The sequence below is a fragment of the Candidatus Allofournierella merdipullorum genome, from assembly GCF_048426865.1.
Classification (GTDB): domain Bacteria; phylum Bacillota; class Clostridia; order Oscillospirales; family Ruminococcaceae; genus Allofournierella_A; species Allofournierella_A merdipullorum.
In genome coordinates this window covers 1-51,220 of record NZ_DBFNWJ010000009.1, presented here as the reverse complement: position 1 = coordinate 51,220, position 51,220 = coordinate 1, and the positions used below count along the sequence as shown (strand labels likewise).

Genomic DNA, 51,220 nt, shown 5'->3' with positions numbered 1-51,220 from the left:
CGCCCCGGGCCCCCCCCCGCCCTATTGCTGTGTGTACATAAAGCCCCCCGCGGCGGGAGAAACTGCACACACAATGTTTTCGCGCAGCGGGAGGAGGACTCTGCTTTGAAGATAACGGTGGAACAATACGGCCGGCTGGTGGCGGGGGCCAGCCCCCACTCCAAATTGCTCAAGGACTGCCTGTGGGCCTTTTTCGTGGGCGGCGGCATCTGCCTTGCGGGCGAGGCGCTGCGCCGCGCCTATATGGCGGCGGGCTTTGTGCGCAGCGACGCGGGCTGCATGACCAGCATCACCCTCATCGTGATCTCCGCCGTCACCACCGCCCTGGGCTGGTATCACAAGCTGGCCACAAAGGCCGGGGCGGGCACGCTGGTGCCCATCACCGGCTTTGCCAACGCGGTGGTCAGCCAGGCCATCGAGGCCCGGTGCGAGGGCTACGTCACCGGCGTGGGGGCCAAGATGTTCCAGATCGCCGGCCCGGTCATCGTCTACGGCGTGCTGGCCAGCACCGCCTGGGGGGCGCTGTACTACTTCCTGCGCCCCTTCATCTAAAGGAGGCGGGCTGATGCGCAAAGGCGACACCATCCTCTTCGACGCGCCGCCGGTCATTCTGGCCCAGGGGGCCGTGGGCGGCAAAAAGGAAGGGGAGGGCCCGATGGCGGCCCAGTTCGACCTGCTCTTCCCCGAGAACAGCCTGGGCGAGCCCACCTGGGAGCAGGCGGAAAGCCGCCTGCAGCAGCACTGCCTGGAGCTGACACTGCAAAAGGCCCGGTTGCCCTTGGGGCGGCTGAGCCTGGTGCTGGGGGGCGATCTGCAGAACCAGTGCACCGCCACCGCCTACCACATGAGCCGCACCGACGTGCCCTTTGCCGGGCTGTACGGGGCGTGCAGCACCATGGCCGAGGCGCTGGGGCTGGCGGCCTGCCTTGCGGCGGGGGGCTGCGTGGAGGTGGCGGCGGCACTGGCCAGCAGCCACTTCTGCGCGGCGGAGCGGCAGTTCCGCACCCCTCTGAGCTACGGCGGCAAGCGCACCCCCACCGCCCAGTGGACGGCCACCGCCGCGGGCTGCTGCCTTGTGGCGGCGCGAGGGGCGGGGCCCCGGGTGGCCTCGGTCACCTTCGGCCGGGTGCGGGACTATGCCGTCACAGACCTGACCAACATGGGCGGCGCCATGGCCCCCGCCGCCGCCGAGACCATCCTGCGCCACTGCGCGGACACCGGCCGCACCCCCGCCGACTTCGACGCGGTCTACACCGGCGACCTGGGTCTGGTGGGCAGCCGTCTGCTGGCCCAGCTGCTGGAGGCGGAGGGGCTGGAAATGAAAAATCACACCGACTGCGGCCTCGAAATTTACGACATCCACAAACAGGAGGTGCAGGCCGGGGGCAGCGGGGCGGGCTGTTCGGCGGCGGTGCTCTGCGCCCGGGTGCTGCCCGCTCTGCGCAAGGGCAAAATGCGCCGGGTGCTGTTCCTCTCCACAGGGGCGCTGATGAGCCAGATCACCAGCCAGCAGGGGATGAGCATCCCCGGCGTGGCCCATCTGGTGGAACTTGTGAGCGAGGAGGCAGAAGCATGACCTATCTTTGGGCGTTTGTGGTGGGCGGCCTCATCTGCGTGGCGGGGCAGCTGCTCATCGACCTGACCAGCATCACCCCCGCCCGGGTGCTGGTGACCTATGTGGTGGCGGGCGTCGTGCTCAGCGCGTTGGGCCTCTACGACCCGCTGGCGGAATTCGCCGGCGCGGGGGCCAGCGTGCCGCTGCTGGGCTTTGGGCACCTGCTGGCTCAGGGCGTGGTGGACGCGGTGGAGAAAAGCGGCCTTTTGGGCGCGCTGTGCGGCGGCTTTTCCGCCGCTGCCGCAGGGGTCACCGCCAGCCTCGTCTGCGGCGTGCTGGCCGCGGCCTTCAGCCATTCCAAAGACCAGAACTGAAAACAAAAAGCGGCTCCCCGCCAAGGGAGCCGCTTTTGTTATGCCTTTTTTCAGAACAGGCCGGTGATGCGGCCGTTCTCGTCCACGTCGATGTTCTCGGCGGCGGGCTTTTTGGGCAGGCCGGGCATGGTCATGATGCTGCCCATGATGACCACCACGAACCCCGCGCCGGCGCTAAGGCGCACGTCCCGCACGGTCATGGTGAAGCCCTCCGGCGCGGCCAGCAGGGTGGCGTCGTCGCTGAAGGAGTACTGGGTCTTGGCAATGCACACCGGCAGCTTGCCGTAGCCCATGGCCTCAATTTCCGCCAGCGCCTTCTTGGCGGGGGCGCTCCAGCTCACCGCCGCGGCGCGGTAGATTTTCTTCGCCACCGCGTCCACCTTCTCCGCCAGCGGGGCCTCGTCGGGGTAGGTGAAGTTGAGAGTGGTCTCGGGCTGCAGGATGCTCAGCACCGCTTTGCCCAGTTCAAGGCCGCCCTTGCCGCCGTCGGCAAAGACGGTGGCCAGCTCGCAGGGCACGCCCAGGTCGGCGCAGATGTCCCGCAGACACTCGTGCTCCTCGGCGCTGTCGGTGGGGAAGGCGTTGATGGCCACGCACACCGGCACGCCGAAGCCCCGCATGTTCTCCACATGGCGGGCCAGGTTCGCCGCGCCCGCTTTCAAATAGTCCACGTTGGGCACGCCCAGCTGGTCCTTGGGGCAGCCGCCGTGATGCTTCAGCGCCCGCACGGTGGCCACAAGCACCACCGCGTTGGGGGCAAGGCCGGTCATGCGGCACTTGATGTCCAGGAATTTCTCCGCGCCCAGGTCCGCGCCGAAGCCCGCTTCGGTGACCACATAGTCCGCCAGCGACAGGCTCAGCCGGGTGGCCATCACGCTGTTGCAGCCGTGGGCGATGTTGGCGAAGGGGCCGCCGTGGATGATGGCGGGGTTGTTTTCCAGCGTCTGGACCAGGTTCGGGTCGAAAGCGTCCTTCAACAGGGCGGTCATGGCGCCCGCCGCGCCGATCTGGCCGGCGGTCACAGGCTGGCCCTCGTAGGTGTAGCCCACCACGATGCGGGACAGCCGCTCCTTCAAATCTTTCAGGTCGGTGGCCAGGCAGAAGATGGCCATCACTTCGCTGGCCACCGTGATGTCAAAGCCGTCCTCCCGGGGAGTGCCGTTCACCTTGCCGCCCAACCCGTCGGTCACATAGCGCAGCTGCCGGTCGTTCATGTCCACGCAGCGCTTCCAGGTCACCCGGCGGGGGTCGATGTGGTGGGGGTTGCCCTGGTAGATGCTGTTGTCCACCATGGCCGCCAGCAGGTTGTTGGCCGCGCCGATGGCGTGCAGGTCGCCGGTGAAGTGGAGGTTGATGTCCTCCATGGGCACCACCTGGGCGTAACCGCCGCCGGCCGCGCCGCCCTTGATGCCGAACACGGGCCCGAGGCTGGGCTCACGCAGGCAGAGCATGGTCTTTTTGCCCAGAGCGTTCAGCGCGTCCGCCAGGCCGCAGCTGACGGTGGTCTTGCCCTCGCCCGCCGGGGTGGGGCTGATGGCCGTGACCAAAATCAGCTTGCCCTGTTTCTCGGCCTTTTTGGCCAGCCGGTGGTCGATCTTCGCCTTGTATTTGCCGTAAAGGCTGATGTCATCCTCGCCAAGGCCCAGCCCCGCCGCGATCTCGGTGATGGGCTTCAAGGTCGCCTCCTGGGCGATCTGGATATCCGTTTTCATGCGCGCCACCCTTTCTGTCACATCGCGGGAGCCGGCGGCCCCCGCACCTTTTCTATTCTCCATGGTAGCAGAACCGGCCGCCGGTTACAAGGCCCGCCGCAAAAGTAACACTTTCCAGCCCCGCCGCGGCCTTGTGCCCCCGGGCGCGGTTGTGCTATAATATATTCTGTATTTTTATGACCCGCCGCCGGGTGAATGTCCAAACGCAACGGATAAAAACGGCGGACTATACTGATTGTAAAGGTCGGGAAGCTGCGATGATCGACAACGAAGCCCTGCATTATCTGGACAACGCCGCCACCACCCGGGTGGCCCCCGAGGTGGCCGACGCCATTTACAAAACCATGACGAACCACTGGGGCAACCCCTCCAGCCTCTACACCCCCGGCGTGGAGTCCAAGGAGCTGCTGGACAAGGCCCGGAACATCGTGGGCCGCACCCTGGGGGCCGAGCCGGGGCAGGTGTTCTTCACCGGCTGCGGCAGCGAGAGCAACAACATCGCCCTGCTGGGCGCGGCGCTGGCCCGGCGCAGCTGGGGCAAGAAAATCGTGGCCAGCGGATTTGAGCACCCCAGTGCGGCGCTGCCTCTGGCCCGCCTTGCCGAAGAGGGCTTTGAGGTGGACTTCGTCGCCCCCGGCGCGGACGGCCGTCTGGACGTGGACGCCCTGGCCGACCGGGTGGACAAGGGCACCATTCTCGTCACCTGCATGCAGGTGAACAACGAGACCGGCGCAAGGCAGGACGTGACGAAGCTGGCCGCCCGGGTGAAAGAAGCCAACAGCCGCACCGCTGTGCATGTGGACGGCGTGCAGGCTTGGATGCGGGTGCCGGTGAGCCTGGAAAACATCGACAGCTACACCGTCAGCGGCCACAAAATTCACGCCCCCAAGGGCGTGGGCGCGCTCTATCTGCGCCGGGGCTATAACATCCAGCCGCCCTATCTCGGCGGCGGGCAGGAGAAGGGCCACGGCGGCGGCCAGGAGCAGGGCGTGCGCCCCGGCACCGAGAACCTGCCCTACGCGGTGGGCCTCGCCACCGCCGCAAGGCGGATGGAAAAGACCTTCGCCGCCCGGGCGGCCCATGTGGCGGCGCTGAACGCCCGGCTGCGGGCGGGGCTTGCCACTCTGGACGTGGTGCTCAACAGCCCGGAGGACGCGGTGAGCGAGGTGCTGAACTTCAGCACCATGCGGGTGAAGAGCGAGACGATGCTCCATTATCTCGAGCAGACGAAGGTGTATGTGTCCAGCGGGTCGGCCTGTTCCCGGGGCGCTGCCAGCCACACGCTTGCGGCCATGGGGCTGGACGCCCGGCGCATCGACACCGCCCTGCGGGTGAGCTTCTGCGCCGAGAACACCGAGGCGGACGTGGACGCCCTTCTCAACGGCCTGGAACAGGGCCTCAAAACGCTGGCGCAGCTGCGCTGAACAAGGAGAAACGACGATGAAAGAAGTCATTTTGTGCTACCAGGGCGAGATGGCCCTGAAAGGCCTGAACAAGGCCACCTTTGAGGCAGCCCTGGCCAAGGCCATGCGCTTTAGAGTGCGGGAGCTGGGCCAGTACCAGGTCTATAAGGCCCAGAGCACCATGTATGTGGAGCCCCGGGACGAGGAGGCCGTGGCCAATTTCGACGAGGCCTTCAAGCGGGTGAGCCAGGTGTTCGGCCTGGCGGCCCTCAGCCGCGCGGCGGTGTGCGAAAAGGATTTTGAGGCCATCAAGAACACCGCCGAAGCCTACCTGGGCGAGACCCTGCGCGGGGTGCGCACCTTCAAGGTGGAGGCCAAGCGCTCGGACAAGTCCTTTGCCATGAAGAGCCCGGAGATCAGCCGGGAGCTGGGGGGCTTTCTGCTCTCCAAGCACCCCCACCTGAAGGTGGACGTGCATCACCCGGACATCGTGGTCATGGTGGAGGTGCGGGACTACGGCGCCTACATCCACGGCCCCAAGGTGCCCGGCCCCGGCGGCCTGCCGGTGGGCACCAGCGGCCGTGCGGTGAACATGCTCTCCGGCGGCATCGACAGCCCGGTGGCCGCCTGGTACATGGCCCGCCGCGGCCTTGCGCTGCACCACATCCACTTCGCTAGCCCGCCCTACACCAGCGAGGCGGCCAAGCGCAAGGTGCAGACCCTGGCCCAGACCATCAGCGGCTACACCGGCAGCTGTGTTTTGTATGTGGTGCCTTACACCACCCCCCAGGAGTACATCCGGGACCACGCGCCCGACGTTTTGTTCACTGTGCTCATGCGCCGCAGCATGATGCGCATCGCCAACCGCATCGCGAAAGAGATCGACGCCAAGGCCCTGGTCACCGGCGAAAGCCTGGCCCAGGTGGCCAGCCAGACCCTGATGGCCCTGGCCTGCACCGACGCGGCCCAGGACCTGCCCATCCTGCGGCCCCTCATCGGTATGGACAAGACCGAGATCGTGGAGGTGGCCCGGCGCATCGGCACCTTTGAGACCAGCATCCTGCCTTATGAGGACTGCTGCACCATCTTCACCCCGCCCCACCCCAAGACCAAGCCCACTCTGGCCGAGGTGGAGGCCGCCGAGGCGGAGATGCCCGGCCTGGCCGCGCTGGAAGAGCAGGCGGCCAAAGATGTGGAGCGCATCCGCATCGACATGCGCAAAGCGGAGGAAGACGAGGACGACCTGCTGCTGTGAGGCCGCCGAAAGGGGGAGAAGCACATGACCGCTGAGATCATCTGTGTGGGCACCGAGCTGCTGCTGGGTGACATTCTGAACACCAACGCCCGGTTTTTGTCCCGGGAGCTGGCGGCGCTGGGCATCGACGTGCTGCGCCAGCAGGTGGTGGGCGACAACGCCGCCCGCCTGGAGGGCGAGGTGCGCGCCGCCATGGCACGCAGCGACCTGCTGGTGTTCTCCGGGGGGCTTGGCCCCACGGCGGACGATTTGACCAAGGAGACGGTGGCCCGGTGCTTTGGCGACGAGATGCGCTTTGAGCCGAAAGTGCTGGAGGAGATCCGCGCCTTCTTCACCTCCACCGGCCGCACCACCCCCGCCAACAACGAAAAACAGGCCATGGTGCCCACCAAGGGCGGCTGGTTCGAAAACCCCAACGGCACGGCCCCGGCGGTGTGGTTCGAGGCGGACGGAAAACGGGCGGTGTTGCTGCCCGGCCCGCCCTCGGAGCTGGAGCCTTTGTGGAAAAACGCCGTGCGCCCCTTTTTGCAAAAGGGCCAGCACCGGGTGCTGGAAAGCCTTGTGCTGCGCCTCACCGGCATCGGCGAGAGCCACGCCGAGGAGCTGCTGGGCCATCTCTTCCAGAACGAGAACCCCACCGCCGCCGTCTACGCCAAGACCTCGGAGCTGCTCATCCGCATCACCGCCGCCGCCCCCGATGAGAAAACGGCCCGGGCCATGTGCCGGGACTACGCCGAAAACTTCTACCGGCTGGCGGGGGAGTACATCTACGCCGAGGGCGAGGAGGGGCTGGAATACGCCTTGGTGAACGCCCTGCGCCAAAAGGGTCTCACCCTCGCCACCGCCGAAAGCTGCACCGGCGGCCTTGTGAGCCAGCTGGTCACGAACGTGCCCGGTTCCAGTGAGGTGTTCGGCTTCGGCTTTGTGACCTATGCCAATGAAGCAAAACAGAAACTGCTGGGGGTCAGCGAACAGGCCCTGGCAAACCACGGCGCGGTGAGCCCCCAGGTGGCCGCCGCCATGGCGGCGGGCGCGGCAAAGGCCGCCGGCGCGGACGTGGCCGTCTCCCTCACCGGCATCGCCGGCCCCGGAGGCGGCACCCCCGAAAAGCCGGTGGGCCTTGTGTACATGGGCGCGGCCCGGGGCGAACAGGTGTTCGTCAAGCGTCTGGACCTGGGCAACCGGGACCGGGCCACCATCCGCCTGTCCGCCGCCAAAAACGCCCTGGACGCCGCACGCCGGCTGGCCCTGGGCCTTCCCATTCCCGGCGCTGTCCGCGCCGAGACCATCCCGGAATAAGAGGTGAACACCATGGACGAAAATTGCTCCAGACTGGTGCTGCGGCTGTTCGGCCCGCAGCTGGACCAGGTGACCCAGGTGCTGCGCGCCGCCGCGGACCAGGGCTGCCCGGGCCTGAACCTTCTGATGAAAAACGGCGAGTACGCCGTCTGCGTCACCGCCCGGGGCGGCGACGGGCAGGCGGTCTGCCGTCGCTGGAAGGACTACTTTGAGAGCCGCTTCGGCGACGCGGTGTTCTGCGAGGGCGAGGAGAGCCTGGCCCAGGTGGCGGTGCATGCGCTGGCCGAGGCCCGGCGGCTGTTCGTGGCCGCCGACGCGGCCACCGGCAAGCTGCTGGACGCCGCCCTGGCCGGCTGCGACGAGGCGGGCGGAGTTTACGACTTCGGCGCCCAGAGCTATGCCCATCCCAAGCGTGGCGGCCGGGTGGTGCCCAACAAACACCTTTTAAAGAAATATCCCAACTGCCCGGTGCAGCCCGCCGCCACCCGTGCCCACGCGGCGCTGCGGGTCTCCGGGGCGGACTGGGCCGCAGCCTACTCTCCCGCCGAGGGAGAGCACCCCGCCTTTGTGCTGGTGTGCAGTGAAAAATACGCCTGGGTGCGGCCGCTGCCCGCGGGCGGCGACCAGGAGGCTCTGGCTGCCGGCTGGCTGCTGGATATGCTGCGCCGCATGGCCCAGGGCAAGGACATGGACTCCTTTGTGGAGCGCTTCCGGGTGGGCGGCCCCGCCCCCAAACTGGAACTGCCCGGCGCGGCGCTGGCGGGGCTTGCGTCCTCCGCTCCCGCTGCCGCGCCTAAGGCGCCGGCTGCCCCCGAACCGCCCAAAGCGGCTCCCGCTCCCGAGGCGCCCAAGGCAGCCCCGGCCCCGGCACAGCCTGCTCCGGCTGCCGAGGCCGCCCCGGCCCAAAGCGCCCCCGCGCCGGCCTTCACTGGCAAGGCTCCCCGTGCCGACGGCGCCCCTGCCGACCTGCTCAAACCCGACGAGCAGCTCACCAGCGCGGCGCAGCTGCTGTTCAGCGACGACGCCCCTGTGCCCGCCCCCGAAGGGCAGGAGCAAAAGCCCGCCGGCCCCCACTGGGGACGAATGATCGGCTGCATCCTGCTGGTGGCGGCCATCGCCGGCGGCGTGGCGCTGTGGCTGTGGCAGGGCGGAAAACTGCCCGGCGGCGGCAGCGTGCTGGGCGATGTGGGCTACGGCACCGCCGACTACGACGACGCGGCCCGGGACTACCTGCTGGCCCAGCAGGCCAAGGACGAGGGCGTGGCCGCCTATCTGGCCCTGCCCTCGCTGGACGGCTCGCTGGTCTGGTCTGCCGACGCGGCGGCTCCCGACGCCCAGCCGGGCGTGGTGAACGCCGCCGGGGAGGAACTGCCCCGGTTCACCGGCTCCGAGACCCTGGGCCAGAGCCAGAGCAACGTCATCGTGCGCTGCCCCACCGCCTCCATGGAACAGCTCAGTCAGCTGACCCAGGAGGAGGTGCTGAAGGAAAACAGCGGCTTCACCCTCTACACCGCCGACGGCGACTACCGCTATAAGGTGCTGGCGGTCTACGAGTGGGACCCGAACGAGGAAGGCGAGGCTGCCTTCGACCTGTATTCCATGCAGGACCTGTCCAACTACCAGGATTACCTCACCTTCGTGCTGGGGGCCAAGGCCCGCAGCCTCTATGAGATGCCCGCCGACGTGCGGGACGGCGACGCCTTCGTGACCCTGGTGGCCGACAGCCCCAACGCCGACGGGCGGATGCTGGTCATCACCGGCCGCCAGCTGCGGGAAAACGAGGCCGCCATCCTGTTCGGCAACCAGGTGCGGCCCGCCGAGCAGCCCCTGCTGCCCATGGCCGTCTATGAGAGCGAGGGCCTTTCCGCCCCCAGCCTCACCACCCTCAGCCAGTACTGGCTGAACTGGTACATCACCGGCGGCGCCACCTCCAGCGACGTGCAGGAGGAGGCCGGCATGCCCGATGAGGATCGCCCCCTGAGCGAAGTGGGCGGCGGCGAAACGGTGGAGCCTTCCGCTTCTCCCACGCCGGACGCCTCCGCAAGCCCCGACCCGTCGGCCAGCCCGAACGCCTCCGCCAGCCCGAAGCCCAGCGCTACCCCCTCGGCTTCGCCCTCGGCCAGCGCCGCGCCCACTCCGGGCCCCACGCCGGCGCCTACGCCTGCCCCCACGCCCACCCCGCCGCCCTCTTCCGGCAGCACCATCACCGTCACCATGAACGGTGTGCGCCAGGAGATGGACCTGGTGGAGTGCCTGGCCATGATCGCCCGCAACGAGATGGGCGCCAACGCCCCGGTGGAGGCCTATAAGGCCCAGATGGTGGCGGCCCACAGCTGGATCCTCAGCCAGGGCGGCGCGCCCAGCGTGTCCGGCCTGGAGCCCAACGAGACCATCCGCGCCGCCGCCCGTGAGGTGGCGAACCAGATCCTCACCTACAACGGCAGCGTGGCCTTCACCCCCTACTTTGCCTCCGCGGCGTTCGGCACCAACTCCAGCCAGGAGGTGTGGGGCGGCGCCCGGCCCTACCTCATCAATGTGGACAGCCCCTACGACAAGGACTATGCCTCCAACTGGCAGAGCACCCGGGTCTACTACAAGAGCGAGGTGGCCGCCCGCGCCCAGGAGCGTCTGGGTGTGGATCTGAACGCCTACAGCGACGACCCCTCCACCTGGTTCGGGGATATCGTCAAGAACTCCAGCGGCTACGTCACCAGCATCCGGGTTGGCAATGTCACCACCACCGGCCGCAATCTGCGGGAGAACGTGCTGAACAATGTCAACGGCAAGACCCTGCGCTCCGCCGCCTTCGACGTGGTCTATGACGCGGGCAGCGAGGCCTTCACCTTCACTGTCTGGGGCTACGGCCACGGCTGCGGCATGAGCCAGATGGGCGCCTGGGGCTACGCCGCCAACGGCTGGGGCTATGCGGACATTCTGGCCCACTACTACCCCGGCACTACTCTCGTCACTCAATAAGACCCGAAAAGGCCCCCGCACCCACGGTGCGGGGGCCTTTTGTGCGCAGCAGGCGTACAAAAACAATGTAAAAATATAGTAAAATGGCATAAATTTAAAAGACGCTTTTGTGGCAATGGGCGAAAATGGGCAAAAACGCTCCATTTTTGACGACAGATGGAGTATAATGCCTCTGTAACCCTTTTGACATTTTTGGCCCGCGGGACCGGGCCGCAAAAAAACGAAAGCGAGGGAACGACCCTTTGAACAAGCCAAAGAAAAAACGCAACGCCCTCAAGCTGGCGCTGATCGTGCTGGCGGTGGCGCTGCTGGCCGCCTGCGGAACCCTGTGGTATATGTACAGCCAGGTGGCGCCCGCTCTGGACGAGGGCGAAGCCGGCCAGTTGAATCAGGTGAAGGACCCGGACCTGGCGTCTGAGGGCGACCGCACCTACAACCTGCTGCTGCTGGGCATCGACTACGACACCGACCGCGACTACGCCGAAGGCAAGGGCATGACCGACGTCATCCTCTATGTCCAGATCGACCGGGACGCGGGCACTGTGAACGCCTTCCAGATCCCCCGTGACACCTACTACGGCGAGGACATGGGCGGCGGCAAAAAGGCCATCGAGGGCAAGATCAACGAGGTCTACGCCAACGGCCCCGATCAGGAGAACCTCATCAACAACATCGCCAACATGATCTACCAGCTCTACAAGCTGCCGGTGGACGACTATGTCACCATCGACATGGCCGCCTTCAAGACCATGCTGAACAACATGGGCGGCATCGAGATGTACGTTCCCTGGGACATCATCACCGTGGACAAGGACACCGGCAAGGAGGACCTGGTCTGCCCCAAGGGCACCCATCTCATCAGCGGCGACACCGCCGAGCTGATCCTGCGCAACCGCAACTACGCCACCGCCGACTATCAGCGTCTGGAGACCCAGCAGTATTTCTACGCCGCCCTGGTCAAGACCTTCCTGGAGGACTACACCCTGGCGGATTACTACACCACCTGCAAGCTCATCGCCCACTACATCAACACCAGCCTGGACATCACCGACATCTGGGGCCTGTACGACACCATGCTCAAAATTGAGCCGGAGAACATCTTCATCGTGCGCGCCCCCGGCGGTGCGGCCCACATCAACGGCCACACCTGGGTGTACTACACCGACCGGGAGAACTGCGCCCGCATCCTCAACGAGCACTTCCGCAGCCCGGACAAGCCGGTGCCCGCCGAGGAGCTGGGCCTTGCCACCGGCTATGAGTACATTTCCGGCATGAACGTGGACGAAGGCCGCACCATGGGCAGCGTGATGGAAGCCGCCGAAGAGGGCCAGCAGGAGCTGGACGCCTCTTCCTCCGCTTCTTCTTCCTCCGCGGCCAACTGACCCCCAAAACGGCAAAAGCCGGCCCCCGAAACCTTCGGGGGCCGGCTTTTTCTTTGCAGGAACAAAAAAACAAAAGACCCGCCTAAACCGGCAGGTCTTTGTTTTCGTCTGGAAAAATCAGGCGTTGGCCTTGTTCGCGCGCTTCGCCATGCGGCTGATCTTGCGGGCAGCGGTGTTCTTATGGACCACACCTTTGCTCTGCGCCTTGGCGATGGTGGAGACAGCCACCTTGACAACGGCGTCCTTGTCAGCGGCATTCGCGGCGATGGCAGCGTTTGCCTTCTTGACGACTGTTTTCAGGTTGGACTTGATCGCCTTGTTGTGAAGGGCTTCCTTCTTGGACTGGACCACGCGATCCTTCTGGGATTTGATGTTAGGCATTCGTACCACCTCCTTACTACCCATAACAGTGCAATTTATAATACCACATTTGTGCGGCGCTTGCAAGCGTTTTTTAAACTTTTTTCCGCCGGTATGGGCGGCGGAAAGCCGGGCCACACTTTTATGGGGCCCCGCCGCGCAAAAAGGGCGCGGGCGGCGTCCACTTCATACCGCTGCGAGGTGCTTTTTCATGTCCGTTTACACCGACATCGCCGACGAAATTTACGGCCCCTCCAAAGGGCAGGTGCCCGGCGGGGTCAAGCTGTTCACCGCCCGCTCCGGGCCCATCACCCTCACTCGTGTGCAGATCACCCGCGCCGGCCTCGCCCGCCCGGCGGGGCGCTACTCCACGCTGGAGATGCCAAGCCTTGCCGTGGCGGACACCAAAGACGAGCGCTACGTCAGCGCCGTGGCCGGCGAATTGCGGGCCATGCTGCCCGAAACGGGCAGTGTGCTGGTGGTGGGGGGGGGCAACCGCCGGGTCACCGCCGACGCTCTGGGCCCCCGGGCGGCGGGCAGCGTGCTGGTGACCCGGGGCATCGCGCCGGACAGCCGCACCGCCGCGCTGGGCCTGCGGGAGGTGTGCTGTGTTTCGCCCGGGGCGTCGGGGGCCACCGGCATCCCTCTGGCCCAGATGCTTGCGGGGCTGGTGCGGGCGGTGAAGCCCGCCGCCATCCTCTGCATCGATAGCCTGTGCACCTCCGACCCCGCCCGCATGGGCCGCACGGTGCAGATCAGCGACACCGGCCTGTGCCCCGCCCGGCCGGAGAGCGGCAAATGCCTCACCCGGGCCATGCTGGGGGTGCCGGTGCTGGCGGTGGGCATCCCCACCATGATGGAGGCGGACGAGCTGCTGGGCCGCCCGGGGTGCGTCGTTACTCCCCGTCAGCTGGACGATGTGGTGAAACGGGGGGCGGAGCTGTTGGCCCTGGCGGTGAACAAGGCGCTGCAGCAGCGGCTTTCCATCGCCGAGCTTTGCTATCTGGCCAACTGAGGGCATGAACGCCGTTCCCGGCGCATATCCTTTCTGCAGGACGATGAAAAGGGGGCGGAGCCGTTGGCACATTCCAAAACGCTGCGGCGGCTGGGCACGCTGGCGCTGGCGGCGGTGGTGGGCACGGCCGCCATGGGCGCGGGGCGGTATGCCGGCGTGCCGGACCTGGCGGGCAGCCTTGCGGTGGCGGGCAGCCTGCTGGCCAGCCCGGCGGCGGCCATCGGCGCGGCGGACCGGCTCTTCCGCCAGGAGGCCCTGCCCGCCGCCCAGACCGAAGTGGAGGACGCGGAAAGCCCGCCGGTGTTCACCACCCCCGCCCCGGAGGAGCTGCTGCCCGCGGCCACCCCGGAGCCTCAGCCGGAGGGGGCGCAGGAGCAGGCCGAGCCCGCCCCCACCCCCGGCCCGCCCCCCGAGGGCATGGGCACCGTGGTGAGCGCCCACTATGAGCAGGGCAGCGGCGCGGCCTACATTCCCTGCGCGGCGGGCACCATCAAGAACTGCACCAGCCTCTCCGCCGCCGAGGTGGCCGAGGCGGCGGCAGGGCCGCTGCCCTTCAGCATTGAAGTGGGTTCCTCGGAGCCCCAGGTGCTCATCATGCACACCCACGCCACCGAGAGCTATGAGCTGGAGGACCTGGGCTGGTTCGACCCGGAGTACACCAGCCGCCGCACCGACACCAGCCTCAACATGGTGGCGGTGGGGGCGGCCATCGCCGAGGAGCTGAGCGCGGCGGGCATCGTGACGCTGCAGGACGCCACCCTCCACGATTACCCCAGCTACAACGGCAGTTACGAGCGCAGCAACGCCACCGTGCGCAGCTATCTGGAACAGTATCCCAGCATCAAAGTGGTGCTGGACGTCCACCGGGACGCCATCGAGACCGACGGGGCCCGGGTGAAGGCGGTGGCGGAGGTGGAGGGCAAAACGGCGGCCCAGGTGATGATCATCTGCGGGGCGGACAAAAACGGCAACCTGCCCAACTTCAAGCAGAACCTGGCCTTCGCGGCAAAGTGGGAGAGCGCCATGGAGAGCCGCTACCCCGGGCTGACCCGGCCGGTGCTTTTCGACTACCGCTACTACAACCAGGACCTGACCACCGGCAGCCTGCTCATCGAGATGGGCAGCCACGGCAACACCCTGGAAGAAGCGGTCTACTCCGGCCATCTGGTGGGCAAGGCGCTGGTGGGCCTTTTCACCACCGGCGCATAAGAAAAACAGCGGGCGGCGGTTCCCAAAATGGGAGCCGCCGCCCGCTTTGCGTCCGTTTTTCACGGCCGGCAGAGCAGCCGTACATTGTAGCCCAGTTCCTTGAGCTTTTCCGCCAGCCGGGGCCCGTTCTCGTCGGAGCCCTCCATGTAGCCGGCGTAGTGATAGGGCACCACCACACCGGGCTTGTGGTCCATGGCGGCCAGCTGGGCGGGCACCTGGTCCATAAAGTGCAGCATGTTGTACTGCCCGTCGCAGGGCACGAACAGCACGTCGCAGGCCACGTCGGCCAGCACGTCGGTGTCGCCCGCCACATAATAGGTGAAGCCGCCCATTTCCAGCAGCGCGCCGAAGCCGAAGCCCAGAGGATGGTTCTTGTTCTCAGCGGGCAGAGGCGTCAGCGCCGCCCCGCACTCAAACACCAGATCCGGCGCGGCGGGGGTCAGCAGGCTGATGTAGGCCGGGTTCACTCCCAGCTCGCCCGTGAGCCAGTCGGCCACCGGCGCGGTCACCGCGAAGCAGGTGTCCGGCCCCGCGGCCTTCCGCAGATCGTCGGGAGAAAAATGGTCGGAATGGCTGTGGGTCACCACGATCAGATCCGCGTCGTGGGGGGCCTTTTCCAGCTGGAAGGGGTCCACATACACCACCGGCCCGCCGGGCACGCGAAAGCGCACCATGCCATGGCGCACAAGATCCACACAGGCGAGGGCATCCATCATAAAAACTCCTTTCGGGGCGGTTGGCCTTGTAAGACGGCCCGTTTTGGATTATAATAAAACAGTATCCACCCTTCGCCGCGCCCCTGGCCGGCGGCGGGCGGTCCGCATGACTTTATTGTAACACGGCGCGCGGGTTTGTCAAAGCCGGCCGCCGTACGGAGGTAGACTATGAAGCGCAAGACCCGTTTGTGCGCGCTGGCGCTGGCTCTGGTGATGGCGTTCACCCTGCTGCCCGGCTGCGGCTCCAGCGAGGAAGAGCCCGAGACCACCACCAAAAACGAGGCCCAGCCCGGCGGCAGCATCACCTGGCCGGAGGAAGGTCTGGATACGTCCGCCACCCTGGCCTCCACCATCGTGGGCGATACCCTCTACATGGTGTTCAACGGCGTGCAGGCCCGCACCAGCGGCTACTTTACCCCCGCGGGCGATACCATCACCATCACCAGCAGCGCCACCACCACCAGTGAGACCCGCTTTGCCTACCGTGTGACCCTTTGGAAGGAGACCTACGGCGGCCGCGAATATGTGGACGGCGGCACCATGTACTTCACCGCCGACGGCGAGTGCCGCACCGGCACCTTCACCGGCCTGGAGGCGGGCGCCCGCTACAAGATCGGCCTTGCCTACGACGGCGGCAGCCACTACATGAGCGGCGGTTTGACCATCGCCGGCCTTGCCCAGGCGGATGCGTTGGAAGACGAGGACACCTCGGCGGCGTAAATCACAAAATCGAAACGGCCCGGAGCCTGCATCTGCGCAGGCCCCGGGCCGCTTTCTGTTTATTCCGCGCCGGCAATGTCCCGGATGACCTTGCCCGCCAGAATGAGGCCGGCGGCGCCGGGCACAAAGCTCACGCTGCCGGGGGTCTGGCGCCGGGGCGCGCCGGAACGCTCCGGGCCGGGGCCCTCCTCCGCCGGGCCCGCCGCGAGGGCGCGGGGCGGCTCGGGGGAGTAGACCACCGGCACGTTCTTAAGGCCCCGGGCGCGGCACTCCCGCCGCATCACCCGGGCCAGCGGGCAGCCCTCGGTCTTTTCCAGCACCGACAGGCGCAGCAGTTCCGGGTGCAGCTTGTTGCCGGTGCCCATGCAGCTGATCACCGGCACCCCCGCCGCCCGGGCCCGGGCGATGATCTCCAGCTTGGCGGTCACGGTGTCCACCGCGTCCACCACATAGTCCGCGCCGTCCAGCGGCACCTGGTCCGCCGTTTCGGGGGTGTAGAACACCGCTTTTTCCACCACCTTGCAGGCGGGGTTGATAGCCCGCACCCGCGCCGCGGCGGCCTCGGTCTTCAAGCAGCCCACGTTGGAGGTGAGGGCGATGATCTGGCGGTTCAGATTGCTCTCGGCCACCCGGTCGTCGTCCACCAGGGTCAGCGCGCCCACCCCGGCCCGGGCCAGCGCCTCGGCCACATAGCCGCCCACGCCCCCAAGGCCAAACAGGACCACATGGGCGCGGCGCAGTTTTTCCACTCCCGCCTCGCCCAGCAGCATGGCGGTGCGGCTCTCAAAGGCAGTGGACATAAGAAACCTCCTTGGTCGAAAGAATGAAAAGGCCGTGCGCGGGTGCTCCGCGCACGGCGCCGTAGTTTGAATGGCTCAGCGCTGGAAGGTGATTGCCAGCGTGGTGTCCCACTTTTCGGCGGGGGCCAGGGCGGCGGCGCAGGGCTTGTCGGCCCAGTCGCCGGTGGCGTCCGCCTTGTCCTGCAGGCTGCGCCAGGGCTCCACGCAGAGGAAGTGGAGCTTGGGGTCGCCCACGGAGCTCCAGATCAGCGTGTAGGGATAGCCCTCGATGTCAAAGCTGATGCGCCGGCCGGTGTCCTTTTCCACCAGGCACAGGGTCTTGGCGGAAAGCCCGCCCATGCAGATGGAATCGTTGTCGAACATGCGGTCGTCCATGGGGATGACCGCGCTGTTCTCCATCATCGGATGGGTGCCGCCGGTGAGATAGCCGGCCTCCACTTCCTGCACGATGGGGGTCTGAGGCGTGTCAAAGCGCAGTTCGTAGTCCTCGGTGGTGTGTTTGTCGTCAAAGGGCAGGTTGAAGCCGGGGTGATAGCCGATGCCGAAGCGCAGCTCCTTCGCGCCGGAGTTGGTCACCGCCAGGGTGTGGCGCAGGGTGCGGCCCTCCAGGGCGTAGGTGCTCTCCAGCACAAAGTCGAAGGGGAACAGCGCCAGGGTCTCGGCGCTGCTGGCAAGGCGGAAGCGCAGCGCCGTGCCGTCGCAGCCCAGAAACTCGTGTTCCAGGTCCCGGGCAAAGCCGTGCTGGCCGCCGGCGTACTGTTTGCCCTCCACCGTGAAGCTGCCGTTCACCAGTTTGCCGCAGTAGGGGAAGAGGATGGGCGCGCGCCGGGGCCACACCGCCGGGTCCCCCTGCCACAGCATCTCCGCGCCGGTGGCCTTGTCCACCACGCTGGCCAGCTCCGCGCCGAGGCTTTCCACCTCCACGCGCAAAAATTCATTTTCCACAGTATAACGCATTTTCTTCGGCTCCTTTCAATGGGAAGGCTCTGTTGCAATCAGTATAATACACTTTGCCCCAAAAGCCAAGAGGAACGGCCCGCCGCGCCGGTGAATAAGGTAGGTCAGCCGCCCTTCCATCTTGACGAAAAGGAGCATCAGCCTATGTGTAACGGGACCCTGCGGGTGCAGACCTACGCGGCGCGGGAAAGCGCGCCGGTGACCAATGTGCGCATCCGCCTGCGCAACGCCGACCAGCCGTCGGCACAGGAAATGGAATTCTTCACCGACGACGAGGGCAACGCCCTGGATCTGGAGCTGCCCGCGCCGCCCGCCTCTCTCTCGCTGGACGAGAACGCCACCCAGCGGCCCTACAGTGTGTGGGATCTGACGGCGGACAAGGAGGGCTATCAGACCCTGACGCTGAACGGCCTGCAGCTGTTCGCGGGGCAGGTGACGCTGGCCGAGCTGGAACTGCGCCCCATGCAGCGGCTGGGCGCGCCCGCACCCCTGCCGGACACCTTCGACGTGCCGCCCCACCACCTTTACAGCCCCGGCAGCGAGGCCTCCAGCAGCGCGCCGGTGCAGCTGTGCGAGCCGCGGGTGCTCACGGTGCCCATCATCCCCGAGACCATCACCGTCCATCTGGGCAAGCCGGCGGTCAGCGCCCGCAACGTGACGGTGAGTTTCCGCAAGTACATCGCCAACGTGGCCTCCAGCGAGGTGTATCCCACCTGGCCGGAGCAGGCGCTGCGGGCCAACATCCACGCCCAGATCAGCCTTGCGCTCAACCGCATCTTCACCGAGTGGTACCCCAGCAAGGGCTACAACTTCAACATCACCAACTCCACCAGCTACGACCAGTACTACGTCCACGGGCGGGAGATCTTCGAGCCCATGGAGCGCATCACCGACGACATCTTCAACACCTATGTGCGCCGTCAGGGCACGGTGGAGCCCTACTACACCGAGTACTGCGACGGCAAGACCGTCAGCTGCCCGGGCATGAAGCAGTGGGGCACCGTGGATCGGGCCAACGAGGGCAAGAACGCCCTGCAGATCCTGCGCTACTACTACGGCAACGACATCGAGATCGTGCGCACCAACAACATCCAGGGCATCCCCCAGAGCTATCCGGGCACGGCTCTGCGCCGGGGCGACACCGGCGAGGCGGTGCGCATCATCCAGCGCCAGCTCACCCGCATCGCCAAGAACTACCCCGCCTTCGGAAACCCCGGCACCGACGGCGTGTTCGGCGCGGCCACCGAGGCGTCGGTGAAGGCCTTCCAGAAACACTTCAACCTCACCGCCGACGGCGTGGTGGGCCGTTCCACCTGGTATAAGATCAGCTACATCTACGTCAGCGTAAAGAAGCTGGCGGAGCTGACCAGCGAGGGCGAAAAACCCACCGGCAGCCAGGACACCATCACCGGCAGCGGCTACCCCGGCACCCCGCTGCGCCGGGGCGACAGGGGCGCCAGCGTGGAGCAGGTGCAGTTCTGGCTGCAGCAGCTGGCGGAGTTCGACCCGAACCTGCGCGATCTGGCGGTGGACGGCATCTTCGGCGCCGGCACCGAGGCGGCGGTGAAGGCTTTCCAGACGGAGAACGGACTGACTGCCGACGGCGTGGTGGGCCGCATGACCTGGGACGCCATCTGGGACCAGTACCAGAGCCTGGAGAGCGACATCAACCAGTCGGACAACGGCTATCCCGGCAGCCCGCTGCGGGTGGGCAGCCGGGGCGACGCGGTGCGAAAGGTGCAGTTCTGGCTGCGCATCGCCGCCACCAACTTCTCCTCCATCCCCAGCCCGGCGGTGGACGGCATCTTCGGCTCCGGCACGGAAGCGGCGGTGAAAGCCTTCCAGCGCCAGTTCGGCCTCACCGCCGACGGCGTGGTGGGCCCCGCCACCTGGCAGAAGCTCTACGAGATCTACGCCGACGTCACCAACGAGCTGCTGGACCCGAACCAGCGCCCGGGCACCTATCCCGGCACGGCGCTGCGGGTGGGCAGCACCGGCCGCGCGGTGCGGGAGGCTCAGTTCTATCTTGTGCTGATGAGCGCCTATTACCCGTCCGTTCCCCGCATCAACATCGACGGCGAGTTCGGCCCCGCCACCGAAACGGCGGTGAAGGCCTTCCAGAAGCTGTTCGGCCTTACCCAGGACGGCGTCATCGGCCGGGCCACCTGGGATAAACTCTACCAGCAGAGCCAGGTCCTTCGCACCAGCGACGGCCTGGTGCGCGCCTACCGGCTGCTGCCCTGGCCGGGCCTGACCCTCGCCCAGGGCGCGCAGGGCGTGGATGTGGCCTGGCTGCAGTTCCTGCTGGAGTACATCGCCTATTTTTACGACGAGGTCCAGGCCCCGGACGGCATCGACGGCATCTTCGGCTCCTCCACCAAGGCCTCCCTGGAGAGCTTCCAGCGGGAGTTCGGCTTGCCGGTGACCGGCACGGCGGACGAGGCCGCCTGGGACGCCCTCACCGCCACGTTCCTCAGCCTTGCGGCGGCGGGCAGCGAACAGATCGCGGAGGCCGCCGGCCCGGAGTATCCCGGCTATGTGATGCAGTTGGGCAGCGCGGGCGACGCGGTGATGCAGCTGCAGATTTTGATGAACGAGGTAGCGATGCTTTACTGCACGGCGGAATTCGTGCCGGTGGACGGCGTGTTCGGCGAATCCACCGAGCAGGCGGTGCGCCTGTTCCAGGAAGGCTTGGGCCTGCCGGTCTCCGGCGTGGTGGACCGCGAGACCTGGCAGCGCATTTATGAACTGCTCAACCAGCCCATCCCCGGCGTTTGCGAAAGCTGCGCTGAGTAACGAAAGGAGAGAATCACGATGCCCAAAGTATTTGTTTATGATGCGTTCAACAACCGGATGATGACCTACAACCTCAACGAGAGCGATTCCATGCCCTTTTCCACCGGCACCACCCTGCGGGTGCGGGAGTTCCGGGGCAGCTCCTCCAGCCCCACCCTGTGGACCACCACCGCCGCCATGGAAGCCTGGAACCTCACCCGCCGCAGCTACGGCAAGGGCATCCATGTGGGCTATGCCTTCAAGCGCATCTGGGAGGGCGGCCACGGCACTGCCAGCCAGCACTACGCCGGCGTGGCCTTCGACGTGGGCCAGGGCCAGGGTTCCACCGCCCGCAACGCCATCTGGAAGGCGGCCAAGAACACCGGCGCCTGGGGCTATGTGGAGCCCCAGAGCATGACCCCCACCTGGGTCCACTTCGACCGCCGCTACGGCAAGCCCGCCTGCTCCGGCACCACCTCCGGCTATCCCACCCTGCGCCGGGGCGCCGTGAGCACCTACGTGCTGGTGTTGCAGGACGCGCTGAACGCCCTGGGCTACTCCACCCGCACGCTGGACGGCAAGTTCGGCCCCAACACCGAGAGCGCCCTGCGCGGCTTCCAGCGCGCGGTGGGCCTTTCGGTGGACGGCATCTGCGGCTGCAACACCTGGAAGAAGCTCACCGCCGCGGTGGTGGGCATCGGCCGCACCCGCACCGTCATCGACTGAAACAATAAAAGCCCCCGGGGCAGCGGTCAGGCTGCCCCGGGGGCTTTTCACAGTGTCAGGCGTTGAAAACGTATTTGTCCAGCCGGTCAAAGGCCTCCTGCACCCGGGAGAGGGGCAGGGCCAGATTCATCCGCAGGTGGCAGGGCCCGTGGAAGGCACGGCCGTCCTGCACCGCCACGCCCACATCCCAGCAGGCTTTTTCCACCTCGTCGATGGTCTTGCCGTGGGCTTTGCACCATTCGGTGCAGTCCGCGAACAGCATGTAGGTGCCCTGGGGCCGGGCCACTTTCACCCCGGGGAAGTGGTCTTTGATGTAGCGGCAGGCGTAGTCCACGTTTTCGGTCAGCACCCGGCGCAGTTGCTCCAGCCATTCCTGGCCCTCGGGCCGGTAGGCGGCGATGAGGGCGTGCATGCTCAGCACGTTCATCTCGTTGTAGTGGCTCAGGCTGGCTTCCTTCTCCACCCGGTCCCGTAGGCGCTTGTTGTAGATGATGTGGTAGCTGCCCACCAGACCTGCCAGGTTGAAGGTCTTGCTGGGGGCGTACATCGCCACCGTGTTCTGCCGCGCCCACTGGCTCACCGACTGGGTGGGGATGTGCTTGCCGCCCTCCAGAATGATGTCGCTCCAGATCTCGTCGGAGATCACGGTCACGTCGTACTTTTCAAACAGGGCCATGGCCCGCTCCAGCTCCCAACGCTCCCACACCCGGCCGCAGGGATTGTGGGGCGAGCAGAAAACGGCGGCGTGGATGTTTTGGGTGCGCAGTTTTTCTTCCATGTCCTCAAAGTCCATGCGCCACACGCCGGCCTCGTCCTGTTTCATGGGGCTGAGCACCATGTCGTAGCCGTTGTTGGAGAGGGCCGAGGTGAAGCCCACATAGGTGGGGGAGTGGAGCAGTACTTTGCCGCCCCGGGAGCAGACCACGTTCAGCGCGCTGACCACGCCGCCCAGCACGCCGTTGTGGTAGCCGATGCACTCCCGGGTCAGTCCGGTGACGCCGTTGCGCTGCTGCTGCCAGTTGATGATGGCGTTGAAGTAGTCGTCGGAGGGGTCAAAGTAGCCGTAAAGAGGGTGGCTTGCCCGTTCGGCAAGGGCCTGGGGCACGGTGGGCACGGTGGCGAAGTTCATGTCTGCCACCCACATGGGGATGGCGTCAAAGCCCTCCTTGGGGGCGGCGGGGGCGTGGCCCTTGCCGGAGCCCAGTTCGTCCACGGCAAGCGCGTCTTTGCCCCGCCGGTCGATGAGAGAAGTGAAGTCGTACTGCATATTCTCTGACATCCTTTCGCAAAAGATGGTCTTTGCTTTATTTTACTCCATTCCGGCGGTGCCTTCAATGCCGCGGCCGCGCGGAACAACGCTCGCTGCAGCTGCCACTGGCGGGAAGACGGGGAGGCGGCCGGTTCCAAGTTGCTTTCAGGGCGGCGTGGCCGGAACGGAAAGCGCGGCCCCTCTTGCGGTGCCCGGCTCGACCGTCGGCGGACGCTGCCGCCTCGGCCTTGCCGACCGCTGCGCCAAAAAATCCTCCCTGCATCCGCCGCAGGCGGCGGTCGGATTTTTTGCCCGCGCCTCCGGCGCTCGGGTTCAAATCCCGGCAGACAAAACGAAAAGCCCCGCACTTCCGTGCGGGGTTAAACAGGGGCCCCTCGAAAATTTGCGAAGCAAAGTTTCGAGGGGGAAAGAAGCCGCAGCAGAATGAGCGCGCGGTGATTTTTACAAAAAAATCGCCGCAAGCGATATACCGCTTGCGGCGACGTGGCGGAGAAGGAGGGATTTGAACCCTCGCGCCGGTTTCCCGACCTACGCCCTTAGCAGGGGCGCCTCTTCGACCTCTTGAGTACTTCTCCAGAGCAAAGTTTGTGAAAGGTGATTCAGTTGTGAATGGCGGAGAGGGTGGGATTCGAACCCACGGCCCTTGCGGGTCACCGGTTTTCAAGACCGGCTCCTTAAACCACTCGGACACCTCTCCATAGTGGCCGCCTTACGCGTTCAATGGCGCGCTACATATATTATCATACTTTGCCATGCCTGTCAAGGGATTTTGCAAGCCTTCTTATGAAAAAAGCGGGCGTTCAATGGTGAGCGCCCGCTTTGGAGAAAAACAATGTCGGTCAGGCCGCCCGCAGGCCGTCGGGTTTTCCGGCAAGCTGCAGGTTCGGCCGGCTGTGACGACGCGCCGGGCGGCGGGGCTGGCCCGCAGGCTGAGTGCCCAGGAGATAGAAACCGCGCGCAGCCGCAACGCACCCGGCCAACCCAAGAACCACGGGCAGAGAAAAGCCGCTTTCAATCAGCGCTCCGCCCAGCATCACAACGCCCAGCGCCGCAAAGATCGTCAGCATCAAGCAAACGGTTTCTTTCATGTCGATTCCCTCCATCACGCCGCACAGCGAGAAGTTCTGTCTCTGTGCCTTCATTCTATAACAACTTTCGGTTGTTGTCAAGCGAATATAACAACTTTTTTTACATTTTTCTTTACAAAAACATCTTACGGTTGTATAATAAAGCCATACAGGAAAGGAGCGTACTGCCCATGTTTCCAGAGCGTTTAAAGGAATTGAGAAAGCGCAGCGGCTTCAGCCAGAAGAGCCTGTCGGTGCAGCTGGGAGTGAGCCAGCAGGCGGTTGGCAAATGGGAGACCGGGCGTTCCTCGCCGGACCCCGAAACCCTGGGCCGCCTTGCGGCGCTGCTGGGCACCTCCAGCGACGATCTGCTGGGGCTGGCCGCTGTCCAGCCTGCGGCCGCCGCCCAGCGCTTCTTCGGCGGTTATGAAGAAAGCCCCATCCCGGTGGTGGGCACCGTGCGGGCCGGGTTCGGCGCGCTGGCATTTGAAGAAGACTACGGCGTGGAATACGCCCGTGTGAAAGACCCGTCCAGCTACTTTTATCTGGTGGTCAAAGGCGACAGCATGGAGCCCCGCATCAGCGACGGCGACCTGGCGCTGGTGCACCGTCAGCCCACGCTGGAAAACGGAGATTTGGGCGTGATGGTCTACGGCGACGAGGGCGAAGGCACCTTAAAGAAGTATGTTCTTCGGGGCAATGCGGTGGTGCTGCAGCCCTTCAACCCGGCCTACGAACCGCGGGTGCTGCGCGGCGAGGAGCTGGACAAGCTCTTCATCGCCGGCAAGGTGGTGGAGACGAAAGCCAAGTGGTGAGGTCCTCCCTACATCTGCATCTTACCAAACAAAAAGGCCGATAATCCGGCCTTTTAACGAAAGGGGTCCTTTTTGTGGCACAAACTCAGCTCTATCTCATCCGCCACGGCCAGACCGACTGGAATCTGCGCGCGGCTCTGCAGGGGCGCACCGACATCCCGTTGAACGAAACAGGCCGCCGTCAGGCGCAGGAGGCCCGGCAGCGGCTGGAAGGGGTGCGCTTTGACGCGGTGTATTCCAGCCCCCTAAGCCGTGCGATGGAAACGGCGGCCCTTGTCAGCGGCTGGCCGATGGAAAAGATCCGCGCCGATCAGCGCCTGATCGAGATCGCGTTCGGCCCCTATGAAGGAAAAGATACTCACACATTGGGCCCGGCGTTCGCGCCGTTTTTTGCCGACCCGGCGTCCTACCAGCCGCCGGAAGGCGGTGAAAGTCTGAACAGCGTGCTGGAGCGTACGGCGGATTTCCTCGCCTTCGCCGCCAGTCAGCATGAAGGCCAGACTCTTCTGGTGGCAGGGCACGGCGCGGCGCTCCACGCCATGCTTACAGTGGCGCTGGCAAATCCGCTGGAAAAGTTCTGGTCCGTCAGCCTGGACAACTGCCGTGTCGCGGTCCTTGCCCGGGAGACAGCAGCCCCCGGAGGCTGGCGCCTGACCGCCAACGACGGCGATGGGGCAGACGAGTATGCCAAAAAGTATCTCGGATGAGGGAAACACGGAAAACTTTTCGTCACGCAGCGAAAAAATCCTTGACAACCCCCGCATCCTATGATATATTTATGAAGCGCCCTCAAGAGAGGACGCTGATATCGCGGGATGGAGCAGCCTGGTAGCTCGTCGGGCTCATAACCCGAAGGTCGGTGGTTCAAATCCGCCTCCCGCAACCATATTGTCTTAACAAAATAGATATAAGACCGGAAAACCCCGTAAACACGCCGTTTACGGGGTTTTTTCGTGCCAAAAAATAGTGGCGATTTTGAAAGATATCTTTTGGGCTTTTCAGGCTTTGGGAAAGATATCTTTTGGGCTTTTCAGGCTTTGGGGAGGACTTGAACTAACGACTAACCGTTTTTGCACCTAATTCGACCAGTTTTAGAGACGTTTTTTCACTTTTTCGCCCGATGAAATTGTAAACAAATTATGAATTTTTCAAATAGTTGCTCGAAATCTGGCTTTTGAGCCGATGATGAGACAAAACTATCACTTTCCTCTAAAAATTTCATGTAGAAAAGAGCGCCCTATTTTTGTTTAGGATGCCGAAAATGCTATTTTCATATGATTTTAAGCGTCTGTATTGGAGCTATCCATACAGGCGCTTTTTTTATTTCCCGAAGACTTTAACAGACCTGGGCAGAAATACCTCTTTCCACCCAGGGGAAAGTGCGTCACTTTCTCGGCCTCCAGGGGGTGGAAGGCTGTCATCCCCCTCTCACACTCTCCCCCCAAGATATACTTACCTGCTGGGAAGAAGATATCAATGCCTACGGAATGCACTCTTCCAGTCCCAGCAATGCAAACATCAATGCCGAAACAGGAGTCATCGTCTTTCCCAGCCGGTGATTTCCTTGAACAAACGAACCAGAAGGAGGAACGAAATGTCGATCAAATTCAAAAATAGGGAACATGAGAAATTCTATGAGCAGTGCCTCGGCCGGACCGGCAGCCTTGATCCCTACCACAAGGCGTTTTTCTACACCATGGGCATCAGCGGCGAGACCAGGAAGCATATTGAGGACGTCTTCAACTTCCGGGAGGATGCCATCCGGCCGGAGGGCCTGAACAAAGGCTGGCAGACCAGCGGCAGCTGTTGCCTGACCCGCTTGGCGTTCAACCTCTGGAACGGGTGGAACGCGGATGGCTGCGCGACGCCTTACGATCTGTTCACCACTTCGGATGCAACCTACATGTTGGAAGCGGTTCGGCTTCGGTACCCGGAGTACTGCAAGGAACCCCAGGTCCCCAGTATGAGTCGGGCCAGATAAGATGGAGCGGGGTCGAAAGAAAAAACTCAGAAATAAAGGCAAATGCGAGAAAGGACTTGAGACCATGATCATGGGCATTGACCACGGGTACTACGCCATCAAAACCAGGCACTTCTCTTTCCCCGCTGGTGTGACGGTTTACGCCCACAAACCCTATACATTGAAAACACCCTTCAAATCGGCGGCAAGTACTATGTCTGCGGTACGGGCCGGCAACCGATCTTAAGGGACAAGACCATCAATGAAAATTACTACATTCTGACCTTGGCCGCCATTGCCATGGAACTCCGCTGTCGAGGACTTCCTGCGGAAAGCTCCGTGATCTTGGCTGCGGGACTCCCTCTGGCACGGTATGGACGAGATAAGAAGTCATTCACCGACTACCTGTTCCGCAATGGGCAGCCCGTGAACTTCCTCTTCGAAGGGGAACGCTACAAAATCAGGATCGAAAGTGTGAAGATGTTCCCCCAGGGCTATTCCGCCATTGCCCTTCATCCTGAGCTGGTGAAAGATGAACCCTCAGTACTGCTTATGGACATAGGTGGCTGGACAGTCGACCTCATGTGGCTGGATAATAATGTCCCTAATGCAGCCACCTGCCGTAGCCTTGAACTTGGCATGATCCGCTGCATGGATGAGATCCAGGAGCAGGTGCGGCGGGATACCGGCCTGTCCGTGACGGATGCTCAGGTAGAACGGATCCTTGCCGGAAAGCCCTGCAGCATGGATGAAGAAGCGCGAAAACTGATCCAGCGGCAGGGCCGACTTTACACTGAGCGACTCATTTCAGCGGCGATGGAAGCGGGGTTTGACCTGCGTACTCTGCCTGTAATCCTGATGGGCGGCGGCGCTGCTACCGTCATGCGCAACGTGGGCGAACGTGACGGCCTTTGTAACGCCCCGCGCCGCTGGCGGCCAAGGGCCGGCACGTGCACATCGTGGGCGACGCCGCCAAGGTGGGCAACCTGCGCACCGTCATCTGGCGCGCCTGGGACGTGGCCATGAAGCTGTGAGGGAGGAACGAACATGAAACTAACACAGGAACAGCAGGCCCTTTTGAACGGCGAAAAGGGCCAGACCATGGCCAAGGTGATGAAGACCCTGGTCATGTACGGCGAAATTTTCGGGGCCGAGAAGATGGTGCCCGTCACCAGCCGCTACAACCATCTGGTCACCTCCTTCGGCCTCAAGGCCCTGGGCCCGGTCTATGACCTGATGGACCAGATCATCGCCGCGGGGGCGGTGTCCGGCCAGAAGTTCTCGGCGGACCCCCGGCCCCTGGACCCCAAGGTGCCCGCGAACTTTTTGCAGAACCCGGTCTTCAAGAAGTTCATGTACAGCAAGCAGGACTTCTACGAGGGCCAGCTGAAGGCCCTGGGCCTGAAGGACGACGACGCCTTCAGCTGCGCCTGCTACCTGGACGAGCAGGGCAACCGCCCCGCCCAGGGCGAGGTGCTCAGCTGGGCCGAGAGCTCGGCGGTGGTCTACGCAAACTCGGTGCTGGGCGCGCGGTGCAACCGCAACTCCGGCATCATGGACCTGATGGGCTCCATCGCCGGCTTCGTGCCTTACTTCGGCCTGCTCGCCGACGAGGGCCGCAGGGCCTCCTGGGTGGTGAAGGTCCAGACCACCGAAAAGCCGGAGGCCCAGCTGCTGGGCTCCGCCATCGGCATGAAGGTGATGGAGGACGTGCCCTATGTGGTGGGTCTGGACCGCTGGCTGGGCAATGAGCTGGACGACTCCGCCTGCGCCTACCTGAAGGACTTCGGGTAGGCCACCGCATCCAACGGCGCGGTGGGCCTCTACCACATCGACGGCCTCACTCCCGAGGCAAAGCAGCAGGGCAAAGACCTCATCCTCCCCGGCGCGAAGGAGTACGTCATCGACGACGCGGAGCTGCGCCGGGTGAAGGAGAGCTACCCCCTGGTGTGGAAGAACCCCGACGCAAAGCCGAAGCTCTGCTTCGTGGGCTGCCCCCACCTGAGTTTGCAGCAGCTGAAGGACTGGACGGACGCGCTGGAAGAGGGCCTCAAGGCGGCGGGCCGCAAAAAGCTGGCCGTGCCCACTGTGTTCACCACCGCCCCCGGCGTGAAAAAGGCCTTTGAGGCCACCGGCTACGCCGCCCGCCTGGCGGCCACCGGAGCCATCCTCTCCTGCATCTGCCCGCTGATGTACATGAACAACCCCCTGTGCGGGCCCATGCCGGTCATCACCTGCTCCAACAAGCTGCGCACCTACACCACCGCCCGCTACTACACCGAGGCGGAAATTCTGGACATCATCACGAAAGGAGCGGCAGGCAAATGAAAGAATTCCACGGACGCGTGGTGGCTCCCGGCTGCGTGAGCGCACCCGCCCTCGTCTCCCACGGGGGGCTGAACACCCTGGCCTCCTTCCAGAAGGCTCTGCAGTTCGGCGACAAGACCGCAACCTGCGGCGACCAGAACAACCCCGACCTCTACGGCAAGCCCATGGCGGGCAAGGCCCTGTGCCCGCCCCAGACCATCGGCTCCACCACCGGCGGGCTGGTGCTCTACTGCGCCTGCTCCATGAACCGCCAGCCGGCCTGTTTGATGTTCTCCAACCCCATCGACTCGCTGGCCGCCGCCGGCTCGGTGCTGGCCGCCGTCTGGCTGGACAACGCCCAGATACCGGTCATCGACTGCCTGGGCGAGGAGTTTCTGGACTTCGTGCAGGACGGCATGACCATCACCGTGAAGGAAGACGGCACGGTGCAGGTGGACGGCCCCACCATCTGAACGGGGCGGAAACCGTTGTTTTGCCGGGAAGCGGCGCTCAAAATTTGGCGAACCGCCGAAAACCGCCGCCCTGGCCCGGGGGCGCCCGGCGGCCCTCTTGACAACCCAAAACGGGCAGGGTATAGTGGACCTTGCAGCACAGTGCATACGCAGAAAGGAGGCGGGCAGAATGACCGAAAAGCGTTTCAGTGGACATGCGAACTCTCTGAAAAGCCGGAACGGACTGTCCGCGCCTTCGACCTGCCCTGCGTGAGGGGCAGGCGTTTGCGGGATGAATGCAGCGTCTCCGGCCTTTGTGCCGGGGGCGTTTTTCTTTGGGAAAAGGGAGGGAACGGTTTGAAACGAACGAAACAGGCGCTCATCTGGCGCTTTTTGCGGCCGTATCTGTGGCTTTTCGCCCTCACGCTGGCGTTTTCCATGGGCAACACGGTGCTCTCTTCGCTCACGCCCCAGGTGGTGCGGGTGGCGGTGGACTCCATCCTGGGCGGGGAGCCGCTGCCCAAAATTGTAACGGCCCTTGCGCCCCAGGCCCTCCTGACGGCCGGGCCCATGACCCAGCTGCTGGCGGCGGCGGGTTTTCTGCTGGCGGTGGCGGTGCTGGCGGGCCTTTGCACCTACGGCAGCCGCATGGGCACGGCAAACGCCTCCGAGAACTTTGTCAAGTCCCTGCGGGACGAACTCTACCGCCACATCCAGCGCCTGCCCTACGCCTGGCATGTGCGCCACAGCACCGGCGAGATCATCCAGCGCTGCACCTCCGACGTGGAGGTGGTGCGCAACTTCGTCACCAACCAGCTGCTGGAGGTGTTCCGGGTTGTCTTTCTGATGGGCTTCTCGCTGGCGGTGATGCTGTCGATGAACGGAAAAATGACCCTCATCGCCGCGGGCTTTCTGCCGGTCATCCTGCTCTACTCGGTGCTTTTCTATTCGAAAATCGCGCGGCGCTTCTTGACGGCGGACGAGGCCGAGGGCGAACTGTCCGCCACGGTGCAGGAGAATCTGGCGGGCGTGCGGGTGGTGCGCGCCTTCGGCCGGGAGGCCTTTGAGGTGGAGCGCTTTGACAAAAAGAACGAGCGGTTCGCCTCGCTGTGGATCCGCCTGGGACGGCTGCTCAGCGCCTACTGGGGCGTGGGCGACTTCATCACCGGCCTGCAGATCCTCACCGTCATCTCGGTGGGCGTGGTGCAAACGGTGAACGGGGCCATCACCCTGGGCGAGTTTCTGGCCTTCGTGTCCTATAATCAGTCGCTGGTCTGGCCGGTGCGGGGCCTCGGGCGCATCCTCTCGGAGATGAGTAAGGCGGGCGTGTCCATCGAGCGGCTGGCCTACATTCTCGATTCCCAGCCGGAGCAGGAGCCGGCGAGCGCCCAGACCCCGCCCATGGACAGGGACATCGTGTTCGAGCACGTCTCCTTCGCCTACGGCGAGCAGTCAGTGCTGCGGGACGTGAGCTTCACCATCCCCGCCGGCAGGACCTTTGCGGTGCTGGGGGCCACGGGCAGCGGCAAATCCACCATGATGCACCTGCTGGACCGGCTCTACGACCTGCCACCGGGATGCGGGCGCATCACCGTGGGCGGTGTGGACATTCAGGACATCAGCCGCCCCTGGCTGCGGCGGAACATCGGCATCGTGCTGCAGGAGCCCTTCCTCTTCTCCCGCACCATCCGGGAGAACATCGCCGCCGTGCGCCCCGGCGCGCCGCTGGAGGAGGTGCGCCGCCACGCCGGCACGGCCCACGTGGACGAGGCCATCCTGGAATTTGCCGACGGCTACGACACCGTGGTGGGCGAGCGGGGCGTGACCCTCTCGGGCGGGCAGAAGCAGCGGGTGGCCATCGCGCGCACCCTGATGCAGGACGCGCCCATCCTCGTTTTTGACGACTCCCTCTCCGCCGTGGACGCGGAGACGGACGCGCAGATTCGCGCCTCGCTCCATCAGGCCAAGGGTGCGGCCACGGTCATCCTCATCTCCCACCGCATCACCACCCTCATGCAGGCCGACCTCATCCTCGTGCTGCAAGAGGGCCGGGTGGCGGAGCTGGGCAGCCACGAGGAGCTGATGGCGAAAAACGGCCTTTACCGCGAAATTTACGACCTGCAGATGACCGGGGAGGACCGGGACCTTCTGTTTTCAGAGGAAGGAGGGGAGAGCCATGGGGTTTGACGAACAGGAATACACAAAATCCTTCGACATCCGCTCCTGGAAAAAGCTGCTGCCCTTTCTGCGGCCCTACCGGGGCCTGGTGGCCGTGGTGCTGGTGCTGAACGTTTTCTGCGCCGTCATCGACATCGCCCTGCCGCTGTTCCAGCGGTACGCCATCGACGAATTCATCGAGACGGGGGATGTGTCCGGCCTGCCGGGCTTCGCCCTTTTCTACGGCTGCGTCATCGGCCTGCAGGCGCTGGCGGTCATCCTCTTCACCCGGCGGTCCATGCGCATCGAGATGCAGCTGGGCCGCGACATGAAGCGCGCCTGCTTCGTGCACCTGCAGACCCTCTCCCTCTCTTATTATAATGTCACCCCCGTGGGCTATCTGCTCTCCCGCATCATGAGCGACACCAACCGCATCGCCGCCATCATCGCCTGGAACATGGTGGACGTTCTGTGGGCCGTGTTCTACGTGTTGGGCGTGTTCGCCATCATGTTCGCGCTGGACCCCGGCCTTGCGGCGGCGGTCATCCTCATCGTGCCGGTGATGGCGCTGCTCACCGCCTGGTTCCAGGACCGCATCCTGCGCTGGAACCGCCGGGTGCGCAAGATGAACTCCCGCATCACCAGCGCCTACAACGAGGGCATCATGGGCGCGCGCACCTCCAAGACCCTGGTCATCGAGGAGCAGAACAGCCGCGAGTTCGAGGCGGTCACCCAGGACATGCGCCTGTCGTCGGTGCGGGCGGCGCGGCTCTCGGCGGTCTACATCCCGCTGGTGATGTTTTTCAGCTCGCTGACCACGGCCATCGTGCTGGCCCGGGGCGGCGCGCTGGCGCTGGAGCATCTGATGCTCATCGGAACGCTGTCGGCTTTCACCTCTTATGCGGTGGGCATCTTTGAGCCCATCCAGCAGATCGCCCGCAACATCGCGGACATCCTCTCGCTGCAGGCGAACATCGAGCGGGTGATGGGCCTGCTGGAGCAGCAGCCCCTCATCACCGACACGCCCGAAGTCATCGAGAAATACGGCACCGTTTTCGAGCCGAAGCGGGAGAACTGGGAACCCATCCGCGGCGACATCGAGTTCCGGGACGTTTCCTTCCGCTACCCAGACGGCAGCGAGGACGTTCTGTCTCACTTCAACCTGAAGATACCCGCCGGGTCCACCATTGCCATCGTGGGCGAGACGGGCGCGGGCAAAAGCACGCTGGTCAACCTTGCCTGCCGTTTCTTCGAGCCCACCTCCGGCCAGGTGCTCATCGACGGAAAGGACTACCGCGAGCGCAGCCAGCTCTGGCTGCACAGCAGCATCGGCTATGTGCTGCAAAGCCCGCACCTGTTCTCCGGCACGGTGATGGAAAACATCCGCTACGGCCGCCTGGACGCCAGCGACGAGGAGGTCGTCGCGGCGGCAAAGGCCGTCTCGGCAGACCAGGTGGCCATGAAGCTGGAAAAGGGCTATGCCAGCGACGTGGGCGAGGGCGGCGACCGCCTTTCCACCGGCGAAAAGCAGCTCATCTCCTTTGCCCGGGCCGTGCTGGCGGACCCGCGCATCTTCGTCCTGGACGAGGCCACCAGTTCCATCGACACTAAAACCGAGCGCCTCATCCAGGAGGCGACGGAGTTCCTTCTCAAAGGCCGCACCTCCTTTTTGATCGCCCATCGCCTGTCCACCATCCGCCGCGCCGACCTCATCCTGGTGGTGCGGGACGGCGCCATTGTGGAACAGGGCACCCACGACGAGCTCATCCGCAAAAAAGGCTATTACCGCGACCTCTACCGCCGGCAGTTCGAGCAGGAGCAGATGCAAAGAATGTGAGGTTTTTTCAATGTGCAAAGGAATGAAATACATCACACTCAACAACGGCGCGCCCATGCCCATGGTGGGTCTGGGCACCTGGCAGCTGCGGGGCCAGGCGGGGGAGCGGGCCATTCTGGACGCGCTGGAACTGGGCTACCGTCTGCTGGACACCGCCCGCATGTATGAGAACGAGGACATCGTGGGCAGCGCCGTGAAAAAGAGCGGCCTGCCCCGGCGGGAAGTCTTCATCACCACCAAGCTGTTCACCCCCAGCGCCGGCTACCGAAAGGCGAAGGAGGACATCGCCCGCTCGCTGGAGGCGCTGCAGACCGACTACATCGACCTTTTGCTCATCCACGAGCCCTACGAGGCCGCGCCGGAGATGTATCTGGCGATGGAGGAGGCCTGCGCGGCGGGGCTGGTGCGGGCGGTGGGCCTTTCCAACTTCAGCGGGGAGGAGTATCTGGGCTTTCTCAAACACTGCCGGGTCACGCCGGCGGTGGACCAGGTGGAGTCCCATGTGTATCACCCGCAGCTGGCGCTGAAAAAGCTGCTGGAGAAAAAGGGCACGCGGATGCAGGCCTGGGCCTCCTTCACCGAGGGGCGGCGGAACATCTTTGCCGAGCCGGTGCTGGCCGAGGCGGGCCGCCGTCACGGCAAGACCGCCGCCCAGACGGCCCTGCGCTATCTGGTGGAGAACGGCATCCCGGTGCTGCCCAAGTCTGCCCATCGGGAGCGGCTGCGGGAGAACCTGGACATTTTCGACTTTTCCCTCACCGACGAAGAGCGTCGCGCCATCGCCGCCCTGGACGAGGGGCGCTCCCTGTTCGGCTGGTTTTGAATCAAAGCAAAAAAGCAGGCCCCGGAGCCATCGGCTCCGGGGCCTGCCTGTTTTTTCAGTTTTCCGCCAGGGCGGCGAGGGTGTCGCCGGCGATGCGGTACACCGTCCAGTCGGACATGGGCTCTGCGCCCAGCGAGAGATAGAAGTCGATGCTGGGCCGGTTCCAGTCCAGGCACCACCATTCCAGTCGCCCGCAGCCCCGCTCCACGGCGATTTGCGCCAGCTTTTTTAGGATGGCTTTGCCGTAGCCCTGGCCCCGGTATTCCGGCTTCACATACAGGTCCTCGAGATAAAGCCCCGCCCGGCCCAGGAAGGTGGAGAAGTTGTGGAAGAAGAGGGCGAAGCCCGCCTCCGTGCCATCGGCCATCACAAAGATGACCTCCGCCTTCTGCTTGTCGAAAAGCCATTCCTCCAGCGTGGCCTCGTCGGCCACCACCTCGTCCAGCATCTTTTCGTAGTCGGCAAGCTCCTTGATGAATTGCAGGATGAGGGGCGTGTCCTCCCGCCGTGCATACCGAAAATCAGGCGCGCTGTTCATGCTCGCTGTCCTCCCTTGTTTTGTTCAATGCCCGAACACCGCCGCGTACAGCGCGTCCTGCTGGGGCAGATGGGTCACATAGCCCACCGGCACTTTGCCGCCGGTGGCCTCGATGACGCGGCGGGCCCCCTCTTCGCCAAAGGCGCCGCACAGTTCGACGCACTCCACCCCCGCCGCGCAGAGCTCCCGCGCGGCCTCGCAGGCCTGGTCCAGGTCCGCAACGCCCACCATGCGGGCGCTGCCGCCGTGGATGGCCGCCCGGTCCTGCCGGGGGTCGAAGTCTCCCATGATGATGAATGCAAAGGTCATCCCGTCACCTCCCGCGGCTTAGCCGCCGCTCACCACCGGGCGCTCCGGCTGTGCCAGCGCCTGGTCTTTGTTTTCCCAATAGCGCAAAAAGCGCCCCGCGCCCCGGCGGGGGCCCGCCTGCTCTGCCGCGGGGGCCCACTTCGCGAAGAAGGCCGCGGCCTCCTCCCCGGCGCGGCGGTTCCGCTCCTCCCCGGCGGGCAGTGCCAGCCACTTCTCTTCCAGAGCGTTCCGTTCGGCGTAAAACTCCGGCGGCGGGGTGCGGCCCACCCAGGCGCGGGCAAAGGCTTCCCGCTGCCGCCACCAGCGGGCGGCCTCCTCCGCCCGGCCCGCGGCGAACACCGGGGCCTGAGGCTCGGCCCCGAATTCCCAGGGCACAAAGAGGGAGAGGCAGGGGGTGGAGCTGCCGGTGAGCCAGAGGGTGACGCGCTCGCCCAGTTCCACCACCATGGACGAGGTGGTGTGGTCGCCCACAAGGCCCCCGGCGTGCATGCAGACGCTGGCCACGTCGCCCTTGGTCAGCGGGGAAGAACCCGCCCGGTGGGTGCGCAGTGCGGCCATCATGTCCGCCGCGCTTTCGGCTTTCGCGGCCAGGGGCGCGGTCTGGGCAAGGCGCTGCTTCGAGCCGGAAAAATGGGAGTAGACCGGCTCGCGGAAGCGCCCGGCAAAATCGAAGGGCGCTCCGGTGCTGTATTCATCCCTCTCCGCACCGATGGAAAGACGGTTGGAGATGCTGCCCGCACTCACCTTGCGGCGAACCCACTTTTTGCCCGCTGTCTCCACCAGCCAGACCTCCCGGCGGTCCAGGATGAGGAAGGCGTTGTCGTAGAAAAAGCTGTGGTCATAGCCGCAGTCGCCTCCCTGGCCGTACTGCTCCAGCAGCCGGGGGATGAGCTCGGCCGCCTGCCCGGCGCTGGCCGAGCGCTCCAGTGCAAGGCGCACCAGGTCCATGCCGGTGAGGCCGGCGGAGGCGTAGCGGCCCTTGGTGAACACCGCCTCGTTGCCGATGCACACCCCGTGCTCGTTCACGCCCATCTCCGCGCCCCACATCCAGGCGGGGCGGCTGAGCAGGGTGGCGTAGGTGTGGGGCGCCTGCTCAATGGTCAGGTAAGTGGCCCGCAGCTCCTTTTCCCGGTGGTCCCGGGCAGGCCGGTATTCGATGACCTGGGGTTCGTTGGGGCTGCGGTCGCTGTTTTTGGCAAACAGAGCCAGCCCCTCGTTCACCACCCGGCCCAGGGTATCGCACATGAACGGTCCCTCCCTTGCGCCGCGCGGTTGGCGGCGGCGCATATTTTTCCTTCATTATACGCTTTGCGGCGCAAGGGGGCAAGGCCCTGCCGCCCGCGCAAAAAAGGCCGCAAACCCGCTCCGGCAGATGGTTTGCGGCCCGTTTGGCCAGCGCTTTCAAAACGGACGAAATGACCTTTTTTGTATTTTTTTGTAAAAACCTGCGATTTCCCGTTGACTTTACCGAGTTAAATTGATAAAATACAAACATGATTGCACGATGTTGTGTAATTGATTGCTTTCTTGCGAGGCAAAAATTCAATAGAGAGGGGAATCATCATGAAAAAGAAAGTGTTATCAATGCTGATGGCCGCGGTCATGGCGCTGAGCCTGGCGGCCTGCGGCGGCGGCACGACCGGCTCCGGCACGGCCAGCACCGGCGCGTCCGAAGCGGGCGGGGAGAAGGTGCTGCTGGTCGGCCTTGGCGGCGACCCCACCAGCTTCAACCCGGACGCCAACACCGACGACTATGCCTATCACGTGGCCTGCAACCTCTACAGCGGCCTGCTGACGCTGAACAACAACGAAGAGATCATCCCCGATCTGGCCGAGAGCTGGGAGATCTCGGAGGACAACCTCACCTACACCTTCCACCTGCGCCAGGGCGTGAAGTGGCACGACGGCGAGCCCTTCACCTCCGCGGACGTGAAGTTCACCTACGAAAAGATCATTGAGGAGAACGGCTATCTGGCCGGCGATCTGGCCGTGGTGGACACCATGGAGTGCCCCGATGACAACACCTTCGTCATCACCCTGAAGAAGCCCAGCGCGCCCTTCCTGTCCAGCCTGGCATGGTACAACAACAGCATCCTGCCCCAGCACCTGTTCGACACCGACGAGGATTGGACCACCTGCGCCGCCGCCACCACCGCGCCCGTGGGCACCGGCCCCTTCAAGTTCGTCAGCGAGCAGAGCGGCGTGAGCATCACCCTGGAGAAGAACCCCGACTACTTCGGCGGCGAGCCCTCCATCGACAAGGTCATCTACGTCATCAGCACCGACACCGACACCGCCTATCAGGCATTCATGAACGGTGAGCTGGACTATCTGACCGACGTGCCCGCCTCCAGCGTGGCCGCCCTGGAAGCCGACTCCAACTACAAGGTGGGCTGCCTGTCCGCCGGCCGCCGCTTCCAGCTGTGCTTCAACATGAACGGCGAGTACACCTCTGACCTGGCGGTGCGTCAGGCCGTGGCCAAGGCTCTGGACCGGGAGGAGATCTCCACCAAGGGCACCAACGGCCTGCAGGCTCCCGCCTACGGCTTCTATCCGCCCTTCCTTGACTGGGCCTACAACGCCGACGCCGACATCGGCGAGCAGGATGTGGAGGGCGCCATCCAGCTGCTGGAGGACGCCGGCTACACCAAGGACGCCGACGGCTACTACCTGCACCTGTCCTTCCTGGTGTTCACCGGCGGCACCTACGCCGACTGCGCCAAGGTCATCAAGAGCCAGCTGGCTGCCATCGGCATCGACGCCACCATCGAGGAGCTGGAAGAAGGCGCCTGGGTGGAGAAGGTCTTTGCCGGCAACTATGACATGTGCATGATGGCCGGCTTCCAGGGCCCCGACCCCGACAACATGACCAACCGCGTGGGCACCGGCGGCGGCCTGAACGTCTCCTTCTACTCCAACACCGAAGTGGACGACCTGCTGGCCAAGGCCCGTGTCATCACCGACGAGACCCAGCGCGGCGAGTACTACAAGGAAGTGCAGACCATCCTCAGCCAGGATCTGCCCATCCTGCCCCTGGTGGAGTACGCCGGCTACTACGCCTGCCCCTCCTACATCTCGGGCCTGCCCTACATCGACACCGATGTGGATGACATCAACGCCTACAACTTCAGCAAGGTGACCATCAACAAGTAAGTGTAAACCGAAAGGGAGCACAAAGGCCGGAGCGCCGTTTCACACGGCGCTCCGGCTCATATGCTCCCTTTTTCACAAGGGGAAAAGCCATGGGAAAATATTTCATCAAGCGCATCTTCACCGCGCTCATCGTGGTGCTGGTGGTGGTGGGCCTGAACTTCGTCATCATCCGGCTGGCGCCGGGCGACCCCGCCACCATCATGGCGGGCTTCGATAACCCCAGCGAGGAGTTCAAGGCGGCCATCACCGCCAAATACAACCTGGACAAGCCCATCCCGGTGCAGTTCATCACCTACCTGAGCCGCCTGGTGCGGGGCGACTTGGGCGAGTCTTACTACAACAACGCCTCGGTGGTGTCCCTCATCGGCGAGCGCTTCGGCGCGTCGCTGCTGCTGTCGGGCACCAGCGCGGTGCTGGCCTTTGTGCTGGGCACCTCCCTGGGCCTTGTGGCCGGCCAGCGCACCGGCGGCAACGCCGACCGCACCTTCTCCACCGGGGCCTACATCTGCAACTCCATGCCCTCCTTCTGGCTGGGCATGATGCTCATTCTGGTGTTCGCCTCCAAGCTGGGCTGGCTGCCCACCCAGGGCATGTATGACATGCGCCTTGGCGCCACCGGCTTTGCCCGGGTGGTGGACGTGGCCCGGCACATGGTGCTGCCGGTGGCCACCCTCACCCTCATCCAGATCCCGGCCTACTTCCGCATCACCAAGTCCTCGGTGTGCCAGGTGCTCACCGACGACTACATCACCACCTTCCGCATCACCGGCATGAGCGAGGGCAAAATTTTCCGCAAATATGTGCTCAAGAACGCCATCCTGCCGGTGGTCACCGTGTTCGGCATCAACCTGGCCTATGTGGTGTCCGGCTCCACCCTGGTGGAGACGGTGTTCTCCTGGCCGGGCATCGGCATCATGATGTTCAACGCCATCAGCAACCGCGATTACAACGTGCTCATGGGCGTTTACATCATCCTGGCGGTGTCGGTGGCGGCGGTGATGATCCTGGTGGACCTGGTCTACGCCAAGCTGGACCCCCGGATCCACTACGAATGAGGTGCGCGCCATGAAAAAGAAAAACTTTCTCACCATTTTTGCCGGCTATGTGCGCATCAGCCCCAAGCTTTTGTGGGGTCTGGTGTTCTTCGCGGTCATCCTGCTGCTGGCGGTGCTGGCCCCGGTGCTTTCGCCCTATGACCCCTATTACCTCAGCGACGACCTTCTGGTGGCCCCCCTCACCGGCGGCCACCTGCTGGGCACCACCTACATGGGCGAGGACGTGCTGAGCATGATCCTCTACGGCGGGCGCACCTCGCTGAAGATCGGCATCATCGCGGCGGCCCTGTCCGGGGCCATCGGCGTGGTGCTGGGTGCGCTGGCGGGCTTCTTCGGCGGCATTGCCGACAAGCTGCTCACCGAGGTCACCAACATCTTTTTGATGATCCCGTCCTTCTTCCTCATCCTCATCGTGGTGGCCATGTTCGGCAGCAGCATGTTCAACGTCATGGTCATTATCGCCCTCACCAGCTGGCCCAGCAACGCCCGCATGATGCGCGCCCAGGTCATGTCGCTGAAAGAGCGCACCTACGTCAAGAGCGCCCAGACCATCGGCGAATCCAAGGGGCGCATCCTCTTCCACTACATCGTGCCCAACGGCATCTATCCCATCATCGCCAACACCACCATGAACGTGGCCCAGGCCATCCTCACCGAGGCCAGCCTGAGCTTTCTGGGCCTGGGCGACACCAATGTGGTCAGCTGGGGCCAGATGATCATGTCCGGCAAGTCCTATCTGGTGAACGGGTGGTGGATCTCGCTGTTCGCCGGCCTTGCCATCATGCTGGTGGTCATCGTGTTCTACATGATCGGCGACGGGCTGAACTACGCCATGAATCCCAAGCTCCAGAGCAGAAAGTAGGAAAAGGCATGAACAAACTGAACATAGAAGACCTGAGCGTGGTCTACCACGGCAAGGAAAAACAGGTCCGGGCGGTGGATCACGTCTCCTTCTCGGTGGACGCGGGCGACAGCCTGGGCATCATCGGCGAGTCCGGCTCGGGCAAATCCACCATGATCCACGCCCTTCTGCGCCTGCTGCCGGAAAAGACCGGCGAGACCCAGGGGCACATCTGGTTTGACGACACCGACCTGCTCACCTGCGATGAAAAGACCCTGCGCAAGCTGCGCTGGAAGGAGATCGCGGTGGTGTTCCAGCGCTCGATGAACAGCCTCAGCCAGATCCACACCATCGGCGAGCAGTTCGAGGACGTCTACCGGGTGCACGAGCCCCGGGCCGCCAAGGCGCAGATGAAAGAGATCATCTGCGGGCTGTTCGAAAAGGTGAACCTGAACCCCCGCATCTACAACATGTATCCCTTCGAGCTGTCCGGCGGCATGCAGCAGCGGCTGAACATCGCGCTGAGCATCATGTTCAGCCCGGCGCTGCTCATCATGGACGAGGCCACCACCGCCCTGGACGTGGTGACCCAGGGGCAGATCCTGGACGAGCTGATGGAGATGGAAAAGACCATGTCCATCACCCGGCTGATGATCACCCACGACCTCTCGGTGGTGGCCACCAGCTGCAAAAAGATTTTGGTGCTCTACGCCGGACGGCTGATGGAGTTCGGCACGGTGGAGGACATCCTCAAGAACCCCCAGCACCCCTACACCCAGGGCCTCATCGCCTCCTTCCCGTCGCTCTACGGCGAAAAGACGGCCCTCAAGTCCATCCCCGGCATCCTGCCGGACATGTCCAAGGAGTGCCCCGGGTGCATCTTCGCGCCCCGCTGCCCCTATGCCGACGAGCGCTGCTATGCCCAGCGCCCGGCGGACGTGGAGCTGGGAGGCATCCACCGGGCAGCCTGCCACCGCTGCAAAGGAGGAGCAAATGGATAACCGGCAAAACGCCCTTATTGAAGTGGAAGGGCTGAAAAAATTCTACAAAAACCGCGGCACCGGCGGCCTGTTCAAAAAGAAGAAGATGGTGCAGGCGGTGGGCGGCGTCAGCTTTGAGATACGCAAGGGCGAGATCTTCGGCGTCATCGGCGAGTCCGGCTGCGGCAAGTCCACCATGGGCCGCACCCTGGTGAATCTGGAAGCGCCCACCGCGGGCGACGTGCGCATCAACGGCGAGAGCGCCCGGGCCATCCTGCAAAAGGACCCCAAGGCCTTTCACCAGATGGTGCAGATGGTGTTCCAGAACCCCTTCGACACCTTTCTGCCCACCGAGACCATCGAGCAGATCATGCTGCGCCCGCTGGAGATAAACTGCCTGGGCGGCAGCGAAGAGGAGCGCCGCCGGCGCATCGTGCAGCTGCTGGAGGACGGCGGCCTGTCCCCGGCGGAGGATTTTCTGGGGCGCTATCCCCATGAGCTCTCCGGCGGCCAGCTGCAGCGCATCTCCATTCTGCGGGCCATGAGCGTCAACCCCCTGTTCCTGGTGGTGGACGAGCCGGTCTCCATGCTGGACGTGTCGGTCCGGGCGGATATCATCAACATGCTGCTGGACCTGACCAAGAAGTACCAGACCTCCATCCTGTTCATCAGCCACGACATCGCGGTCATCCGCTATGTGGCCAGCCGCACGGCGGTGATGTATCTGGGGCGCATCGTGGAGATGGGCGACACCGATGCCCTCATCCAGCATCCCATGCACCCCTACACCCAGGCACTGGTGTCCAACTGCGCCTCCATCGACATCGACAGCCACGTGGAGAAGATCCATGTGGAGGGCGAGCCGCCCTCCCCGGTGGACCCGGGTCCCGGCTGCTACTTTGCCGACCGCTGCCCCCGCGCCTGCGAAAAGTGCAGGCAGGAATACCCGCAGGAGACTCGCCTGCCCGACGGGCGTGTGGTCGCCTGCCATCTTGTGAATGAGGGAGTGATCCAATGAACTTTGACATGGAATCCATCCTGGCCCGCGTGCCGGATTATCAGGAGTTCTACACCGTGGACGAGCTGAACCAGCATTCCTTCCAGCTGGCGAAGGAGTACCCCGATGTGGTGGAGCTGTTCGAGGCGGGCCGCTCCAAGGAGGGCCGCCCCATCTACTGCCTGAAGATCGGCCAGGGCAGCAAAAACGCCCTGCTCTACGGCACGCCCCACCCCAACGAGCCCATCGGCAGCATGATGCTGGACGCCCTCAGCCGCATTCTGGCCGAGGACGAGCAGCTGCGCAAGGCGCTGGACTACACCTTCTACATCGTCAAGTCCAGCGACGTGGACGGCCTGGCCAAAAACGAGGGCTGGCTGAAAGGCCCCTTCACCATCACCCAGTACCAGCACAACTTTTTCCGTCCCGCCTTTGACCAGCAGGTGGAATGGTCCTTCCCCTTCGACTACAAGACCTACCACTTCGACGCCCCCACCCCCGAGACCCGGTGCATCATGGGCCTCATCGACAAGACCAAGCCCGCCTTCATCTACTCGCTGCACAACTGCGGCTTCGGCGGCTGCTACTGGTATCTCTCCAGCGGCGACGAGGAGCTGTATAAGAAGTTCCTCACCGTGCCCGCCAAATACGGCGTGGACCTGAAGCTGGGCGAGCCGGAAATGCCCTACTGCAAGGGCCTGTACGACGCGGTGTACGAGATGACCGGCGCCAAGGACAACTACGACTATCTGGAGAAGTTCATGCCGGACACCCCCACCGCCTCCCTGATGAGCGGTGGCGGATGCAGCTATGAATACGCCAACCGGGACGGCGGCAGCACCCAGATCCTGGTCACCGAGATGCCCTACTACGTGGACGAGCGGGTCTCCGACACCAGCCTCACCAGCCGCAGCCGCCGGGAGGTCATTCTGGAGAGCTGCGCCGTGGCCCAGGAGTATTTCAGCGCCTGGAAGCCGGTGTTCGACCGGCTGGAAAAATTCTTCTCCGCCGACAACCAGTTCTATCTGGCCGTGCGGGAGCGGGTGGGCATGGAGAGCCACTCCGCCGCCAAGATGGAGTGGGCCCGCTCCGACCCGGAGATGGAAAAGCCCGCCACCGTCTGCCAGGAGTTCGACAACCTGCTCACCACCCGCTTTTACTCCAACCTCAGCATCGTGCTGCTGCGCCGCGCCTGCCAGGAGGAGCTGAAAAAGCCGGACCTTGCCCCCGAAGTGCGCGGCCAGCTGGAAAAAGCCGCCGATTCCCTGTATAATAAGGAGTGTGAGAATCTGGCGGCGATGGAAAAGCTCTTCCACTACAAGGCCATCCCCATCGCCCATCTGGTCAAGGTGCAGCTGGAGTGCGGTCTGCTCTACGCGGACTATGTGCACGGAATGAATTGAACGCGGGCCGCCCGGCGGGCCCCGCGCTGGGGGAAACTATGGAAAAAGAGGCTTTTCTGCGCCTGCCCGAGGCAAAGCGGGAGCTGCTGCTGAAAAAGGGGAAGGAGGCCTATGTCCGCTATCCCTTCGAGGACATCACCATCCGCTTTTTAACGGGGGAGCTGGGCATCGACCTGACCACCTTCTACCGCTACTTCGAGAGCCGGGACGACCTGCTCATCTATGCCTACCGTGACCTCATCGGGCGCACCCGCTACGAGGACTACGCGCTGGTCTACCGCTTCGTCAACGTCTACGACGACGCACTGGACAACGACTTCTTCGCCGCCTGCATGCGCATCGGCAACGCCCACCGGGAGATACGGGACCGGCTTTTGCAGGTGGAGCAGGACATCCTCTATCCCATCATCAGCCGCAAGCTGCGGGCGGAAAAGTACGCCGGCCGGGTGCGGCGGGACGTGGACGAGGACCTGGCGGCCTATTTCTTCGCCTCCATTTCCTTCAACCTGTTCAACTACTTCGACCAGTGCGGCATCACCGACCCGGTGCTGCAGGCCAACATGAAGGAGTACGTCTATTACCGTTTCTTCCAGAACGGCATCGGCGTGCAGGACAGCGCCGAATGAAAACAACAAAAAAGAGCCCCCGGCCGGCCGCGTTTCGCGGCTGGCCGGGGGCTCTTTGTCTGCCGAAGGTCAGGTCTTTTTGATGAGGCGGGGCTTTTCGCCGGTGCGCCCGTTCTGCGCCAGGGAGGCGTTCAGCCGTTCCAGCGCGGCGGTGAAAGCCGCCAGCTGTTCGTCACTCACGCCCTCCAGGTCCCGGAAAAAGTCGCCGAACATCGCCAGCCCCACGGTGGAGGTCTGCTGGCGGTAGAGGTCCACTCCGTCGGGGGAGGGCCGCAGAATGATGTTCTTGCGGTTGGTCTCGGTCTGGTATTTGTCCACCAGGCCCTGCTCGCAGAGATACTTGGTGATCTTGGAGAAAGTGCTCTGGGGGATGCCCAGCCGCTCGGAGATGTGGTTCATGCAGGAGTCGTCGTCCTGATGCTCCAGAATGTATTCAAAGACCTGCCATTCCTGCGTCGTCAGGCTCAGCTCATCGGAGAGCCGCACGGTGCGCCCGGCGGCGCGCTGCACCACATTGGTATGCTTCACAAGGGCGGCCACCAGCGGCCGGTACCGGCCCATCCATTCAGTTCCCACGGGATAAACGCCTCCTTTGCCCGCGTGATGTTCCACGGTAAGATGATACTATCACAGCGGCAACGGAGATGTCAATGCGCGGGATGCGGCGCGTCAGGTCACAGAACGGCCATGCCCACCGACAGGATGACGATGTGCAGCACCAGCATCATGGCAAGGGGCTTCCAGATGTATTTCACCCAGGTGGTGTACTCGATGCGGCAGATGGCGATGGCGCCCATCAGGGTGCCGCTGGTGGGGGTGATGCCGTTCACCAGCGCGCAGGCGCCGCTGAGCACGCACACCATGATCTCGGGCACAAGGCCAGGTTCTGGGCCAGGGGCCCCATGATGGGCATGGACACGGTGGCCAGACCTGAAGAGGAGGGAATGAGCACCGACAGCAGCAGATACACCACATAGGAGCAGCCGGTGAACAGCAGGGAAGAGGTGCCCTGCAGCGCCTCGGAGGTCTTTTCCAGGATATACATGTCCAGGCCGGTGTTGCTCATGATGACCGACACGCCGCGGGAGACCGCGATGACCAGCGCCACGCCGATCAGGTCGCCCGCGCCCGTCAGGAAGGAGTTCACGATGTCCCGCTCCTTCAGGCCGTAGACAAGGCCGATCACGATGCCCATCAGCAAAAACCAGGCGGTCAGCTCGCTGAAGTACCAGTCGCCCAGGTTCTTGCGGGGCAAAAAGCCGGTGTGGTCAACAGGTGGATGCCGAAGGAGCTCCAGGGCACCATGCCCACGATCATCACAACGAAGGAAAGGCCGAACAGCACCATCACGATCTTCTGGCGCAGGGTGAAAACAGAGTCGGCCTCCGGCTTCTTTTCGCCGCCGTACTCCTTCTCCACCTCGGCCCACTCCTCGCTGGTCAGCAGCGAGGCGGCCTTGTTCCCCTTCACCTTGTGGGCATAGCGCAGCACAAAGGTCACGCCCACGATATAGCACAGGATCCACGAGAGGCCGCCCACCAGAATGATGACGGTCTGGTTGGTCTCGATGCCCGCGGTGTTCAGCGCCGCCACGCTGGCGGAGATGCTGAAGGGGTTCACCGTGGAGCCCAGCACGCCGGCGGTGGAGCCCAACAGGATGGTGGAGGCCGCGGTGAGGGAGTCAAAGCCCGCCGCCACCATGGTGGAGGTCACCAGGGCGTAGAAGGCGATGGTCTCCTCCGCCATGCCGTAGGTGGTGCCGCCCAAGCTGGTGAGGAATATCAGGATCGGGATCATCCAGGTCTCTTTTCCGTTCGGCTTTTTCGCAACGGCGGTGATGCCCGCGTTCAGCGCGCCGGTCTTCATCACCACGCCCAAAAAGCCGCCCAGAATGAGCACGAACAGGGCAACGCCCATCGCGCTGGCAAAACACCGTCGATGGGGGCCATGATCACGTCGGCCGCCGTGGCAGGAGTGATGGCCGGGATGAACTGGGTGATGATGGCGACCACGATGGTGAGCAGGATCAGCACCGTGAACGCGGTGGGCATGCGAAATTGCTTCTTTTGCTTTTTCACAAGAATTGCTCCTTTCGATCATTCGGGGGGGCCTTTTCCGCGCCGGGCGAAGAAGGCGGTTGACAGCGGGAGAAAAATTTTGTAGAATGAGTTCATCGAATTGATTCCATGAACAGATTCCATCACGTGAGTTCGGAAAAAACAACCCTTTTCAACAAAAAGTTTCCGCGCCGTGAAAAAAGGCGCGGAGCACATCCGCTGGGAGGCGAAGCTGTGATGAACAAACTGTTGGAACGCGCAAAAGAACTGCAGCCGGAGCTGGTGGAAAACCGCCGCTGGCTGCACAGCCACGCGGAAGTGGGCTTTGAGCTGACCGAGACCTGCGCCTTTGTGGAAGAAAAGCTGCGGGAGCTGGGCTATGAGCCCCGGCGCATGAGCAAAGCGGGCGTTGTGGCCACCCTGGGCAAGCCGGGCAGCAAGACCATCCTGCTGCGGGCGGACATGGACGCCCTGCCCATGAAGGAGGAGTCCGGCCTTGCCTTTGCCGCCAAGGACGACGCGGCCCACACCTGCGGCCACGACCTGCACACCGCCATGCTGCTGGGCGCGGCGAAGCTGCTGAAGGAGCACGAGAGCGAGCTGAACGGCTGCGTGAAGCTGATGTTCCAGCCGGACGAGGAGGGCACCAACCCCCTGGGCTTTTCGGGCCGCCAGGCCATGCTGGAGGATGGCATCCTGGAGGACCCCCATGTGGACGCGGCCTTCTCCATGCACATCTGGTCCAACGCGCCCTACACCGCGGGCACCTTCTTCTCCCGCAAGGGGGCGCTGATGTCCTCCTGCGACACCGTCACCGTCACCGGCAAGGGCACCCACGGCAGCATGCCCCAGGACGGCGTGGACCCCATCAACGCCGGGGTGCACATCTATCAGGCCTTTGAGAACCTTCTGGCCCGGGAGATCCCGCCCTTCGAGCAGTGCACCCTGACTATCGGCCAGTTCCAGAGCGGCTCCGCCGCCAACGTGCTGCCCGAGACCGCCCAGCTGGTGGGCACCCTGCGCACCGTCTCCGAGGACACCCGCGCCCGGATGAAACAGCGCATCGAGGCCATCTGCGCCGGCGTGGGCCAGGCCTTCGGCGTGCAGGTGAAGGTCACCTTCACCCAGGGCATCCCCTGCGTGTACAACGCGCCCGCCTTCACCGAAAGCGTGATGGAATGCGTCGAAGAACTCACCGGCCGGCCGGTGGGGGACATGGAGGTGCCGCTCACCGGCTCCGACGACTGGAGCGAAATTTCCCAGAAGGTGGACTCCTGCTACATGCTGCTCTCCGCCGGCACCGCCGAGGAGGGCTATCCCTGGGCCCATCACAACCCCAAGGTCACCTTCAACGAGGACGTGATGCACAAGGGCGCCGCGGCCTTCTGCGCCGTTGCGCTGGACTGGCTGCGCAAAAACGGCTGACCGTTTCGTCCCGGCATGAACAGGGCCCGCCGGCTCTCTCTGAAAAGGGAGCGCCGGCGGGCCTTTTCTGCGGGGCGGTTGAGAACGGGGCGGGAACTTGCTATAATGAACGAAAGCACGCTGTGAGCAAACGAGGTGGCGCTGATGGAAAAGAAAATGACCAAGCGAGCCATGCAGGCCCAGGAAACGAAACAGAAGATCTACCGCTGCGGCACGGAGCTCTTCCGAAAACACGGCTACCAGAGCGTGAGCGTGGAGCAGATCGCCCAAGCGGCGGGGGTGGGCATCGGAACGCTGTATCACTACTACCCCTCCAAGGCCGACCTCTACGGCGAGATGTTCATCCGCGCCGACGATTTCTTCTGCGCCTTCGAGGAGCCCGGGGTGCTGGAACAGCCGCCGGAAGAAGTGCTGCTGGAATACTTCCGCCAGTATGCCCGGCTGAACGAGGGCATGGGCATGGAATATGTACAGCTGCTGGCGATCCCCAAAAATCGGGAGATCTTTCAGGGCAACGAGAACTTTGAGCTGATTTTGGAAAATCTGCTGGCCGGCTATCAGAGCGACGGCCGGGCCAGCCGCCGCCGCACGGCGGCCCAGTGGCGCGGGTACCTGATGACCTGCGCCCGGGGCGTGGTCTTTGACTGGGTCATCCACAACGCCCCGGACTATGACCTTACCGCCCGGATGGACTTCGTGATGGGCGAAGTGATCAAGCCGCTGCTGCAAACAGAGGAATAAAAAAGGAACGCCCCGGCGGGGCGTTCCTTTTTTTGTTCGGTATTGAGCGGGCGCTCACAGCGCGTCCATGTCCCGGCTGGCCACAAGGTCGGCCCCGGTGCCCAGCAGGTCGGGCAGGATGACCTGGCCCCGGCGCACCGGCGCGGTCAGGCGCACCTTGGCCACCTCGGCCATGGCGTCCATCAAAAGCCCCTTGGGAATGGCCCGGCTGGTCTTGACCGGGATGCGGGGGTAAAGCCCCCCCTCCACGCAGACGGTGGTGGTGAGCACCCGGGTGGGGTTTTGCAGCTCGGTGCGGCCGTACTCCGCGCCCTTGGGGCAGAAGTTGCCGGTGACGGCCCAGCCGTTTTCCTCGTCCACCTTCAAGTGGCAGCCTCGGGGGCACACGATGCAGATCAGTTCCTTCATGGCGTCACACCTCCCGGATGCTCAGGGTCACGGGGCCCCTGGCCTGTTTCAAAAGCTGCGGCGGCAGTGCCACCTGCTCCATCTCGCCGGGGGCCATGTGCTCCCGCTTGAAGCGGGCCACGGTCTTGCCGTCGGCGTCGGTGGCCAGCACCTCGGCGGCGTGGGTCACCCGGTTCACCCGGAAGAACACCCGGGCGGGCTTTTCCAGCGCGTCCAGCCGCAGGTGCTGGGGCACGGTGTAACTCACGCCGTCGCCGTTTTTCAGCTCCAGCGCCTCGCCCGCCGCGTGTTTGCCCTGCACATAGGCCGCGGCCGCCGCGCCCGCCCGCTCGCTCTCGGCGGAGACGTAGTCCACCAGATCGTGGACGTGCACCACGTTGCCGCAGGCGAAGATGCCCGGCACGCCGGTCTCCATGTTCTCAAACACCACCGCGCCGCTGGTGCGTTTGTCCATGGCGATGCCCGCCTGCCGCGTCAGCTCGTTTTCGGGGATGAGGCCCACGCTCAAAAGCACTGTGTCGCAGTCGAACACCATCTCGGTGCCGGGGATGGGCCGCCGGTCGGGGCCCACCTTGCTCACCGTCACCTGCTCCACCCGCTCGTGGCCCTTGATGTCGGTGATGGTGTGGGAGAGATAGAGGGGGATGCCGTAGTCTTCCAGACACTGGACGATGTTGCGGGTAAGGCCCCCGGAATAGGGCATCAGCTCCACGCAGGCCAGCACCTTGGCCCCTTCCAGGGTCATGCGGCGGGCCATGATGAGGCCGATGTCGCCGCTGCCTAGGATGACCACCCGGCGGCCCACCATGTAGCCCTCCATGTTGAGAAAGCGCTGGGCCGCCCCGGCGGTGAACACGCCGGCGCACCGCTCGCCGGGGGTGCTGATGGCGCCCCGGGTGCGCTCCCGGCAGCCCATGGCCAGCACGATGGTCTTGGCCTCCAGCACCATGTAGCCGTCGGCGCCGTTGATGGCGTGCACCTGATGGGGCGCGCCGTCCTCGCCCGGCACCACCTGAAGCACCATGGTGTCCAGCTTGACCTGCACGCCGGTGGCCTTCAGCATGTCGATGTAGCGCCCGGCATACTCCGGGCCGGTGAGCTCTTCCTTGAAGCGCTGCAAACCGAAGCCGTTGTGGATACACTGGTTCAGAATGCCGCCCAGTTCCTTGTCACGCTCCAGTACAAGGATGTTTTTCACGCCCTCGTCCCAGGCTTTGCAGGCGGCGGCAAGGCCCGCAGGGCCGCCGCCCACCACGATCAGATCATACATTTCCGTTCCCTCCCGTCTTGGTCCTGCCCGTCAGGATGGTGCTGCCCGCCTGTTCCAGCATCACTTCGGCCTGGTCGAGCCTCAGCTCCCGGGCGATGATCTCCTGCACCCGGGGGCCGCAGAAGCCGCCCTGGCAGCGGCCCATGCCCGCGTTGCACCGGCGCTTGACGCCGTTGATGGTGCGGGGCGGGATGGGGCTGTGCAGCGCCGCCACGATCTCGCCCTCGGTGATGGTCTCGCACCGGCAGACCACCCGGCCGTAGCGGGGGTCGCGGCGGATGAGCTCGTTTTTCTCCTCGGCGGAGAGGTTCTTGAACACGATGTGCTCCCGTTTGTCCACAAAATCCGGGTCGGGCTCCAGGGCAAGGCCGTCGGCTTTGAGCATTTCCGCCGCCAGTTTCGCGATGGCCGGCGCGCTGGAAAGGCCCGGGCTCTTGATGCCCGCCAGGTCGATGAAGCCGGGGTGGGCCTTGCTCTCCTCAATGATGAAATCGCTGCGGGTGGTGTTGGCCCGCAGGCCGGCGAAGTTGCGGATGTTCTGCCGCCACTCCACGCCGGGCACGCTGCGGGCGGCCTTGCGCCGCACCTCCTCCATGCCGGCGGCGGTGTCGCCCAGGTCCAGCCGGTCCTCCACGCTCTGGGCGTTGGGGCCGCAGATGAGGTTGCCGTGGATGGTGGGGGCCACCAGCACGCCCTTGCCCTCCGGGCCGGGGCACTGGAAGATGACCCGGCTCACCCGGTCGTGCTCGGATTTGTCCAGCAGGTAGTATTCGCCCCGGCTGGGCAGGGTCTCCCAGTCATTGGGTTCCAGCATCTCGTGTACCCGGTCGGCGTCCACGCCGGCGGCGTTCAGCACAAAGCGGGCGGTCACGTCGCCCTGAGGCGTGTGCAGCACAAAGCCCGCGCCGGTATCCTCAATGCCGGTCACCGGGCAGTCCCGCCGCACCTCCACGCCGCCCCGCACCGCGGTCTCGGCCATGGCGATGGCAAAGCCCCAGGGGTCGATGATGCCGGCGCTGGGCGCCAAAAGCGCGCCGCACACTTCCTCCGAAAGCCCCGGCTCCATGGCCCGGGCCTCCCCGCCGGAGAGCAGCCGCAGCCCGGGCACGCCGTTTTTGCAGCCCCGGTCGCAGAGCGTCTGCAGTGTGGGCAGCTGCTCGGGGCTGAACGCCACCACCAGCGAGCCCACCCGTTTGAAGGGCACCTGCAGCTTTTCGCAGATCTCGCCGGTGAGGCGGTTGCCCTCCACGTTCAGCCGGGCCATCAGAGTGCCCGGCTCGGGGTCGTAGCCGGCGTGGATGATGGCGCTGTTCGCCTTGGTGGTGCCGGCAGCGATGTCCGCCGCCGCCTCCAGCACGGCCACCCGCAGTTTGTAGCGGGCCAGCTCGTAGGCCGTGGCTGCGCCCACCACGCCGCAGCCGATGATGACAACATCGTACATAGAAAAACCTCCAAAACAAATGTTCCGGTGATGGAACGCCACCGGTGAAAACAA

General features: G+C 64.5%; 46 protein-coding genes, 3 tRNA genes and 2 pseudogenes. 32 read left to right on the top strand and 19 right to left on the bottom strand.

Translation table 11 applies throughout. The features are described from left to right. Positions 1–105: 105 nt before the first annotated feature. From ACMNAY_RS02085 to spoVAE, 3 genes are read left to right on the top strand one after another with little or no spacing between them, the layout of a single operon-like run. Entirely contained in the window at positions 106–552 is a 447-nt protein-coding gene (locus tag ACMNAY_RS02085; RefSeq protein ID WP_417025381.1) for a SpoVA/SpoVAEb family sporulation membrane protein, read from the top strand. A gap of 13 nt (positions 553–565) precedes the next feature. Further along, the gene (locus ACMNAY_RS02080; protein WP_418718200.1) at positions 566–1,576 is read left to right on the top strand and encodes a stage V sporulation protein AD; all 1,011 of its coding nucleotides are present in this window, start codon (positions 566–568) and stop codon (positions 1,574–1,576) included. Next, complete coding sequence (spoVAE, locus tag ACMNAY_RS02075; protein WP_330056144.1) at positions 1,573–1,929, top strand: stage V sporulation protein AE; 357 nt, start codon at positions 1,573–1,575, stop codon at positions 1,927–1,929. The genes ACMNAY_RS02080 and spoVAE overlap by 4 nt, the downstream gene beginning before the upstream one ends. Before the next feature lie 50 nt (positions 1,930–1,979). Here spoVAE and ACMNAY_RS02070 read toward each other — a convergent pair whose 3' ends face one another. Then, on the bottom strand, positions 1,980–3,641 hold the full coding sequence (locus ACMNAY_RS02070) for a formate--tetrahydrofolate ligase (RefSeq protein ID WP_394968230.1): 1,662 nt from the start codon (positions 3,639–3,641) through the stop codon (positions 1,980–1,982). A 257-nt stretch (positions 3,642–3,898) separates the two neighbouring features. On the opposite strand from ACMNAY_RS02070, the gene ACMNAY_RS02065 reads away from it, so the two are divergent. From ACMNAY_RS02065 to ACMNAY_RS02045, 5 genes are all read left to right on the top strand, one after another. Beyond that, positions 3,899–5,065 (top strand): cysteine desulfurase family protein, encoded by a 1,167-nt coding sequence (locus ACMNAY_RS02065; protein ID WP_418718199.1) that lies wholly within the window; start codon positions 3,899–3,901, stop codon positions 5,063–5,065. Between the two features lie 16 nt (positions 5,066–5,081). After that, entirely contained in the window at positions 5,082–6,299 is a 1,218-nt protein-coding gene (gene thiI, locus ACMNAY_RS02060; RefSeq protein ID WP_418718198.1) for a tRNA uracil 4-sulfurtransferase ThiI, read from the top strand. 24 nt (positions 6,300–6,323) lie between these two features. Next, positions 6,324–7,598, top strand: a complete 1,275-nt coding sequence (locus ACMNAY_RS02055; RefSeq protein WP_418718197.1) for a competence/damage-inducible protein A — start codon at positions 6,324–6,326, stop codon at positions 7,596–7,598. A 12-nt stretch (positions 7,599–7,610) separates the two neighbouring features. Continuing rightward, complete coding sequence (locus ACMNAY_RS02050; protein ID WP_418718196.1) at positions 7,611–10,574, top strand: SpoIID/LytB domain-containing protein; 2,964 nt, start codon at positions 7,611–7,613, stop codon at positions 10,572–10,574. A gap of 242 nt (positions 10,575–10,816) precedes the next feature. After that, positions 10,817–11,956, top strand: a complete 1,140-nt coding sequence (locus ACMNAY_RS02045) for an LCP family protein (RefSeq protein ID WP_418718195.1) — start codon at positions 10,817–10,819, stop codon at positions 11,954–11,956. Positions 11,957–12,073: 117 nt separating this feature from the next. On the opposite strand, the gene rpsT is transcribed toward ACMNAY_RS02045, so the two are convergent. Continuing rightward, complete coding sequence (gene rpsT / locus ACMNAY_RS02040) at positions 12,074–12,337, bottom strand: 30S ribosomal protein S20 (protein ID WP_177522751.1); 264 nt, start codon at positions 12,335–12,337, stop codon at positions 12,074–12,076. 190 nt (positions 12,338–12,527) lie between these two features. Between rpsT and gpr the strand changes: the two genes are divergently transcribed. Further along, entirely contained in the window at positions 12,528–13,331 is an 804-nt protein-coding gene (gpr, locus tag ACMNAY_RS02035; RefSeq protein ID WP_418718194.1) for a GPR endopeptidase, read from the top strand. 63 nt (positions 13,332–13,394) lie between these two features. Further along, entirely contained in the window at positions 13,395–14,540 is a 1,146-nt protein-coding gene (gene spoIIP, locus ACMNAY_RS02030) for a stage II sporulation protein P (protein WP_394977692.1), read from the top strand. 59 nt (positions 14,541–14,599) lie between these two features. Here the strand turns inward: spoIIP and ACMNAY_RS02025 are convergent, their stop codons facing one another. Next, positions 14,600–15,256 carry an MBL fold metallo-hydrolase gene (locus tag ACMNAY_RS02025; RefSeq protein WP_418718193.1) on the bottom strand — a complete coding sequence of 219 codons (657 nt, stop codon included), beginning with the start codon at positions 15,254–15,256 and terminating at the stop codon, positions 14,600–14,602. 168 nt (positions 15,257–15,424) lie between these two features. Between ACMNAY_RS02025 and ACMNAY_RS02020 the strand changes: the two genes are divergently transcribed. Further along, positions 15,425–15,976 (top strand): hypothetical protein, encoded by a 552-nt coding sequence (locus ACMNAY_RS02020; protein ID WP_394968248.1) that lies wholly within the window; start codon positions 15,425–15,427, stop codon positions 15,974–15,976. A 59-nt stretch (positions 15,977–16,035) separates the two neighbouring features. On the opposite strand, the gene ACMNAY_RS02015 is transcribed toward ACMNAY_RS02020, so the two are convergent. Both ACMNAY_RS02015 and ACMNAY_RS02010 read right to left on the bottom strand, forming a co-directional pair. Next, a complete protein-coding gene (locus tag ACMNAY_RS02015) occupies positions 16,036–16,776 on the bottom strand; it encodes a ThiF family adenylyltransferase (protein WP_418718192.1) in 741 nt (246 codons plus the stop codon). Between the two features lie 75 nt (positions 16,777–16,851). Next, on the bottom strand, positions 16,852–17,733 hold the full coding sequence (locus ACMNAY_RS02010; RefSeq protein WP_418718191.1) for an aldose 1-epimerase family protein: 882 nt from the start codon (positions 17,731–17,733) through the stop codon (positions 16,852–16,854). Positions 17,734–17,877: 144 nt separating this feature from the next. Between ACMNAY_RS02010 and ACMNAY_RS02005 the strand changes: the two genes are divergently transcribed. Next, the gene (locus tag ACMNAY_RS02005) at positions 17,878–20,529 is read left to right on the top strand and encodes a peptidoglycan-binding protein (protein ID WP_418718190.1); all 2,652 of its coding nucleotides are present in this window, start codon (positions 17,878–17,880) and stop codon (positions 20,527–20,529) included. An 18-nt stretch (positions 20,530–20,547) separates the two neighbouring features. Next, positions 20,548–21,234 carry a peptidoglycan-binding domain-containing protein gene (locus ACMNAY_RS02000; RefSeq protein ID WP_394977683.1) on the top strand — a complete coding sequence of 229 codons (687 nt, stop codon included), beginning with the start codon at positions 20,548–20,550 and terminating at the stop codon, positions 21,232–21,234. Between the two features lie 55 nt (positions 21,235–21,289). On the opposite strand, the gene ACMNAY_RS01995 is transcribed toward ACMNAY_RS02000, so the two are convergent. The 4 genes from ACMNAY_RS01995 to ACMNAY_RS01980 all read right to left on the bottom strand — a co-directional run bounded on the left by ACMNAY_RS01995 (position 21,290) and on the right by ACMNAY_RS01980 (position 23,592). Continuing rightward, positions 21,290–22,501, bottom strand: coding sequence for a MalY/PatB family protein (locus ACMNAY_RS01995; protein WP_418718189.1), 1,212 nt, complete (start codon positions 22,499–22,501; stop codon positions 21,290–21,292). A gap of 487 nt (positions 22,502–22,988) precedes the next feature. Continuing rightward, positions 22,989–23,079: transfer RNA gene (locus tag ACMNAY_RS01990), tRNA-Ser, on the bottom strand. Between the two features lie 35 nt (positions 23,080–23,114). Then, positions 23,115–23,201 (bottom strand) — tRNA-Ser (locus tag ACMNAY_RS01985). A gap of 142 nt (positions 23,202–23,343) precedes the next feature. Beyond that, positions 23,344–23,592, bottom strand: a complete 249-nt coding sequence (locus ACMNAY_RS01980) for a hypothetical protein (protein ID WP_418718188.1) — start codon at positions 23,590–23,592, stop codon at positions 23,344–23,346. Between the two features lie 170 nt (positions 23,593–23,762). Here ACMNAY_RS01980 and ACMNAY_RS01975 point away from each other — a divergent pair, with 170 nt between their 5' ends. The 10 genes and pseudogenes from ACMNAY_RS01975 (at position 23,763) to ACMNAY_RS01930 (ending at position 33,922) form a co-directional block, all read left to right on the top strand. Beyond that, on the top strand, positions 23,763–24,386 hold the full coding sequence (locus ACMNAY_RS01975) for a LexA family protein (protein ID WP_394968259.1): 624 nt from the start codon (positions 23,763–23,765) through the stop codon (positions 24,384–24,386). Positions 24,387–24,460: 74 nt separating this feature from the next. After that, entirely contained in the window at positions 24,461–25,093 is a 633-nt protein-coding gene (locus tag ACMNAY_RS01970) for a histidine phosphatase family protein (RefSeq protein ID WP_418718187.1), read from the top strand. Positions 25,094–25,195: 102 nt separating this feature from the next. Then, positions 25,196–25,272 (top strand) — tRNA-Met (locus ACMNAY_RS01965). Positions 25,273–25,980: 708 nt separating this feature from the next. Then, the gene (locus ACMNAY_RS01960) at positions 25,981–26,367 is read left to right on the top strand and encodes a DUF6075 family protein (RefSeq protein WP_394977677.1); all 387 of its coding nucleotides are present in this window, start codon (positions 25,981–25,983) and stop codon (positions 26,365–26,367) included. A 159-nt stretch (positions 26,368–26,526) separates the two neighbouring features. Beyond that, positions 26,527–27,372, top strand: a complete 846-nt coding sequence (locus ACMNAY_RS01955; RefSeq protein ID WP_418718201.1) for a plasmid segregation actin-type ATPase ParM — start codon at positions 26,527–26,529, stop codon at positions 27,370–27,372. A gap of 21 nt (positions 27,373–27,393) precedes the next feature. Next, positions 27,394–28,674 (top strand): annotated as a pseudogene (locus ACMNAY_RS01950) (aconitase X). Then, positions 28,671–29,126 (top strand): aconitase X swivel domain-containing protein, encoded by a 456-nt coding sequence (locus ACMNAY_RS01945; RefSeq protein ID WP_418718186.1) that lies wholly within the window; start codon positions 28,671–28,673, stop codon positions 29,124–29,126. Before ACMNAY_RS01950 ends, ACMNAY_RS01945 begins: the two are co-directional and overlap by 4 nt. 336 nt (positions 29,127–29,462) lie before the next feature. Further along, the gene (locus ACMNAY_RS01940; protein WP_418718185.1) at positions 29,463–31,292 is read left to right on the top strand and encodes an ABC transporter ATP-binding protein; all 1,830 of its coding nucleotides are present in this window, start codon (positions 29,463–29,465) and stop codon (positions 31,290–31,292) included. After that, positions 31,282–33,099, top strand: coding sequence for an ABC transporter ATP-binding protein (locus ACMNAY_RS01935; RefSeq protein ID WP_418718184.1), 1,818 nt, complete (start codon positions 31,282–31,284; stop codon positions 33,097–33,099). The genes ACMNAY_RS01940 and ACMNAY_RS01935 overlap by 11 nt, the downstream gene beginning before the upstream one ends. 22 nt (positions 33,100–33,121) lie before the next feature. Next, positions 33,122–33,922, top strand: a complete 801-nt coding sequence (locus ACMNAY_RS01930; RefSeq protein WP_394977667.1) for an aldo/keto reductase — start codon at positions 33,122–33,124, stop codon at positions 33,920–33,922. Between the two features lie 55 nt (positions 33,923–33,977). On the opposite strand, the gene ACMNAY_RS01925 is transcribed toward ACMNAY_RS01930, so the two are convergent. From ACMNAY_RS01925 to ACMNAY_RS01915, 3 genes are read right to left on the bottom strand one after another with little or no spacing between them, the layout of a single operon-like run. Further along, positions 33,978–34,460 carry a GNAT family N-acetyltransferase gene (locus tag ACMNAY_RS01925; protein WP_394968553.1) on the bottom strand — a complete coding sequence of 161 codons (483 nt, stop codon included), beginning with the start codon at positions 34,458–34,460 and terminating at the stop codon, positions 33,978–33,980. Positions 34,461–34,484: 24 nt separating this feature from the next. Then, the gene (locus tag ACMNAY_RS01920; RefSeq protein ID WP_394968552.1) at positions 34,485–34,769 is read right to left on the bottom strand and encodes a DUF6506 family protein; all 285 of its coding nucleotides are present in this window, start codon (positions 34,767–34,769) and stop codon (positions 34,485–34,487) included. A gap of 18 nt (positions 34,770–34,787) precedes the next feature. Then, positions 34,788–36,014, bottom strand: coding sequence for a C69 family dipeptidase (locus tag ACMNAY_RS01915; RefSeq protein ID WP_418718183.1), 1,227 nt, complete (start codon positions 36,012–36,014; stop codon positions 34,788–34,790). 318 nt (positions 36,015–36,332) lie between these two features. On the opposite strand from ACMNAY_RS01915, the gene ACMNAY_RS01910 reads away from it, so the two are divergent. The 7 genes from ACMNAY_RS01910 (at position 36,333) to ACMNAY_RS01880 (ending at position 43,824) form a co-directional block, all read left to right on the top strand. Then, positions 36,333–37,922 carry an ABC transporter substrate-binding protein gene (locus tag ACMNAY_RS01910; protein WP_418718182.1) on the top strand — a complete coding sequence of 530 codons (1,590 nt, stop codon included), beginning with the start codon at positions 36,333–36,335 and terminating at the stop codon, positions 37,920–37,922. An 89-nt stretch (positions 37,923–38,011) separates the two neighbouring features. Next, complete coding sequence (locus ACMNAY_RS01905) at positions 38,012–38,977, top strand: ABC transporter permease (RefSeq protein WP_418718181.1); 966 nt, start codon at positions 38,012–38,014, stop codon at positions 38,975–38,977. Between the two features lie 10 nt (positions 38,978–38,987). Further along, on the top strand, positions 38,988–39,839 hold the full coding sequence (locus ACMNAY_RS01900; RefSeq protein ID WP_418718180.1) for an ABC transporter permease: 852 nt from the start codon (positions 38,988–38,990) through the stop codon (positions 39,837–39,839). Between the two features lie 8 nt (positions 39,840–39,847). Further along, positions 39,848–40,819 (top strand): ABC transporter ATP-binding protein, encoded by a 972-nt coding sequence (locus ACMNAY_RS01895; RefSeq protein ID WP_394968548.1) that lies wholly within the window; start codon positions 39,848–39,850, stop codon positions 40,817–40,819. Further along, the gene (locus tag ACMNAY_RS01890) at positions 40,812–41,816 is read left to right on the top strand and encodes an oligopeptide/dipeptide ABC transporter ATP-binding protein (protein WP_394977658.1); all 1,005 of its coding nucleotides are present in this window, start codon (positions 40,812–40,814) and stop codon (positions 41,814–41,816) included. The genes ACMNAY_RS01895 and ACMNAY_RS01890 overlap by 8 nt, the downstream gene beginning before the upstream one ends. Next, positions 41,813–43,198: a M14 family zinc carboxypeptidase gene (locus ACMNAY_RS01885; RefSeq protein WP_418718179.1), complete on the top strand. Its 1,386-nt coding sequence runs from the start codon at positions 41,813–41,815 to the stop codon at positions 43,196–43,198. The genes ACMNAY_RS01890 and ACMNAY_RS01885 overlap by 4 nt, the downstream gene beginning before the upstream one ends. 38 nt (positions 43,199–43,236) lie before the next feature. After that, the gene (locus tag ACMNAY_RS01880) at positions 43,237–43,824 is read left to right on the top strand and encodes a TetR/AcrR family transcriptional regulator (protein WP_418718178.1); all 588 of its coding nucleotides are present in this window, start codon (positions 43,237–43,239) and stop codon (positions 43,822–43,824) included. A gap of 69 nt (positions 43,825–43,893) precedes the next feature. Here the strand turns inward: ACMNAY_RS01880 and ACMNAY_RS01875 are convergent, their stop codons facing one another. From ACMNAY_RS01875 to ACMNAY_RS01860, 4 genes and pseudogenes are all read right to left on the bottom strand, one after another. After that, a complete protein-coding gene (locus tag ACMNAY_RS01875; RefSeq protein WP_394968544.1) occupies positions 43,894–44,400 on the bottom strand; it encodes a MarR family winged helix-turn-helix transcriptional regulator in 507 nt (168 codons plus the stop codon). Between the two features lie 98 nt (positions 44,401–44,498). Next, positions 44,499–45,019: pseudogene (locus ACMNAY_RS01870) on the bottom strand (hypothetical protein). Between the two features lie 17 nt (positions 45,020–45,036). After that, positions 45,037–45,741 carry a hypothetical protein gene (locus ACMNAY_RS01865; RefSeq protein WP_418718177.1) on the bottom strand — a complete coding sequence of 235 codons (705 nt, stop codon included), beginning with the start codon at positions 45,739–45,741 and terminating at the stop codon, positions 45,037–45,039. Continuing rightward, complete coding sequence (locus ACMNAY_RS01860; protein ID WP_394977649.1) at positions 45,690–45,902, bottom strand: hypothetical protein; 213 nt, start codon at positions 45,900–45,902, stop codon at positions 45,690–45,692. Before ACMNAY_RS01860 ends, ACMNAY_RS01865 begins: the two co-directional genes overlap by 52 nt. 216 nt (positions 45,903–46,118) lie before the next feature. Between ACMNAY_RS01860 and ACMNAY_RS01855 the strand changes: the two genes are divergently transcribed. Both ACMNAY_RS01855 and ACMNAY_RS01850 read left to right on the top strand, forming a co-directional pair. Beyond that, positions 46,119–47,306, top strand: a complete 1,188-nt coding sequence (locus ACMNAY_RS01855; protein WP_394977647.1) for a M20 metallopeptidase family protein — start codon at positions 46,119–46,121, stop codon at positions 47,304–47,306. Positions 47,307–47,450: 144 nt separating this feature from the next. Beyond that, the gene (locus tag ACMNAY_RS01850; protein ID WP_394977645.1) at positions 47,451–48,047 is read left to right on the top strand and encodes a TetR/AcrR family transcriptional regulator; all 597 of its coding nucleotides are present in this window, start codon (positions 47,451–47,453) and stop codon (positions 48,045–48,047) included. Between the two features lie 54 nt (positions 48,048–48,101). Here ACMNAY_RS01850 and ACMNAY_RS01845 read toward each other — a convergent pair whose 3' ends face one another. Genes ACMNAY_RS01845 through ACMNAY_RS01835 form a run of 3 tightly spaced genes read right to left on the bottom strand, consistent with a single transcriptional unit; the run spans position 48,102 to position 51,166 of the window. Beyond that, positions 48,102–48,455 carry a DUF1667 domain-containing protein gene (locus ACMNAY_RS01845; protein WP_394977643.1) on the bottom strand — a complete coding sequence of 118 codons (354 nt, stop codon included), beginning with the start codon at positions 48,453–48,455 and terminating at the stop codon, positions 48,102–48,104. A 4-nt stretch (positions 48,456–48,459) separates the two neighbouring features. After that, complete coding sequence (locus tag ACMNAY_RS01840) at positions 48,460–49,725, bottom strand: NAD(P)/FAD-dependent oxidoreductase (protein WP_394977641.1); 1,266 nt, start codon at positions 49,723–49,725, stop codon at positions 48,460–48,462. Next, positions 49,718–51,166 carry an NAD(P)/FAD-dependent oxidoreductase gene (locus ACMNAY_RS01835; RefSeq protein WP_418718176.1) on the bottom strand — a complete coding sequence of 483 codons (1,449 nt, stop codon included), beginning with the start codon at positions 51,164–51,166 and terminating at the stop codon, positions 49,718–49,720. Before ACMNAY_RS01835 ends, ACMNAY_RS01840 begins: the two co-directional genes overlap by 8 nt. Positions 51,167–51,220: the final 54 nt, after the last annotated feature.

Excerpts from the sequence above, each read along its gene's own strand:
- ACMNAY_RS01960 (WP_394977677.1), top strand. The coding sequence starts at position 25,981 with ATGTCGATCAAATTCAAAAATAGGGAACATGAGAAATTCTATGAGCAG.
- ACMNAY_RS02020 (WP_394968248.1), top strand. The coding sequence starts at position 15,425 with ATGAAGCGCAAGACCCGTTTGTGCGCGCTGGCGCTGGCTCTGGTGATG.
- ACMNAY_RS01995 (WP_418718189.1), bottom strand. The coding sequence starts at position 22,501 with ATGCAGTACGACTTCACTTCTCTCATCGACCGGCGGGGCAAAGACGCG.
- ACMNAY_RS02070 (WP_394968230.1), bottom strand. The coding sequence starts at position 3,641 with ATGAAAACGGATATCCAGATCGCCCAGGAGGCGACCTTGAAGCCCATC.
- ACMNAY_RS01855 (WP_394977647.1), top strand. The coding sequence starts at position 46,119 with ATGAACAAACTGTTGGAACGCGCAAAAGAACTGCAGCCGGAGCTGGTG.
- ACMNAY_RS02025 (WP_418718193.1), bottom strand. The coding sequence starts at position 15,256 with ATGATGGATGCCCTCGCCTGTGTGGATCTTGTGCGCCATGGCATGGTG.
- ACMNAY_RS01945 (WP_418718186.1), top strand. The coding sequence starts at position 28,671 with ATGAAAGAATTCCACGGACGCGTGGTGGCTCCCGGCTGCGTGAGCGCA.
- ACMNAY_RS01895 (WP_394968548.1), top strand. The coding sequence starts at position 39,848 with ATGAACAAACTGAACATAGAAGACCTGAGCGTGGTCTACCACGGCAAG.
- gpr (WP_418718194.1), top strand. The coding sequence starts at position 12,528 with ATGTCCGTTTACACCGACATCGCCGACGAAATTTACGGCCCCTCCAAA.
- ACMNAY_RS01890 (WP_394977658.1), top strand. The coding sequence starts at position 40,812 with ATGGATAACCGGCAAAACGCCCTTATTGAAGTGGAAGGGCTGAAAAAA.
- ACMNAY_RS02050 (WP_418718196.1), top strand. The coding sequence starts at position 7,611 with ATGGACGAAAATTGCTCCAGACTGGTGCTGCGGCTGTTCGGCCCGCAG.
- thiI (WP_418718198.1), top strand. The coding sequence starts at position 5,082 with ATGAAAGAAGTCATTTTGTGCTACCAGGGCGAGATGGCCCTGAAAGGC.
- rpsT (WP_177522751.1), bottom strand. The coding sequence starts at position 12,337 with ATGCCTAACATCAAATCCCAGAAGGATCGCGTGGTCCAGTCCAAGAAG.
- ACMNAY_RS01925 (WP_394968553.1), bottom strand. The coding sequence starts at position 34,460 with ATGAACAGCGCGCCTGATTTTCGGTATGCACGGCGGGAGGACACGCCC.
- ACMNAY_RS01980 (WP_418718188.1), bottom strand. The coding sequence starts at position 23,592 with ATGAAAGAAACCGTTTGCTTGATGCTGACGATCTTTGCGGCGCTGGGC.
- ACMNAY_RS01850 (WP_394977645.1), top strand. The coding sequence starts at position 47,451 with ATGGAAAAGAAAATGACCAAGCGAGCCATGCAGGCCCAGGAAACGAAA.
- ACMNAY_RS01905 (WP_418718181.1), top strand. The coding sequence starts at position 38,012 with ATGGGAAAATATTTCATCAAGCGCATCTTCACCGCGCTCATCGTGGTG.
- spoVAE (WP_330056144.1), top strand. The coding sequence starts at position 1,573 with ATGACCTATCTTTGGGCGTTTGTGGTGGGCGGCCTCATCTGCGTGGCG.
- ACMNAY_RS02010 (WP_418718191.1), bottom strand. The coding sequence starts at position 17,733 with ATGCGTTATACTGTGGAAAATGAATTTTTGCGCGTGGAGGTGGAAAGC.
- ACMNAY_RS01840 (WP_394977641.1), bottom strand. The coding sequence starts at position 49,725 with ATGTATGATCTGATCGTGGTGGGCGGCGGCCCTGCGGGCCTTGCCGCC.
- ACMNAY_RS02015 (WP_418718192.1), bottom strand. The coding sequence starts at position 16,776 with ATGTCCACTGCCTTTGAGAGCCGCACCGCCATGCTGCTGGGCGAGGCG.
- ACMNAY_RS01880 (WP_418718178.1), top strand. The coding sequence starts at position 43,237 with ATGGAAAAAGAGGCTTTTCTGCGCCTGCCCGAGGCAAAGCGGGAGCTG.
- ACMNAY_RS01930 (WP_394977667.1), top strand. The coding sequence starts at position 33,122 with ATGAAATACATCACACTCAACAACGGCGCGCCCATGCCCATGGTGGGT.
- ACMNAY_RS02005 (WP_418718190.1), top strand. The coding sequence starts at position 17,878 with ATGTGTAACGGGACCCTGCGGGTGCAGACCTACGCGGCGCGGGAAAGC.
- ACMNAY_RS01885 (WP_418718179.1), top strand. The coding sequence starts at position 41,813 with ATGAACTTTGACATGGAATCCATCCTGGCCCGCGTGCCGGATTATCAG.
- ACMNAY_RS01865 (WP_418718177.1), bottom strand. The coding sequence starts at position 45,741 with ATGGGCGTTGCCCTGTTCGTGCTCATTCTGGGCGGCTTTTTGGGCGTG.
- ACMNAY_RS02055 (WP_418718197.1), top strand. The coding sequence starts at position 6,324 with ATGACCGCTGAGATCATCTGTGTGGGCACCGAGCTGCTGCTGGGTGAC.
- ACMNAY_RS01845 (WP_394977643.1), bottom strand. The coding sequence starts at position 48,455 with ATGAAGGAACTGATCTGCATCGTGTGCCCCCGAGGCTGCCACTTGAAG.
- ACMNAY_RS02000 (WP_394977683.1), top strand. The coding sequence starts at position 20,548 with ATGCCCAAAGTATTTGTTTATGATGCGTTCAACAACCGGATGATGACC.
- ACMNAY_RS01900 (WP_418718180.1), top strand. The coding sequence starts at position 38,988 with ATGAAAAAGAAAAACTTTCTCACCATTTTTGCCGGCTATGTGCGCATC.
- ACMNAY_RS02065 (WP_418718199.1), top strand. The coding sequence starts at position 3,899 with ATGATCGACAACGAAGCCCTGCATTATCTGGACAACGCCGCCACCACC.
- ACMNAY_RS01910 (WP_418718182.1), top strand. The coding sequence starts at position 36,333 with ATGAAAAAGAAAGTGTTATCAATGCTGATGGCCGCGGTCATGGCGCTG.
- ACMNAY_RS01835 (WP_418718176.1), bottom strand. The coding sequence starts at position 51,166 with ATGTACGATGTTGTCATCATCGGCTGCGGCGTGGTGGGCGCAGCCACG.
- ACMNAY_RS01915 (WP_418718183.1), bottom strand. The coding sequence starts at position 36,014 with ATGTGCGATACCCTGGGCCGGGTGGTGAACGAGGGGCTGGCTCTGTTT.
- ACMNAY_RS01920 (WP_394968552.1), bottom strand. The coding sequence starts at position 34,769 with ATGACCTTTGCATTCATCATCATGGGAGACTTCGACCCCCGGCAGGAC.
- ACMNAY_RS01975 (WP_394968259.1), top strand. The coding sequence starts at position 23,763 with ATGTTTCCAGAGCGTTTAAAGGAATTGAGAAAGCGCAGCGGCTTCAGC.
- ACMNAY_RS01935 (WP_418718184.1), top strand. The coding sequence starts at position 31,282 with ATGGGGTTTGACGAACAGGAATACACAAAATCCTTCGACATCCGCTCC.
- ACMNAY_RS02080 (WP_418718200.1), top strand. The coding sequence starts at position 566 with ATGCGCAAAGGCGACACCATCCTCTTCGACGCGCCGCCGGTCATTCTG.